The sequence below is a fragment of the Streptomyces prunicolor NBRC 13075 genome (assembly GCF_000367365.1).
Classification (GTDB): Bacteria; Actinomycetota; Actinomycetes; order Streptomycetales; family Streptomycetaceae; genus Streptomyces; species Streptomyces prunicolor.
The window spans coordinates 1-55,285 of sequence record NZ_BARF01000021.1; the positions used below are offsets into that span (position 1 = coordinate 1).

A 55,285-nucleotide genomic window follows, 5' to 3' on the forward strand; every position below is an offset into this window, starting at 1 on the left:
GGGTTGAAGCTTGCGCCAGTTTCAAGGCGTAGGTTGGCCACCAATTGCCCGCCTTCGGGCCGCCCTTGCACTCTCCGTCCGACTCACCCGGGCGTTTGATCCACAAGTACGCGTCCACCAGCGGGTTCGCCGTCTTTGTTGTGGGGGTTTCACCCAGGGCCCTGCCCGGGGGGTTGCACCAGTTCTCGTCTGTGTCGCCATCCGTATACGGTCCGTTGCCGTTGCGGCTGGTGTCGATGACGAAGTGTTTGTCGGCGGTCTTGGCCGAGAGTTGTTTGCCGTAGGCGATGGAGTCCTGGGTGGAGTAGAAGTTGGAGACGTTCACCGCGAAGCCGTCGGCCTTCGCCAGGCCCGCTCGTTCGAGGGGCTGGTAGATCTCGTCGGGGTGGCCCCAGCCCGCGTTTCCGGCGTCCAGGTAGACCTTCGTGTGGGTGAGGGACTTGAGCTTGGTGATCGCGTAGGCGAGTAGGTCGTAGCGCTCCGCCTGGAATTGGGCGGGAGTGCAGCCGTCCACCAGGTGGAGGATGGCGTCCGGTTCCAGGATCACGGTCGCCGCGCGGTCCGTGATGCCCTGCGCCACCGCGTCGATCCACTCGCGGTACGCGTCGCCGTCGCCCGCGCCGCCCTGGGAGTACTGGCCGCAGTCGCGGTGCGGGATGTTGTAGAGGACCAGGAGTGCGGTGCGGCCGGCCTTGTCGGCGGCCTCGGTGAAGCCCTGGGCCTCCGCCTTCGGGTTCTCCGCGCCGATCCACTCGCCGGTCGGCTGCTCGGCGATCTTTCGGATCTGTTCGGCGTCCGACGTCTTGCCCGCCTTGACGTAAGTGGCCACCTGGCGGGCCGCGTTGGTGTCCGGGTTGACCCAGATCGGGTCCGCTCCCTCGGGCTGTTGGGTGATCTTCGCGTTCGCGTCGGGTTTCTTGTCCCCGTCCCCCGAGGAACACCCCGCGATCAGCAACGCGGCCCCCAGAACCAACGCCGACGTCCGTGTGCCGAAGGAGACCGGGGTCCCCTGGCTGCCGTACATCCAACTCCCCCTTGGCTGTACCGATCCAAGGCTCAATCGTGACATACGTGGCGTGCCGCCCACGAGAACGCCCGGGTGTTGTCGTCCGGCTGTTACACCTCCGCTCCTCGGGGTAGATGGGCGGCCTAGGGGCTGTCCGGCGGGCTCGGTCGCGGGGCAGGGGGAGGTGGCCGTCATGCACCACACGTCCCGGGAGAGCAGGCTCGCCGCGGCGCTGGTGGAGGCCGCCGACACCCTGATCGAGGACTTCGACACCGAGGAGTATCTGCGGCGGCTGGCCGATCATTGCGTGGAGCTGCTGTCCGCTTGGGCTGCCGGGGTTGTGTTGATTGATGGTGGTGAGGCCGTGGCGCTGGCCGGGAGCAGGCGCGGCGGTCGCGAGGAGGTGGCTCTCGATCTGCTGGCGGCACAGCACAACTCCGGGCCCTGTCTGGAGAGTTACGGGTCCGGGCGGCCCGTACCGCCGGTGTCGATCAGCTCGGCCCAGGTGGCCGCCCGCTGGCCGGAGTTCACCGAACGGGCCCTGCGGCACGGCATCGTGGCGACCTTCGCGGTGCCGGTGCGGCGGCGCGAGACGCTGCTCGGCGCGCTCAATGTGTTCGAGTCGGCGCTGCCCAACTCCGCTTCGGACGGCGGGCGTTCGGAGGTGGCGGTGGCGCAGGCCCTCGCCGACGCCGCCGCTCTGGGGCTGAAGAATCATCGCACGTACGCCCAATCCCGTTCCCTGGCCGGGCAGTTGCAGGAGGCGCTGTCGAGCCGGGTTCGGATCGAGCAGGCCAAGGGGATGCTCGCCGAACGCTGGCAGGTCGGTACCGACGAGGCGTTCATCGCGTTGCGCGGGCATGCGCGACGGCACCGGCTGCCGTTGGACCTGGTCGCGCGGTCGGTGATCGAGGGGGGACTTGTGGATCGACTGTGACCAGTGCATATGACGGCGAGCGACTACTGCGAGACATGGCGTTATTCGCCCTCTAGGCCCGGACGCTCATTCGTTCTAGAGTCATTCCCGACGGCCCCAGCCCCTGGCCCGAATCCACACCTTCCACCACTGGTTTTCCAGACCTCCCGCGCCGTTCGCCGGGTTACTCCCGCAGCCCGTGCGCGTGCGGTTGAGGACCAGCCCGGTCGGCGGCTTCAAGGGGGGAGCAGGTCGTCGGCCGGGCCCGGTTGTCAGAGTCCGGTGCCGGTGAGGTAGGCGGACACGATCACGTTCGCCGTGTAGCTGCGGCTGGCGCGGTCGAAGGTGCCGCCGCAGGTGATCAGGCGGAGTTCGGCGCGGCCCGACTCCCGGGTGCCGTAGGCCTGTTGGGCGTCGAAGTGGGTACGGGTCAGGACGCGGACGTCGTCGACGGTGAACTCGGCGACCTTGCCGTCGTCGCGGATCACCCGGATCGTTCCGCCCGGGCGGAGGGTGCTGAGCTTGTAGAAGACGGCGGGCCTGGTCTCGGTGTCGACGTGGCCGACCATCAGGGCGGTTCCGGGGGCCCCGGGCCGTACTCCGTTCCCGTACCAGCCGACCACGCCCGCCTGGTCGAACGGCGGTGGGTCGATCGCGCCCTGCGTGTCCAGGCCGCGGGCCACCACCGGTGCCTGTACGGCGAGTTGGGGAATGTCGATGCGCTGGGGCAGGGCGTTGCCCAACGGCTTTGCCGCGGGCGGGAGTTCGGCCTCCGGGGGGCGGCCGACCGCCGCCACGTCGCCGGTCGTCGGCGCGGATATGCCCTGCCGGATGTCGGTCAGGTCCTGGCCCCACAGCCACAGCCCGAGCAGCAGCACGGCCCAGGCGACCCCGGTCAGCAGCCGTCCGGTGCCGGTGGAACGCTCGTGGTCGGCGGGCCTGTCGTGATCGAACATGGCCGGTCAGCCCGTCCTGCGGCTCCGGCGGGCGCTGCGCAGCGCCACGGCCGTCGCGGCGACACCGGCCAGCAGCAGACCCACCACGGCGTGCGCGGTACCGGGACCGGCCGCATGCGCGTCCACGGCGGCCAGGTGCCGCGCCGTACCGCCACCGCCCGCGTGGACGGGCGCGACCGGCGAGGCGGGGGCCGAGGGAGGCGCTGACGGCGACTGGGAAGCGTCCGCCACGACCTTGATCGCGCCCTTCACCGTCACGCTTCCGCAGGTGATCTTCACGTCGTAGCTGCCCGGTTCCAGCGAGCTGCGGACCCGGGTCTCACCGGCGAGGGTGCCGGCCGCGCCGACCAGCTTGGCGTCGGCGACGAACGCGTCCGACGCCGCCGAGCCCGTCGTACCGGCACAGCCGCTGATCTTCAGCGCTACCTCGCCGCCGGGGGCCGGGGAAGCGGGGGTCACCGAGACGCCGCCTCCGTCCGCCGCGTACGCCGTCGGGGTGAGCGTCGCGAGGACCACCGCGGCGCCCGTACAGAGTGTGACTTTCAGTGAACCCATCGTGAACCTCCAGATATCTGGAGACTCCTCCTCGCAGTGGACGCCCGCATCCTCAGCCGCGCCCGGCTGCTCCGTATGGGGGACGGCGCCGGAAGGTGCATAGCATGGTCACCTCACATGCCCGCGTACCGCAGGAGTGCCCACCCATGACAGAGCGCAAGCCCATCGAATCGTGGCTCACCGACATGGACGGGGTGCTGATGCACGAAGGCGTCCCGGTGCCCGGCGCGGAGGCGTTCATCAAGACGCTGCGGGAGAAGGGACGTCCGTTCCTGGTCCTCACCAACAACTCGATCTACACCGCGCGCGACCTGCACGCCCGGCTGAACCGGATCGGGCTCGACGTACCGGTGGAGAACATCTGGACCTCGGCGCTGGCCACCGCGGCCTTCCTGGACAACCAGCACCCCGGCGGCACCGCCTATGTGATCGGCGAGGCCGGGCTGACGACGGCACTGCACGACGCGGGGTACGTGCTGACCGACTCCGACCCCGACTTCGTGATCCTGGGCGAGACCCGCACGTACTCCTTCGAGGCCCTGACCAAGGCGATCCGGCTGATCAACGACGGCGCCCGGTTCATCGCGACCAACCCCGACAACACCGGGCCCTCCCCCGAGGGCGCCCTGCCGGCGACCGGTTCGGTGGCCGCGCTGATCACCAAGGCGACCGGCAAGGAGCCCTACTTCGTCGGCAAGCCGAACCCGCTGATGATGCGGAGCGCGCTGAACACCATCGGCGCGCACTCGGAGAGCAGCGCCATGATCGGTGACCGCATGGACACGGACGTACTGGCCGGGCTGGAGGCAGGGATGGAGACCTTCCTCGTCCTCACCGGGCTGACGACCAGGGGCGATCTGGAGCGGTACCCGTACCGGCCCACGAAGGTCGTGGAGTCCATCGCCGACCTGGTCGACCTGATCTGATTGACCTGATCCGGCCAGGGGGATCTCCCCTCGCGCCACTGATGCCGTTCGTCATGCGAGGACTCCGGGCAACTGTCCTACGCCGTCGAGGACTTGGGTCGCCCCGGCCGCCCGCAGCGCGTCCGCGTCGTGCGCGCCGGTCAGGACGCCGGCGACCAGGCCCGCGCCCGCGCGGACCCCGCTGCGCATGTCGTACGAGGTGTCGCCGACGACGGCCAGCTGTCGTACGTCGTCGGCAACTCCCGTACGCAGGAAGGCCGTCAGCACCATGTCCGGGTACGGGCGTCCCCGGCCGCCGGCGTCGGCGGGGCACAGGGTGAGGTCGGCGAGGTCCTGCCAGCCGAGCGCGGCCAGGATCGCGTCCTGCGTGGTGCGGGCGAAGCCGGTCGTCAACACGACTGTGCGGCCTTGGGACTTGAGGGTCTCGATGGTCTCGCGGGCGCCGGGGAGGGCGGCGACCCGGCCGCCGTCGACGAGTTCGGCGTACGCCGCTTCGAAGGCCTTGTTGGCGTCCTGGGCCTTGGCCTCCGCGCCGAACAGGTGGCGGAAGACGGAGATCTTGGACTCGCCCATGGTGGCGCGGACGTAGTCGAGCATCGAGTCGGGTCCGGAGCCGGGTTCCTCGCCCATGTGGCGGGCGGCAGCGGCGAACGCCTCCTCGACGAGACCGCCGTCGGCGACGGTCGTGCCGGCCATGTCGAGGACGACGAGACGGATGTCGGGTGTCGTGGGGTTCGGGTTCATGAGGGGGATCACGGGGGTCACCAGTCCAGTTCGTTCGCGGTGGTTTCGGCGATCGCCGGGGAGCAGGTCATGCCTCGTCCGCCGGGTCCGGTGACCAACCAGACGCCGTCGCGCACCTGTTGGCGGTGGACGACGCGGGCGGGGTCGGTGCACTGCGCGTACACGCCGGCCCAGCGGCGGCGGATCTTCGGGAGGGGACGGCCGAGGAACGATTCGAGGACCTCGGCGAGATGGTCGTAGGGATCCTCGGTGGTGTCGAAGGCGAACGGGTGCTCGTACTCGTGGGTGTCGCCGATGGTCAGTCCGCCGTCGGCGCGCTGCACCATGAGGAGTTGCATGGCGTGCGCGGCCGGGATCCGCAACTGCGGTTGTTCGACGTTGAGTTGGTCCAGGGCCCGGCCGCGGTAGGCCGGGTAGTAGCGGAAGCTGTCCGCGTCGGCGACCGATGTGGTGAGCGGTTCGCCGAGCGGGTCGGTCTGCATCATCTGCAACCGGACGCGGCGGACGGGGAGTTCGGGTCCGGCGAGTTCGCGGACGAGTCCGCCGAGCCAGGCGCCCGTGCACAGCACGACCACGTCGGAGGCGTGCACGTCCCCGTGGTCGTCGCGTACCGCGTGCTCGCCGATGACCTCGCGGACCTCGCGGCCCGGCAGGAAGGTGTAGTTCGGGGACTTCGACAGCTCGGCGCGCAGGGCGAGTTGGGCGGTGCGGGGTTCGACGGCCGCGTCGCGCTCGCAGTACAGGGCGGCGGTGAAGGCGCCGCGGAGGGCGGGGTTCACGGCGCGGGCCTCGGCCGGGGTGAGGAGTTTGTAGCCGCGCGCCGCGGAGTCCTCCCTCGCTATGGCGGCCTCGGCGACGGCGAGTTCGCGCTCGCCCCGGACCGGGGTCAGCGAACCGTTGGCCCGGAAGCCGAGCCCGGGCACGCGGGCGCCGATCTCCTCCCACAACTCCCTTGCCCGCAGGGCGGTTTCGAGTTCCTCGCCGCCCGCGCGGCCACTCACCCAGATCTGCCCGAAGTTGCGCAACGAAGCGCCGCGAGCCTCCGCCTCGCGCTCGATCTGTACGACCTCATGGCCGCGTTCCACTGCTTGCCAGGCGTGCATGGTGCCCACCACGCCGCCTCCGACGACTGTCACTCTCACGACCTGAGCCTGACCGACGGCCGCACTTTTGGGCTAGACCCGTTACTTATTCGTTATGAATGGATGGGTTCGTCAGGTGACTACTGATGCGTCAGGTGAGTGGTGAACGAGAAGCGGTCGCCCCGGTACAGGCCCCGCACCCGTTCCAGCGGGCGGCCCTCCGTGTCCCGTGACACACGGTGGATCAGCAGCATCGGGAGGGCGGGCGGGGTGCCGATGAGGAGGGCCTCGCGCGGGGTGGCGAGCACGGTCTCGATGCGTTCGTCGGCGTCGCCGAAGTGGATGCCGCGGGCGCCGAGGTAGCCGTAGAAGGAGGAGTCGGGCTCGAAGTCGGTGTCCAGGTGCGGGAGTCGGGCGACGGAGACGTAGGTGCTTTCGAGGCCGACCCGCTCGTCGTCGGCGAGCAGGACGCGCTCCAGGTGCCAGACGGGTTCGCCGCGGGTCAGTCCGGTCTCGGCGGCGAGTGCGTCGGGGCAGGGGAAGCGGTCGAGGGTGACGAGGCTGCGGCCCGGGGTGCGGCCCTGTCGTCGTACGCCCTCGGTGTAGCTGGCCAGGGACAGCGGCTGCTCCAGCTTGGGCCCCGCGACGACCGTGCCCCGGCCCTGCCGGCGCAGCCTGCCCTCCAGCACGAGTTCGCGCAGCGCCTGCCGCACGGTCTCGCGGGCGACCTCGTACCGCTCGGAGAGGTCGCGCTCGGTGGGGATCGGGCCACCCTCCCCCAACTCGTCGACGAGCGCGGCGATTTGGGCCTTCACCGCGTAGTACTTGGGGATACGGCCGTGCTCCGGGATGCCGGAGCGGACGGGGGCGCCGGGGGCCTGGTCGTTCGGGTAGTCCACGGGGAGATCGTCGCAGAAGCGACCGGCGGCGCTAGCGGCGCCTCCGGGCCAGGAGCAGGGCGCCGGTGGTGACAAGGAGGACGGATGCGGCGGCGAGGACGAGGTGTTCGGGGCCGATTCCGGTGCGCGCGAGTTCGTCGGTGAACGAGAGGTCCTCGGCGGGCGCGGTGGCGGTGGGAGCGGGGGTCGTCGTGGAAGTGGCGGGGGTGCTGGATCCCGGGACGGCGGGGTCGACGTCGAAGCGGTAGTCGTTCGACTGGCCGACCCAGTCCCCGTCGTCGGCATGGCGCTGTACGACGGCTGCGTCGGCGGTGATCTCGTTCGCGACGGCGTCCGGGGCCAGCGCGAGGCGCATCTTCACGGTGAGGGTCTTGCCGGGGTCGACCGTGAAGCCCGGGAAGCCGTCGTCGAAGGCGCCGACCAGTTCGGCCTCGTCGGTCCGGGCGAAGTGGACCGGGTGCGGGCGGGGGCGGGTGCCGTCGTAGAACTCCAGCTTGGGCTGGGACGGTTTCAGGGCACGCTGCTGGTCCACGAGGACGACGACCGGGTGGATCGCGGTGCAGCGGTGGGTGGTGGTGTTGGTGAGGTCGAGGTACCAGGTGCCGTAGCCGCCGCCGGCCTCGTAGGAGTCGGGGCCGTCGTGGATGCGGGTGGTGAGGGGGAAGGTGTGGGCGTCGGGGGCGGCACAGGTGGGAGCGGCGGCCGCCGTGCCTGCCGCGTGGGCCGATGGTGTGGCTGCGATGAGGAGGGGGGCGGCTGCGGCGAGGCAGAGGGACAGGGACCGGGACAGGGGCAGAGACCGGGACAAGGGTGCGCGCAGTGGGGTGCGCGGGCGCAGGGGCAGTCGCATAAACACATGAGCGTGCCGGGGGTGAGGGCCGACAGAGGGTGACATGGCCGGGAGTGTGCCTCGAACGGGCGCGGCTGTTCCGCCAGGCAGAGCAGACGGTCAGTCGGTCAACCGTCCGCCCGTCCGAACAGCGGCCCCAGCAGCAACTGCGCCGCTCCCTCCGCGACACCCCGCGCCCTGCCGGGGGCGACCCGTACGGGTACGGCGGCCTCGCGGGCGCCCTCTCGCCGGGCGCCTTCGTCGAGGACGGCGGCGACTCCGCGCACGAAGGGTTCCGGGTCGGCGGCGACGGTACGGCCGCCCAGCAGCACGAGGTCGATGTCGAGCAGGCCCACTAGGTTCGCGGCGCCCGCACCGAGCACGCGCGCCGCTTCATCGACGTCACCGCGCGCTACGGCGGCCAGGCACAGGGCCTCGATACAGCCCCGGTTCCCGCAGTCGCAGGGCGGCCCGTCCAGCTGGATCACCTGGTGCCCGAACTCACCGGCCCCGGTCCGCGCGCCCCGGTGCACACCTCCGCCGATCACCAGTCCGGCGCCGAGCCCGGTCCCGAGGTGCAGATAGGCGAACGCCCCGCCCACCCCGCCGACGGCCAGCCCGAGCGCGGCGGCGTTCGTGTCCTTGTCGACGACGACAGGCACCCCGAGCCGCCGGGCGAGCGCGTCCCGCAGCGGAAACCCGTCCCACTCCGGGAAACCGGTGACCCGGTGCAGAACGCCGTGGGCGTGATCGAGGGGGCCGGGGAGAGCGACACCGACGCCGAGCAGGTGGCCGGTGGCGGCGAGGGCGGCGGACGCGGGGCGCAGGTCCGCCGAGCCGACGGCGTCCGGCACCACCGTCCCGATCACCAGCTCCTCGACCTCCCGAGCCACCGCCTCCACAACCACCCCGGCCCCCGCCCCCAGGTCCAGCGGCGCACCCCGCTCCCCCACCACCGCACCGGTGAGATCGACGAGCACCACCCGCAGCTCGTCCCGGTCCAGATGCACCCCCACCGCGTGCCCGGCCTCCGGCACCAGCCGCAGTACCGTGCGCGGTTTCCCGCCCGTGGACGCGCGCCGCCCCGCCTCCGCGGCAAGGCCGGACTCCCGCAGCCGGGCGGTGATCTTGCTGACGGCCTGGGGGGTGAGCCCGGTGCGCTCGGCGAGTTCGAGGCGGCTGATCCCGTCCGCGCCGGCCGTCCGCAGCAGGTCGAGGACCAGCGCGGTGTTGTGGCTGCGCACGGCGAGCAGATTCGCGCCCACCGCCGTAGTCGTTCCGCTTCCGGTCCCGCCCCGCGCACTGTTGTTCACACCCCCATTGTCCCCACCACTTGCACTTTGGCAACAGCGTTGCGAAAGTGGAGGGCATGACTGGACGCACCACTCGCACACCCCTCCGCGTCGGGCTCGTCGGCTACGGCCTCGCGGGCTCCGTCTTCCACGCCCCGCTGATCGCCGCCACCGAGGGCCTCGCGCTCGACACGGTCGTCACCTCGAACCCGGAGCGGCAGCAACAGGCCCGCGCCGAGTTCCCGGACGTCCGCGTGGCCGCGACCCCGGACGAGCTGTTCGACCGCGCCGGCGACCTGGACCTGATCGCCATCGCGTCGCCGAACAAGACGCACGTCGCGCTCGCGACCACCGCCCTGAAGGCCGGCCTGCCGGTCGTCGTGGACAAGCCGATCGCCGGCACGGCAGCCGAGGCGCGCGAGCTGGCGGCCCTGGCCGAGCAGCACGGCCTGCTCCTCTCCGTCTTCCAGAACCGCCGCTGGGACAACGACTTCCTGACCCTGCGCAAGCTCCTGGCCGAGGGCGAGCTGGGTGACGTATGGCGCTTCGAGTCCCGGTTCGAGCGCTGGCGCCCGCAGCCCAAGGGCGGCTGGCGCGAGTCCGGCGACCCGGCAGAGATCGGAGGTCTGCTCTACGACCTCGGCAGCCATGTCGTCGACCAGGCGCTGACCCTCTTCGGCCCGGCGGCCTCCGTGTACGCCGAGTCGGACATCCGCCGCCCAGGTGCGGAGACGGACGACGACACGTTCTTCGCGATCACGCACACGAACGGCGTCCGCTCACACCTGTACGTCTCCGCGACGACCGCCCAACTCGGCCCGCGTTTCCGGGTGTTGGGCTCCAAGGCGGGCTACGTCAAGTACGGCCTGGACCCTCAGGAGGCGGACCTGCGCGACGGCAAGCGACCGGGCACGGCGGACGGTTGGGGCCAGGAGCCCGAGTCCCTCTACGGCCGTGTCGGCGCCGGCGAGTCCCCGCTGACCGGCGGTGGCCGCCCCGAACCGACCCTCCCCGGCGACTACCCCGCGTACTACGCGGCCGTCGCCGCCGCCCTCCGTGACGGCGCCCCCAACCCGGTGACCGCCCTGGAGGCGGCCGCCGCTCTCGACGTACTGGAAGCCGCGCGCCGCAGCGCCCGCGACGGAGTGACGGTGACCCTGTGACCCAGAACAAGCCCTCGATCACCCAGCGGATCGCCCCGGAGATCACCCCGACGGTGGAGGAACTGGAGGCGCAGGAACGCCACTTGGTGTTCCAGCACTTCACCTACGACGACGCGTGGGAGCTGGGTTCGCTGCTCGTGGAAATGGCCCGGGAGCGGCAGGCCCCGGTCGCCATCGACATCCGGCGCGGCGGTCAGCAGCTGTTCCACGCGGCGCTGCGGGGTTCGGCCCCCGACAACGACGCGTGGATCGACCGTAAGCGCAAGGTGGTCGAGCGCTTCGGCGCGGCCTCCTACCTGGTCGGCACCCGCTTCCGCGCCAAGGGCAGCACCTTCGAGGAGTCCTCCCGCCTCGACCCCGACGAGTACGCGGCGCACGGCGGTTCGTTCCCGATCAATGTCGAGGGCGTGGGTCTGATCGGCACGGTGACGGTGAGCGGGTTGCCGCAGTTGCAGGACCACCGGTTCGTGGTCGAGGCGCTGGAGCGGTTCCTGGGCGACGACCGGAAGTAACCGCCGGGCGGAAACAATCCGAGGCTCCCTCCGGTTGGCACTGACCAGCACGTCCCACACGTCCCACACCGGAGGGAACAGGACCGATGAGCAGCGCCCTGAAGGAAACGATCGGCCGCTACGGCATCTGGAGCGTGGGTCTGCGCTCCGAAGAGCCGTCCCTGCGCGCCGAGTTTCACTGAGCTGGAGGAGGCCCGGCGCTCAGTCCGCGCCGGCGTGGCCGGACGGCCACGCCGACCTCAGGCCAGGTCCGACGTGTCCAGGTCGAACCCGAAAGGCTCGGGCAACCCTAGCTTCGCGCCGAAGACCGCCTTCTGCGAGTGCTGGTATCGACCACCCTTGGGCTCCCAGTGCACGACCACCTCGCCACGGTGCCGGTCGACGAGCAGATACACGGGCAGCGCGGCCTGGGCGTAGGCGTCACGCTTCTCGACGCGGTCGGCGTCCGCATCCTTCTCGCTGCCCGACGTCACCTCGACAACCAGCAGGACCGCCGAGGTATCCGCCCAGGACGGCTGCCCCCGGAAGTTCCCGAGCGGGGCGACCGCGCCATCGACGCGGGCGCGTCCGGCACGGTATGCGGGAATGGCCAGCCCTCGCTCCTGGTACATGCGCAGCCCAGGATCGTGCACCCGTACCTGGTCCCCGATGGACATGACGTTCTCGTCGTGGTCACCGTCCGGAGCCGGAGTCACGGTCACCCTCCCGTTGATCAGCTCGATGTGGAGGCTTTCCGGCGCTGCGGCTTCGAGCGCTTCGAACTCCTCAAGCGTCACTTCGGTCTGCACAACGGTCATGGTGCCCTCCTATTCTCCGGACCAGCGTACGCGTCCTTGAGCTCGTGCCGCTGACGCTCCGAACCTCATATCCCCAGCCTCCGCAGCTCCTGCCCCAGCACCGGAGTCAGCGCCTCGGCGTAGGTCTCCGCCAGGTGGCTCTCGTCGCGGTAGACGAACGTGTCGCGGACGGCGACGGGGCAGTTGCCCGAGCCGGGGCAGAGCCAGGGCTTCGGGTCGATCACGGTGGCGCCGGCACGGAGGGCGCCTTGGCGGTTGGCCTCCCGCCGGGTGGGGTCCTTGATCGCCTCGCTCTGGTCCGACTCGCACTTGTCCAGCCGCAGGGGATGCGTCGACGCGCACTCGACGGGGTCGTCCTGCGCGTTCGGCCACGGGGTGTCGAGCAGGACGGCCACCTGGTCGGCGGCGCGGGCCAGCCGCTCGTAGACGCGTGCATAACCCGCCGTCCAGTCCTCCAGCGGGTCCTTCATCGGTTTCACGGGCTTGGCCACCTCGGAGGAGGAGGCCAGGACCAGCATCGGGTGCAGCTGCTCGATCCGCCGCAGCGCGTTCTCCCGCCAGGTGTCGCACGAGGTGTACGGGCCGGGGCCGTTGACGGTCGTGATGTCGGCCGTCTTGCAGGACGCCTTCGTCAGGGACACCAGCCTCCAGCCGTACTGGTGGCTCAGTTTCTCCAGCGCCGGGAACCACTGGGCGGCGTGCGAGTCGCCGTAGAGGACGACGACCTTGTCGCCGGAGGGGTCGCCGTACTCGCAGGCCGGCGAGCTGGTGGCCGTGTAGTTGACGTGGCAGCTGTCGCGGTAGACGGCGGAGCGCTTCGTCTTGATGGCGGCGAGGGCCGGTGACAGGTTGCTCGGCAGCGTGGTCGCGGGTGCGGCGAGGAGGCCGGTGAGCCGGGCCTCGGGGTCCGATGCCGTCGTCAGGGCCTCCGCGAGGCCGGGCACCCGGGTGCCGGAGCCGATCGGTGGTGGGAAGGCCGTAGCGACGAGGGCGGCGGACACGACGGTCGCGGACAGGCCGAGGCCGAAGGTCACCGCCGTCGTGGGTCGTCGGCGCAGCGAGCCGCTGAACCGGACCGGGTTCTCCAGCAGCCGCAGGCTCACCCGGGCCAGGGCCAGGGCGACCGCGCACAGCGCGAGATTCAGCCGGAGCCCGGCCGGGCGTCCCAGCGCCAGGGGGCCGAGCATCAGCAGCGGCCAGTGCCACAGGTACCAGCCGTACGAGAGGTCGCCCAGCCAGGCCGCGGGGCGCAGGGCGGCCGGTGTGGAGGGGGGTTCCCTACGGCAGCCGCCCGCGATCACCAGGGCCGCGCCGAGCACGGGCAGCAGCGCGAAGTGGCCGGGGAACGGCGTGTCCGCGTCGTACAGCGTCGCCGCCGCGATGATGCCGGACAGCCCCAACAACGCGCCTGTGGCGGCGAGTTGGCGAGGCAGGCGCTCCAACGCCCCGGCGCCGAAGGCCAGTAGGGCGCCGGTGCCCAGTTCCCACAGGCGGGTGTGCGGGCCGAAGTACGCCCAGGAGGGCGAGGTCTCGGTCGCGCGGACGCCCAGGACGTACGACAGCACGCACAACACGCCCAACGGCAGGGCCCGTAGCCATGGACGTCGGATCAACTTCCAGCTGACGAGCAGGAGTAGGGGCCACAGGAGGTAGAACTGCTCCTCCACGGACAGCGACCACAGGTGCTGGAAGGGCGACGGCGAGCTTCCCTCGCGGAGGTAGTCGGTGCCCGAGTCCGCCAGGTCGATGTTCACGAAGTACAGCGCGCCCGCCAGCGCGTCGTGCATGAACTCGGCGTAGCGGACCTTCGAGGCGAAGAGCCGGCAGCCGATCATGGTGGCCAGCGACACCAGGGTCGCCAGCGGGAGTATGCGCACGGCGCGGCGGGCGTAGAAGCGCCGCAGGGAGAGGGTTCCGGAGCGGTCGGCCTCGCGGAGCAGGCCCGAGGTGATGAGGAATCCGGAGATCACGAAGAAGACGTCGACCCCGACATAGCCGCCGGCCGCGAACGTCACTCCGGCGTGCGCCAGCACGACGAGCGTGACGGCCAGGCCGCGCAGCGCCTGGATGTCGGGCCGCTGCGGCGGCCTCGGCGAACGGGCGGGCAGCCATGCGGTGAGGCCGCGTCCGCGCGGCGGTGATCCGTCGGGCCGCCCGTCCGGCGCCGTGTCCTGCCGCGGGCAGGTGGTGGCGGGGGTGTGCGTCATACCTGGAACTGTGCGCGGAGCGCGGGGAGTTCCAGTCCTTCACGGCGCATTGGTCCCCCGCCGTCCGCCAAGCGTTCTTCAGGCGTTCGTCAGGCGTCCTTCAACTCCTGCCGCTGCCGCCCGAGTCCGGAGATCTCCAGCTCCACGACGTCCCCGGCCCGCAGGAACGGCTTGGGCTCCGGCTGCCCCAGCGCGACGCCCGCCGGAGTACCGGTGTTGATGACATCCCCGGGGTAGAGGGTCATGAACTGGCTTACGTAGCGCACCACTTCGGCGACCGGGAAGATCTGCTCGGCGGTCGTCCCGTCCTGCTTCAACTCCCCGTTCACCCACAGCCGTAGCGACAGCCCCTGCGGATCGCCGACCTCGTCCGCGGTCACCAGCCACGGCCCCAGCGGGTTGAACGTCTCGCAGTTCTTGCCCTTGTCCCAGGTCCCGCCCCGCTCGATCTGGAACTCCCGCTCGGACACGTCGTGCGCGACCGCGTACCCCGCGACATGCGCGAGCGCCTCCTCGTGGGACTCCAGATAGCGGGCCGTACGCCCGATGACGACGGCGAGTTCGACCTCCCAGTCGGTCTTCACGGAGTTACGCGGGACGAGCACGGTGTCGTACGGCCCGACGACCGTGTCGGCGGCTTTGAAGAAGACGACCGGCTCGGCGGGCGGCTCGGCGCCGGTCTCGCGGGCGTGGTCGTGGTAGTTCAGCCCAATGCACACGACCTTGCCGATCCGTGCCAGCGGCGGCCCGACCCGCAGCCCGTCGGCGTCCAGCGCGGGCAGCTCCCCGGCGTCGGCCGCGGCGCGGATCCGGCCCAGCGCGGCGGTGTCGGCGAGCAGCGGCCCGTCGATGTCCGGGACGATGCCGGACAGGTCCCGCAGGGTCCCGTCGGCGTCGAGCAGCGCGGGCCGCTCCGCCCCCGCCGTACCGACTCGCAGCAGCTTCATGTTCACCATCTCCATCGATCGTGCGGGCCGTCGACCGATGGGTGCAGCCATCGGATGACTGGTCGATCCTCCAAGCTCATGGTCCAGTCCGCAATACCCGGTTCACGGACTGGACCGTCACCGCGGGCGGTCAGGCCGCCGTCACGTGTAGAGAACCGCCCGCTCCACGGCACTCCAGGCCGCGCTGGTCACCACGTACAGCGCGACGGCGAGCGGCACGACGGCCACGGTGATCAGCGTGCCGTAGGAGAGGAGCGGCAGCACCTTGCCGAGGGCGCCGGTGCCGGTGCCGGTGCCGGTGCCGACACCTGTAGCCGTGTCGGCGGCCGTGCGGCGGGCGCGGACGTAGGTGAAGGTCGCGATCGCGGCGACTACGAGGAACAGCCCGACGTAGACGAGTCCGGCCGGCCCGAACATCCCGTCCCCGGCGAGCGCGTCGGCCCAGCGTCCGCCGAGCGGCGCGGCGAACAACTGGTGGGAGAGGAGGCCGTCGCCGTCGCCGGAGAACAGGCGGTAGAGGAGGAAGAACGCCGGGAGTTGGAGCAGGCTCGGCAGGATCCCGGACAGCGGGGACACCTTCTCCTCGGTGTGCAGTTCGAGTACGGCCTTCTGCAGCTTCTCGGGCTGCTTCGCGTACCGCTTCCGCAACTCGGCGATACGCGGCTGGAGTTGGGCCCGCGCCCGCTGTCCACGCGCCGCGGCCCGCGACAGGGGATGCACGAGGAGCCGTACGAGAGCGGTGAACAGGACGATCGCGGCGGCGGCCGCAGCCGTACCGAACAACGGGTGGAGCAGGTCGGCGAGTTGGTCGACCAGGGCAGCGAAAACGGACATGAAGACAGACATGGGTGAGCCCTCCGTGGGTCTCGTCGTGCCGGGAGTGGGCATGGCGACGGGACGACCCCGCGCGGAGGCGGAAAAGGCTGCTGGGAATGCCTACGCGGTGGTCGTCCGGAGGGTGTGTCCAGGGGCTCGGGGGCGTGGGCGGCCCGAGGCGTCGGGGTCGCGCTGGGGCAGGAACGCCGTACGGCGGGCCCGGTCGCGGATGGCCGTACGGACCCGGGTGGGCGGTACGGCGGGCGCGCTGCGCGCGGTGAGGAGGGCGCAGACGGCGAGGGCGGTACCGGTCGCGGCGAGCGCGACGACGGCCGGGAGGCCGGCGGTGTCCACCAGCACGAAGGGGAGCAGGAAGAAGAGCAGCAGGGTGGTCGCCCGACTGCGGTTCATGGTCCGCCCCCTCTCCCGACTGCCGTGGCTACGGTAACTACCGTTCTCGTACTGCCCGTTATACAGGATCGCTCTCGATCGGCTGGAGCAGTCGTCGCGGTTTGAGGAGTGCCCGGCCGACCGAGTCCGCCGGGTCCGGATCGAGTCCGGGGCCCGGGTCCATGAGGACGTCCGCGACGGGGACGACGAGGCCGCAGGCGGGGCACTCGCCGTAGGAGCCGAGTTCGGTGCCGCAGTCCGCGTGCCGGAAGTAGCGCAGCTGTGTCTCGCCGTACTGCTCGCGCTTCCACCGGCCGAGCGAGCGCAGCACCGGCCACAGGGCGATCCCGCGCTCGGTGATGACGTACTCGTCGCGCGGCGGGGACTCCTGGTACCGGCGTTTTTCGAGGATGCCCTCGGCGGTGAGCGCCTGGAGGCGGGAGGCGAGGACCGCGCGCGGGATGCCGAGGTGGGCGAGGAAGTCGTTGTAGCGCCGTACGCCGTAGAGGGCGTCCCGGACGACGAGCAGCGTCCAGCGCTCGCCGACCACCTCCAGCGCCCCGGCCATCGAGCATTCCTGTCCCGCGTAGTCCTTGCCCAGTGACATGCCACCCACCTTAGCCACATTCCGAGAAGTAAGTTCAATGAACGAACCTTCAATGCTACGGTACTCCGCATGACTAGGTTCAGTGAACGAACCCTCACCGAGGTTCCCGAAAAGCACCAGGTCACCGAGGTGGGCGTGCCGCACCCCCGCGCCACCCTCGCCCTGACCAGCGCGGCCACCGCCGTGGCACTCATGACGTACACCGCGCCGATGGTGACGCTCCCCGACATCGCCGCCGCCCTGCACACCCCGCTCTCCGCCCAGGCCTGGCTCCTGAACGGCACCCCGCTGGGCCTGGCCGCACTGCTCCTGGTCGCCGGCAGCCTCGCCGACGACTACGGCCGCCGCCGGATCTTCCTCGCGGGCACCTTCGCGCTCGGAATCACGACAGCGCTGTCCGCGCTCGCCTCCTCGACCTGGCTGTTCACGCTGACCCGGATCGCGCAGGGCGCGTCCAGCGCGGCGCTGCTCGCCAGCAGCCTGGGCCTGATCGTGCACGCCTTCCCGACCCCGCGCGGCCGTCTGCACGCGACCGGCGTCTGGGGCGCGTTCGTCAGCGGCGGCATAGCGGTCGGCCCACTGGTGGCGGGCGCGATGCCGGACTGGCGGGTGGCCTACGGCGTGCTCGGCGCGGCGGCGATCGTGGTGGCGGCCCTCGGTGTCCGTACGTTGTCGGAGTCCCGCGCGCCGCGCGGTGGACGCCCCGACCTCGCCGGAGCGGTCACCTTCGGGCTGGCCCTGGTCGCGCTCGTCGCCGCCCTCACCCTGGGCCGCGACGGCTGGCTGCGGGCGCCGGTGGGCCTGCTGTTGCTGGCGGCCGTGGTGCTGGTCGGCGTCTTCGCGCTGATCGAGCGCCGGGGCGGCACGCCGATGATCGACCTGAGCCTGCTGCGCCACCGCCTCTTCCTGGCCTCCTCGGCGGGCGGCCTGTTCACGGGCCTCGCGGTGATCGGCCTGTTCAGCTTCCTGCCGACGCTGTTGCAGCAGACGCTGCGCCTGTCGGCGATGGACACGGCCTGGCTGTTCCTCCTCTGGTCGGGCCTGTCCTTCGGGGTCGCCCTCCAGGCCCGCCGCCTCGCCGGGCGCGTCTCCTCCCGGCACCAACTCGCCCTGGGTTTCCTCCTCCACGCGGCCGGCGTCCTGACGATGCTGGGCGCGCTGGGCTCCGATTCCTGGCTACGACTGCTGCCGGGACTGGTGATCGCGGGCGTGGGCAGCGGACTGCTGAACGCCGCGCTGCCGCTGCTCTCCGTGGAGTCGGTACCGGCGGCCCGGGCCGCGATGGGGTCGGGGGCGCAGCAGACGTTCCGGTACATCGGGTCCTGCGCGGGAGTCGCGCTGACCATCGCGATCGCGACATCGGCAGGCGGTGGGCTTGCTCGCGGTGCGGACATCGCGATGGTGGTGTCGGCCGGGCTCGCGGTCGTGGCCGCGGTGAGTGTGGGGGTGTTGCGGGAGCGGGCGTGAGGCGTCTGCCGTACCCGCCCGGGTGTGCGGGAGCGGGGTGAGCGATCCGCCGCCCGCACCCGTCCCGGTGTGTCCCGAGGTCAGGGGCGCTCCCCCGGCTTGTTCACGACACCCCAGGCGGCGCGGGCCGTGGTCATCTCGTCGGGGTCCGTGCCCGGCGCGGGCGACGCCACCGCGTACGGGCGGCCGTCGGCACCCTTGGGGATCACGACCGGCGCGGCGTGCTTGGTCTCCCCCAGGTACGCGTACGTCTTCGGGTCGAAGAACAGTTCCTGCTTGCCCTGCCAGCCCGAGGCGGTGCGCTGGGCGTAGGTCACGGTGACGCCGATGGCCGCCCGCCCGATGGGGTCCTTGACGCCCTTCTCCACCCGGGCGCCGGGGATCTTGGCGAGCGCCCGGAAGAGACCGGCCTGCGCGTTCGGCGGGATCAGGACGGAACGGTAGAGGACGTCGATCTCCCGCCAGTCGCGCTGCGCCGCGGTCTCCCCCTCGATGTCGCCGAGGGCGTGCTCCTTGCGGATGGCGGCCATCATGCGGTCGGGGTCGCTCGGGAGGGTCGCGAGGAAGCGGTAGAACTGGCGCTGGGACCGGTCGTCGGCGCCCGCCTCCTTCCACTTCTCCTCCTGGTTGGGGCCGTACCAGACCCGGAGTTTGTTCGGGTCGAAGTCCGAGGTGTCTCCCGGGCGTGGGAAACCGGGCAGGCTCGCGGAGCCCGTGCCGTCCCAGCGGGTCCATTGCTCGGTGCTTCGGGGCTTCCCCTGGTCGAAGGAGGTGTTCTTCTCGTAGACCCACTGCTTGGGGCCGGGCTCGGTGGCGCCGATCTTCTCGACGGTGGCGGCGGCCAGTTCGAGGGTGTCGGCCGAGGCCTGCGCGGACAGCAGCTGACGGCCGCCGGAGGTGGCGGACGGGGTGGGGGCGGTGCCCGGGGTGTCGTGGGTGAGGGAGACCACGGCCCCGCCGGTGACGACGAGGCCCGTGGCCGCCGCCGCGGTCAGCAGGACGAATCTGCGGCGGGGCAGCGGAAACCCGTGCACCGCGGCCGTGGTGGGACGCGGACGGTTCCGGGCGACGGCCTCCTGCCGGAACGCCTCGGTGAGCAGGGCACGTTGGGGCGCGAGGCGGTCGCTGTCGGGCAGGGGGACGTCGGCACGCAAGGGGACGTCGATGCGCAAGGGGACGTCGGCGCGCAGGGCACGTGCATCGGCCGGCTCGTTCATGCGGGATCACCTTCTGATACGTGCGGTTCGAGTGGTGGGACGGCGGCATCGGCGGTACCGGCGATCTCGCCGGACTCGCCGAACGGGCTGTACGGGCCTGCCGTGACGCGGAGTTTCCTGCGGGCCCGGTTGAGCCGGGACCGGACGGTGCCGACCGGGATGTCGAGGGCCTCGGCGATCTCCTGGTAGCTGAAGTCGGCCCAGGCGAACAGGAGCAGGGCGTGCCGGTCCCCCTCGGAGAGGGCGGCCAGCGCCTTGGCCAGGGGCCGGGACGCGGCCTGCGCGGTGACCCGGTCGTCGGCGGAGTCGGTCCAGGTCTCGGCCACCGGGTCGCGACCGGTGCGGGCGAGCAGCTTCAGCGCCTTGACCTCCTCACGGCGATGCCGGCTGATCAGCTTGGCCGCGATGCCGTGCAGCCAGGGGCGGACACCGGCAAGACCGCTGTCGTAGCGGGCCCTGATCCGGAAGGCCGTCAGGAAGGTCTCGGCGGTGACGTCGTCGGCCGCGTCACGGCCGAGCCGCCGGGCGACGTACTGATGGATGGTGGGCGCGTGGCGGTCGAACAGCACGGCGAAGCGCTCGGGTTCGTCGAGCGACGCCGCGACCAGCACGGCGTCCGACAGCGCGGTGTCCGGCTGCACGGTGCCTGGCAGCGCGGTGCCTGGCAGCGCGGTGCCTGGCAGCGCGGTGTCCGCTCTCGCGGTGCCCGCTCTCGTAGTGCCGTTCCCCCAGGAGGAGCGGCACAGTGGATCGGAATCGGTCATCGGCGGTCCGTGTGGTCGGAGGAAAGGGACAGCGTTCACCAGTACTTGCCGACTGACCGGAATCGGGTTCACGGATCGGGTGCACGGACCCCCAGTGTCAGGTGCGGGGCCGCATGGAGGTGAGCGTGCCCCACACGACCATGCGGTACCGGGAGGTGTACTCCGGGGTGCAGGTGGTGAGGGTGATGTAGTACCCGGGCCGGCTGTAGCCGTAGGACGGCTTGACGGTCGAGCGCGGGATCGGGCGGATGACACCGGAGTCGGCGGCGGAGGTCTGCGGCAGGATCTTGTCGACCGTGTACGTGAAGGTGGCCGCGCTCGTCTCGACCTGGACGGTGTCCTTGACCCGCAGGTGGTTGAGGTACCGGAACGGCTCGCCGTGGGTGTTGCGATGCCCGGCGATCGCGAAGTTCCCTGCCTGGCCCGGCTGTTGGGTGCCGGGGTAGTGGCCGACGTACCCCTTGTTGAGCACGTTCCGCTTGCTGACGCCTTCCGCGATCGGGACGCGGAGGTGGAGGCGGGGGACGGTGAGGACGGCGTAGGCCTGGGAGCGGTCGGGGGTGGTGGCGGAACCGGGAGAGGTGGTGGGGGTGGATCCGTCGGTCGAAGTGGTGGCGGTCGGGTGGCTCGGTGAACTACCGCCCGCCGTACCGGAGTTGGCCGACGGGGCGGCGCCTCCCCCTGCGCCGGGTGTCGCCCATTGCCGTTCCAGGGCCTGGACTTGATGGTCGGCGCCGCGGCGGGCCTCGCGGTTGGTCCACCACAACTGGTGGACGACGAGGAGGAGCAGGACGACCCCGGTGGTGACGAGCAGTTCGCCGCCGGTCCACAGGGCGCGTCGGCGCAGCGCACGGCGTCGACGGCTGCGGTGCTGCACGACGGGGACCCGCATGCGTACGCCTCCTTCACCCACCGGCCGCCCTTCACCCACCGGCCGCCCGCACGATAGGCGGCGGCTCCCGAACTCTCCAGACCTGCGCCCTTTCCGACCTGTTCGGCTCTTCGTACACGGGTTTTAGAAAGGGGTGTCACAACCCTCGACAACCTCACGCACCACACCCGATGCTTCCTGATGGCACGAGCCGGGGGGATGGCCGACGCCGGTGGGACGACCGGCGGTTGAGCGAATCGGGAGTAGAGATGATCCGACGCAGAACCCTGCTGGCCGCAGCGGGTGGTGGTCTCCTCGGCACCGCCCTGGCGACCGGCACCGCACGCGCCGACGCGACGATCGCGGTCAACCCGGCGACGAAGTACGGCACTTGGGAGGGCTGGGGCACCTCGCTCGCCTGGTGGGCGAACGTCTTCGGCGCCCGGGACGACTTCGCCGATATCTTCTTCACCACCAAGTCGACGACGTACAACGGCACTTCACTGCCCGGCCTGGGCCTGAACATCGCCCGCTACAACCTCGGCGCGTGCAGCTGGAACGCGGTGAACGGCGAGTCGATGGTCGCCTCCGCCAACATCCCGGCGTTCAAGCAGATCGAGGGCTACTGGCAGGACTGGAACAACGAGGACCCCACGTCCTCGGCCTGGGACTGGACGGCGGACGCGACCCAGCGGGCGATGCTGGTGAAGGCGACGTCACGCGGGGCCACCACCGAGCTCTTCGCCAACTCCCCCATGTGGTGGATGTGTTCGAACCACAACCCGTCGGGCGCGTCGGGCGGCGGCAACAACCTCCAGACCTGGAACTACCGCCAGCACGCCTCCCACCTGGCAGCCGTCGCCCTCTACGCGAAGAACAACTGGGGAGTGAACTTCGCGACGGTCGAGGCCTTCAACGAGCCGTCGTCGAGCTGGTGGACGGCGACCGGCACGCAGGAGGGCTGCCACATGGATTCGACGGTCCAGGCGGCCGTACTCCCGTACGTCCGCAGCGAGTTGGACGCGCGCGGCCTGACAAGCACGAAGATCTCCGCCTCGGACGAGACGAGTTACGACCTCGCGCGCACGACGTGGAGCGCCTTCAGCTCGACGACAAAGGGGTACGTGAACCGCGTCAACGTCCACGGCTACCAGGGCTCGGGCGGTCGTAGGGACTTGTTGTACACGGACGTAGTGACGACGGCGGGCAAGGCCCTCTGGAACTCGGAGACCGGCGACAGCGATTCGACGGGCCTGACGATGGCCAGCAACCTCCTCTACGACTTCCGCTGGCTGCACCCCACGGCGTGGACGTACTGGCAGGTCATGGACCCGTCGTCCGGCTGGGCGATGATCGCGTACGACCAGAGCACGCTCGCGGCCGGCGCGGTGCAGACGAAGTACTACGTGATGGCCCAGTTCAGCCGCCACATCCGCCCCGGCATGACGATCCTCGACACGGGCGTGAGCTACGCGGCGGCGGGTTACGACGCGTCGGCGAAACGGTTGGTGATCGTGGCCGCCAACACAGGCTCGTCGTCGACGACTTTGACCTTCGACCTCTCCAAGTTCACGACGGTGGCGGGGGGTTCGAGCGGTCTGGTCCCGCGCTGGAACACGGTGACGGGTGGCGGGGGCGACTTGTACGCCGCCCACTCGGACACATATCTGAGCGGCAAGACGGTGAGCGCGACGTTCGCGGCGGGGGCGGTGCAGACGCTGCAGATCGACGGAGTGGTGATCTGACCCCGGGATCCCAAGTCACGTACGGCGGCGGGCGGTTCGGCCTGCTCGCCCTGGCGCTCGGCGGTTTCGGAATCGGTCTGACCGAGTTCGTGATCGCCGGGCTGCTGCCACAGGTGAGCCACGGCCTGAACGTGTCCACGGCGGCCGCGGGCTGGCTGATCTCCGGCTACGCGCTGACGGTCGCGGTGGGCGCGATAGCGGTGACGGCGGCGACGGCGTCCCTGCCCCAAAAACCGGTCCTGGTAGGCCTGGTGGCCCTGTTCGTAGCAGGCAACCTGCTGTCGGCACTGGCCCCCGACTACGGCGTGATGCTGCTCGGCCGAGTGGTGGCGGCCCTGTGCCACGGCTCGTTCTTCGGCATCGGCTCAGTGGTCGCCCGCCGCCTGGTCCCTCCCGAACGCGCCTCGCGGGCAGTGGCGTTGATGTTCGCCGGCCTGACGGTGGCGAACGTGCTGGGGGTGCCGTTCGGCGCACTCGTCGGCGAACGGTGGGGCTGGCGGGCGACGTTCTGGGCGATCACGGCGATCGGGGCGGTGGCGTTGATCTCCATCGCCGTACTGGTACCGGCGTGGGCGGGAGCGAGGGGTGGCCGCGCGGACCTCCGTACGCAGGTGCGCGCCTTCCGCTCCACCCAGGTGTGGCTGACCCTGACGGCCACCGCCCTCGGCTACGGCGGCATGTTCGGCGCGTTCAGCTACATCGCGTACACCTTCACGCGGGTCACGGGCTTCTCGACGACGGACGTGGCGTGGTTGTTGGTGGTCTACGGCACGGGGTTGGTCGTCGGCAACATCGCGGGCGGGCGGGGCGCGGACCACAATCGTGACGTGACGCTGCTGGTGTCCCTGACCGGCCTGGCGCTGACCCTGGTGGCCTTCGGCCTGCTGGCGAGCAACCGCCCGGCGTCGGTGATCCTGGTCTTCCTCTTGGGCGTGTTCGGCTTCGCGACGGTCCCCGGGATGATCACGCGGGTCACGGACGCGGCCGGGGGCGTACCGCTGGCGGCGAGCGCGAACGTCTCCGCGTCGAATGTGGGGAACGCGGTGGGGGCGTGGTTGGGGGGCGTGGTGATCAGTGCGGGGTGGGGGTATACCGCGCCGTTGTTCGTGGGGGCGGGGATTGTGGGGGTGGGGTTGGGGGTCATGGGGTGGGCCGCGCGGGGGGCTGTGGATGCGGGGAGCGGGGTGGAGCGGGCGGGTGGGGTGGTGAGGGCGAGGCGGCCGTGAGGGGGGTGAGATGGCCGTGAGGGGGGGGTGAGATGGCCGTAAAACTGGCGGCAACCGGAAAGCCACCCGCCGTTCCCCACGCCACACCCTCCGAGGGAACGCACATGGCTCCCCCACCGCACTCTCACCGGCCGACCTGGGCATATCTCTCCCCTTGCCTCCATCTGTGTCGGCATCGGCAGTACCGTGTCGTTCATGCGCCCCGACACGCCCGCCGAGAACGTCGACCACTCCGCCGAAGCGGCCCGCCTGGAGCGGACCGCCGCCCGTTACCCCGAGGACACCGAGGCCCTGCTCCTCCAGGCCGCGGCCCACCTGGAACTGGCCGGCGACCGCCCCGCCGCCAGCGCGCTCTACGACCGCCTGCTGTCGTCGCCGGACACCCTGGAGACCCCGCACCTGGTACGGGCCCTCAAGGCCTCGAACCTCTGGGAGTACGGCCACGAGGCCGAGGCCAGGGCCATCATCGACGGGGTACGGACGGCGTCCCCTCGCGATCCCGCCCCCTGGGTGATCGTCGCGGAGTCCCTGGAGGCCCACGACGAACTGGAGGCGGCGCAGGAGACGTTCACGGAGGGAGTCACTCTGCTCCTGACCGACGTACCCGAACCCCCTTACTCCACCCACCCGTTGCTGTTCGGCCGACACCGGGTACGGCGGATGCTGGGCGTGTCGCACGACGAGTGGGACACGCTGGCGGACACGTTGCATTCGGCCCACGCGTCCTCCTCGTCGCCGGTGTCGTTGGACGAACTGCACGATCCGAAGAGGGTGTGGTCGCTGGGGTCGGACAACCCGGCGGAGCTCGAGGCCGAGATCTCACGGCTACGGGCAGAGCTGGGCGCGTTCCGGGAGGCGTTGTCCCGACCGTTCCCGGTGGCCGTACTGCACTGGCCCGAGGGCGAGTTGGCCGAGCTGGTGGGGGCGTACGAGTCCCTCGCGGTGGAGTATCCGTCGCACGAGGAACACCTCGCGACGATAGAGGGGTCGCTGCGGGAGCTGGCGGCCAGCGGGACGCAGAATCTGGGGATCGTGACCGGGACGGTGCCTTCTTATGAGGCGTTCGCGGCGTCCGAGGGGGCTTCGCCGGGGGATGCGGACTTGTTGCCGCAGTATGCGACGACGCTTGCGGCTCGGGGGCGGGCTGTGGTTTGGCCTCCGCAGCGGGGGGCTTCTTGTTGGTGTGGGTCGGGGATGGCCTATGGGGAATGCCATGGCCAGACTCCCTAACGACTTGGTCACTACGACGCGGCTTCGCATACTCCGGCCGTCAGCAAGTCTTGAGCGCACACCGTACCCACCCACCCACCGGCCTGACTGGGGGAACTTTTAGGCTAGATCCAAGATCACAAAAAGCCCGCCCCCAACAGGCCGACACTGTCGGGTCCTCTATGTAGCGTTACCTGATCCCAAACCATCAACACATAGAACAGGAACAGGCCTGTGTTCCCCCTGGAAGACATCTCAGCCGCAATCAGCATCGGCGCTAAGTCAGCTCTCCAGGACGACCGCGAACTGGCCGCCGTCCACGCTCACATCCATCGCCTCGATCCAAGTGGCCGACGTTTCGCGACAGTACTGCGCGACACTATCGACCAGTTGCTCAACGGCGAAAACACAGGGCGATATGACTGGAAGGCGCTTTTCAAGACCGAGAAGACTCACGCCGGAACACTTGTCGAGATCAATTTGCAACGCGAGTTCAAGTTCGGCGACGGCATCGATATGGACTACCGGATAGAAAATATCGATGTGGATTGCAAGTACTCCCAGCAGTTCGGCGGCTGGATGATTCCTCCGGAAGCTATTGGGCACCTATGTCTGCTCATCTGGGCGGATGACTCGAAGAGTCTCTGGAGTGCCGGCCTGCTCCGCATACGGCGAGAGTGGCTAAACGGCGGCAACAACCGAGATTTGAAACTCACCGTCAAAGCCGAGCACCGCAACAGGATCCTTTGGCTTTGGCGCGATACGGAGCTACCCGAGAACGTCCTCCTTCACATGAACCCAAGAGACCGAGATCTGATCTTCTCTCATCAGTCGGGCCAGGCACGGCTCAACGAACTCTTTCGACTGGTTCAGCGCCGCCGTATTGGCCGCAATGTCGTACGCACCGTTGCCCAGCAGAAGGACTACATGAAACGCGTTCGGGGCAACGGCGGCGCACGGTCTGCACTGCGGAAGGAAGGCATCCTCATCATGGGCGATTATGCCAGCCATCAGGAGATCGCAGCGAAACTACGTATCCCCGTCCCCGCAGAAGGGGAGTTCGTCAGCGTACGTGTAGTCAAGGCCGACCCCGATGACGGCTCGCAGCCACGAGTCGAACTCGACGGCGAGACGTGGAAAACTGCGGGGCCAGACGACCCACATGAGCTAGGGCCGCTCCTACCTCAACATACAGCCTCGCGCTGATCAAAATGCCATTATCCCTCTTCCCTTCCGGAAAAAGGAGTTGAGCGGTGCAAGACCCAGGGGGCGAACTGCCACTGATCAAGCAATACAGAGACTGGCTGCAAGGAAGCCCGCCCGAAGACAGCCCGGACCGCTCGGACTTTTTCACGCAGGCGGTTATCGTGCTCGACACCAATATTCTACTTAGCCTGTACGAGTACACGCCTGCCGCTCGCGAGCAGGTTCTCAATGCGCTGAAGAGCGTCCAGAAGCAGCTCTGGCTTCCTCACCAGGTAGCGCTGGAGTTCGTGCGGGGGCGCCATCGCGTGATCGCCGAAAGAGCAAAAGCTCTGAAGGATGCTCCCAACTCCCTAAACCGGCGGCTAGGAGAGGCAAACAAGGCGATCATAGGAGCCAGGGAATTTGTTCAAGAACTCCTAATTAAGTATGCACGTGATACCCAAACAAGCGACAACCTGGCGTCCAAGATTTCGAGCCAAGCAATCGACGCCCTGCTAAGCGAATGGAAAAAAGAACTCATCGAGCTCGTCAAAGGCCTAAAGGCTCACGATCTCGCGCCAGCCTCGATGGACGCAAACGATCCCGTTCTACCACAAGTAGCAGAGTTGTTCGGCAGCAACATCGCGGAACCCCCGGACCACGCGGAGGTGCGACGCCGCGTAAATGAGGCCTCTTCCTATAGATTCCCAAATAAGATTCCACCCGGGTTCTCTGACGCAGGAAAAGGAACTCCGCTATCTGCTGCGGGGGATTTTCTGCTTTGGGAAGAAGTAATTCTCTTTGTCGCAGCCTCGCCAGAACGTAATCAGCTTCTCTTTGTTTCTCACGACACGAAGGAAGACTGGTATGAGCCAGAGGAGCTCGGCCGAGGCCGACGCCCGTGGCCTTCATTGGCAAGCGAACTAAGAATGCGCGCGAACGCCGAACTACGTATCGAAACTCCAGGGCAGTTCTATCGAGGCGTGAATCGCTTCCTCAACGCGGAGATCGCAGACGAGACATACGAGGAAATTGATCGCGCCGCCGAAGCCTCCAAGGAGATCACCATCACCGAACAGGAGGCCGTCCACATCACACCACCAGTCGAATTGACACTATCCGCATACGAAGCTGCGGGATTGCATGTTTCGATCCTCTCCAACGACCTCCCAGATCTGCTAAATATTCTAAACTGGTGGCTGATCGGAGTAACAGCCCAGTTGGGTCGTCGATCCCTTTTTGACAACGAGCCGGGAGTGTCACTAGCCGCCGCCACACGCTCCGCAATACCACCTGATCCAGCATGGCTCCCAGGGAATTGCCTTCGTCTCGGCGAATGGCCGTACCAGAGCTCATCTTGGATTGCCCCATGGTTCGCCCAGATCGTCAACAGCACGTCACCAACCGACAGGCGGGTTATCCAGAGGCTCGCTGCGCAACAATTGGATACCACCACCCTCGAAGAGGGCTGACCACAGTTTCATGCACGCCTAACAAACGGAGGAACGCAATGCCGGAACAAGATCCACTTGAAGGTGAGTGGAAAAATCTCAAAACAGATGCCGAACACGCCCTGCAGACACTGTTCCATCAGATCGACAAAAATGTGAAAGCTCAAGAATTGTTCGAAGCATACACATACGCTAAACGCGTAACGGCTGATGCGTTGAAAGTTCGCATGCTAATGCATCTGCCGGCCGAAAATCCAAAATTCCGGGAGCTTTACTCAAAAGTCCAAGACGAACTTGACGCGCGATACGGTCAGTTCTTCCCGGACGGATTCCTTAAGGCGCCCTATGGAGATCAACTCCACGAGCATCTTTTCTCCTTGCTTCAAGAGAGCTTGTCAGAGCCGATAGAAGCAGCAAAACTGCGGATCGTCACGGCCGACGGAGTCCATACGGAGCGACGTACGCGAGAACTACGAGAACTCGGAATGGATGTCGACTGGTACAAAGAGAATGGTATTGACGTCTACGTACTGCGGTCCTTCGATCTAACTTTCGATGCACTTCCCTCTCTCGTAAGGACCATCGTCAGACGGAAGGTTAAATCAAAGGCAGACCAGCGGCGGATCCTGGAAGAAGCAGGCATTCCAACGAATGAGTGATGAGACCGATTGGGAACCCCCGCAAGGTTCTTGGGCTTCCTCGGCCGCCCGGCGCCGGAACATGCAAGCCATCCGCAGTCGCGACACGAAACCGGAGCGGCTGGTACGGAGTCTGCTCCACGCTCAAGGTCTCCGGTACAGAGTGGCCGCCAAGCCACTACCCGATCTTCGCCGGACCGCTGACATCGTCTTCCGTCCGGCGAAGCTAGCCGTGTTCATTGACGGCTGTTATTGGCACGGCTGTCCCGAGCACTACGTACCGCCGAAGACCAACCCGGGTTACTGGTCAGACAAGGTCGCCCGGAACATAACTCGCGACCGTGACACGGATGTACAACTCCAAAATGCTGGCTGGACCGTACTCCGTTTCTGGGAACACGATCCAGCCGAGGACTGTGCGGCCAGGATCGCGGCCACGGTGAGCCGCCTCCGAGCTCCTAGCAGCTAAAGCGCGCCACCTTTCAACTCTTCCGGCGAGCTTGTTCGGCAGCCTCGAACGCAGCGTAGATCTGCTCTCCAACAGCCCTCGCCACCGGCGGCGGGAACGCATTGCCGACCTGCCGATAGGCGGCCGTCTTACGGCCAGAGAACTTCCAGTGTTCCGGGAAGCCCTGGACCAAGGCGGCCTGCGTTACGGTGAGCTTCGGGCCAGCGGATGCGAACAGATCACGCTCCGCGTCCTTCATCTCATCCGGTTCGTTTGCGACGCCGAGACCACACACTCCAAGCTCGGCCCACGCCCGCTTCGCCCGCGTCGGGCCGAGATCCGCCCCACCATGCTTCTTGGACCCGCCCACAACAGTCGGCGCGACTCCCTCAAGCGCCATGCCATACCAGCGCTTGAAAGCCCTCTCTGCCCTGGGATCATCCGAGACCTGGTCGTAGCGTGCACGCATCGAGTCATGAAGCGCCTCGCCCACGCTGACTGGCTCAACCGGTTCCGGCTTCGAGTGTTCGAAGTACCTGGCGTATTCAGGCTTCATGGCCACGAGGATGGCCCGCGGGCGCAGTTGGGGCACCCTGTAGTCCTTAGCCTCCAGGATGGCCCAGTAGCACTCTTCGTAGCCCATCGACTCCAGGCGTTTGATGATCTCCTGCCTGTACTCAGTGAACTTCGGGTCGAGCAGACCTCGTACGTTCTCGATCATCACAGCCTTGGGCTCAAGGTGATCGATGAGGTCAAGCATCGTCGGGAAGAGGTCACGCTCGTCATCACGCCCAAGCTGCTTACCCGCTGCTGAGAACGGAGGGCAGGGAACCCCGCCCGCGAGGAGATCGAGTTCTCCGGGGTTCAAACCCAGCTCTGCTGGATCGAAGCCTCGCAGGTCAGCCTCGACAACCTTGCAGCCTGCCCACTCCTGATTCTGCTCAGTGTTATCCCTGAGCGTTTGGCAGGCGTCCTTGTCGATCTCGATCAGGGCAGCATGCCGGAAGCCGGCGTTGTGCAGGCCAACAGCTTGTCCTCCCGCCCCAGCGCAGATCTCCACCGAGGTGTACTTGAGTTTGTTCGTGCGGGTCATGCCCCCTCCTTACATTCGTGCAGCGGCAGACACATCGTGCAATCCACCATCACTGAGGGTGACAGACCCCACTGACAACGAGACCCCCAAGTGTGCAACACGCCGGAGGTTCGCTGAACGCACCCTCCGTTAGGGACGTCACGCACCTGTGCGCCAGCTGCCACCCCACGCGCCTCAGAAGCTGCCCTGGAGAATCCTGACGCACGCCGACCGCCCTCCGGAAGCAGATACGGAGGTCCGCTCAGGTTGCCACCCACTAAGCCGCGTCCGCCTCGGCTTCGTAGTGCATCTGAGCCCGGTCGAGGATGTCATCCGGATCATGGCCGCGAGCAGCGGTCCAGTGAAGCAAGTCGGCGATCAACTCCACCGCCGACTCCTCAAGGCCCGCCGCTCGACTGCTCGTCCGCAGCGCGGCACCGGCACTGATTCCCTGATAGCCCTCAAGCGCTTCAGCGGCTCGCTCAATGCGTCGGCAAGTACGCCCCGCACTGATGAGGATCTCGCACCACACCGCCTTGCCCACGGCGGTCAGCACCGTACCCCAGTCCACAGCAAGGGCCGCGAGGAGATGCAGGCCGCGACCGCACTCGGAGTCACCGTCCGCTGCGCTCGGCGTCGGCAACACTCGGCTCGTATCATGCACTTCGAGCCTGAGCCGCTCACCCCGCCATTCGAGAATCAGAGTCGCTGACACGCCTTCGCCAACATGCTTGACGACGTTCGTCGCCAATTCGGTGACCAGCAACTCTGCTTCGTCCTCCGCCACCGGCGTTCCCCACCTGGCCAGCTGCGTGACAGCGGCTCTCCGCAGCAGTCTCACTTCCGCCGGCGCCGCTTCAAAAGGCAAGACACAGCGGAGTCGCGGTTCGGTGACTTCGTAGCCATACATGCGGACCACTCCTTCCTTCCATGCCACGCACATGCTGCGCCTACCGTGTCCACACGGATGCACTGCGTAGCGGTCTACGAGCGAGCATGGCACAGAGAACTCTCACCGTGTAACTTCTCACGAGAATCTATCGAGTGAATCTGATGGTGGGCCTGCTGATCCGCTGCCTAGCCTGACGGGGAACCCCGGGCCGACCGCCCGGCGCATGGCGAAGGAGCCGTATGTCCGAACGGACCACAACCCGCCGCCGCCAACTAGGCGCGATGATGCGAAAGTTGCGCGCCCGCAAGGGGATGACACTTGAAGAGGCAGGCGGGCTCGTCGGCGTATCGAAGGCGACGGTCAGCAGGTACGAGACGCAGGCCGGACCCGTGAAATGGCTCGTCGTTGATGCGCTGTGCCGCGAGTACGGAGCAACTGAGGCCGAGCGCAAGGCCGTTGTCGGGCTGGCGAAAGATGCCAAACAGCAGGGCTGGTGGAGTTCGTTCGCTGACTCCATCCCGGAGAGCATGAACCTGCTGCTCACGCTCGAAGACGAGGCCGTGCACGAGAGCCACTTCGCCTGCGTCTACGTTCCCGGTCTCCTGCAGACGCGCGCCTACAGCACAGCACTTCAGAAGGCCAACGAAGTGCCCCTGGAGTCAGCCGAGATCGAGCGGCTGGTCGACATCCGCATGAAGCGGCAGGCGATTCTCACCCGCCCGAAACCGCCGCGACTCTGGGCGATCCTCGACGAGTCCGTGATCCGTCGCGTTGTCGGATCGCCGCAGACCATGAAGGAACAGCTCGACCGGCTGCTCGAAGCAAACGAATCTCCTCACATCACGCTTCAGGTGCTGCCCTTCTCTCAGGGCGCCCACGCGGCTGCCCTAGGGAGCTTCGTCATCATCGGCGGTACCGAACCAGCCCTTGACGTGGTCTACGTCGACTTCCACACGGGCTCCCTCTTCCTGGAGAAGGAGGAGGAACTGAACCGATACAGACTTGCGTTCGAGTATCTGCGTGCACAAGCGTTGGACATGGGGGCCTCCTCCACGATGATCCATCGCGCCCGCAAGGAGCTTTGAATGCCAGTCGCCCCTCAGACTGTGTCGGAACCCGTGTGGTTCAAGTCGTCGTACAGCGGCGGCAATGCGACCGAGTGCGTAGAAGCAGCCGTCATCCCGGCCGGGGTACTCGTACGAGACTCCAAGCAGGTAAACAGCCCTGTCATAGCAGTCCGAGCCGGAGCCTGGCATTGCCTGATAGGCGAGTTGAGGCAAGCCCACCTGAGAGAGCACTGATGGCGGACCGGCGATGCGCTCTTAGGCGTGCCGCCCCCACTGCCCCCGGTGAACGACGTCCTCCACACCCCGCCGCCGTTCCGCGACCCGCCCGCCCTGCTCAGGAACATCCTCAGCCCGGTACCCCACCGTGATCCCGCCGATCGGGTCGTACTCCTCCGGCACCCCGAACTCCGCCCGGAACGGCTCCAGATGCTCCGGCATGATCCCGAAGAAGCAGGCGCCGAGGCCTTCGTCGACCGCGGTCAGGAGCATCAGCAGGGACGCCATTCCCGTGTCGATGTACCAGTACGGCGCGGGCCAGCGGGCCTCGGCGCGGTCTTCCCAACCCTTGTCGGGTTCGGCGTAGCGCGCCAAGTAAGCGGCCTTGTGCGCCAGGGGTACGACGACCAGCGGGGCGTCCTGCATGGTCGGGGTGTTCTCGACCCGGGTGGGGACGAACGGCCAGAAGCGGGCGCGGTCGGCCGGGGCGGTCAGGACGAGGAACGCCCAGCCCTGGGAGAAGCCGGCCGACGGGGCTCGTAGCGCGGAGGCGAGGATGCGCTCGGTCACCTCCGGGGTCAGCGGCTTGTCGGAGTAGTGACGGATCATGCGTCGCCGGCGGACCACCTCGGAGAATTCCATGTCGGCAGATCCTGCCACGAACTCACCGAACGCCGGGAGCCGTTGATCAGTCAGTCGTGCCCCGCACGCCCAGGGGGAGAGGCCGTGCGGCATCTTCGCATCGGCACTGCGTTCTCCTGCTTGCGCGCAATCTCAACGCACCGCACGAGATGCGCAATCTGCTGCAACCCTGAGGCGTGGACAGGTCCCGTCCACGCACAACCGCCGATGAATTAGCGACTCAGGACACTGGTCTGGAGGGGAAGTCGCAGCGGCCACGTGACCGAAGCCCGTGGATCAAGACTTAAAACTGCCGTGTCAAAGCCCGGCTCGGTCATTCTCCGAGCCGGGCTTTTCCTCTCGCCGGCCGCCGGCGTGACCGTGCCCACGCCCACGCCCACGCACCGGGGCATTCGACGGCTGTGAACAGTGTTCCCCGCAGTGCCTCACCCCTGCCCAAAAGGCTCTGGTGGTGTCCCGATCGGCCGTGCGAGGGTGAGCCGCTCAATGACCTTCGAACCGCTGGAGGAAAAGGTATGAGCCTGGCCCGAGACAAGGACATCACGACGGTGGAGGGGAAGGCACCCCAGCGGCCGCGAGTGGCTCCCTCCTCCGCCGGAACGACCGTGCAACGGATGCTCGCCCTCCAGAGCGCCGCCGGGAACAGGGCCGTGGCCGAGATGGTGCGGCGTGGCGGGCTGCCGGAGGCGCAGGCGCCCCATCAGCACGGTCCGGCGTGCGAGCACCGGGCGCAGGCGGCGGTGCAGCGGTCCGCGACCGATGTCACGGTGGCGCGGGCCGAGGACGAGCATGCGCACGGTCACGACACCGGGCCGGAGGGGCAGGGCGCGCTGTTGGCCGCCGCCATGCAGTCGCCGAGCGAGGCGCTGCCCTCGTCAGTTGTGGCGAAGGCCGGGGCGTTTTACCAGAACGACGCCCTCGCCTCCACGCGCGTCCACCACGACGTGGTGGCCCAGCGTGCCACGGAGGCCATGGGGGCCGCGGCCATGACCGTCGGCAACCACATCTTCCTCTCCGCCGGGGCCACCGCCAGCGAGGAGCTGATCGGCCACGAACTCAGCCACGTCGACAAGAACCTCAAGGGCGTGCCTGAGACGGGCCACAACACCGGCGCCGGAGTCACCGTCACCAACCCGCGCCAGGACTCCGAACGGGCCGCCGAGCGAGACGGTAACGCCTACGCCGCCGGTCAGCGGACCGCCCCGTCCCTCATCGCGTCGCAGACGGGGGCGAACGCCTCCGCCGGGCCCGTGCAGCGGATGCCCGAGGAAGGACAGTCGTCGGAGGAGGGGCGGCGGATCGCCCTCCAGGACGGTCCGCTGGGACTCAGCGGTGAGGACCACATCGCGTCGCTGCCCGAGGACAGCGAACAAGAAGTGATCCTCCAGCGCGGCGTCACGCCCACACAGCGGAAGGCCATGGTGAAGGAGGTCATCCGCGGCTCCTTCATCAGCCTTTCGAAGATGACGGCGAAACCCGACGAGGATGCCACGAAGCCCGATCCCGAGCATGTCCGGGGATACGTGAACCAGGAGCGCAACGACGATGTCGCCAAGCTCATCGAGTTCTCGACGAAGTCCGATATCGCCACCGGGTTCGCCTCGGAAGCCTCCTTCGGCATCGTGCTCACCATCAAGATCAAGAGGAAGTTCCTGGCGAAGGGTGCGACCGGTAGCGAGCGCGGCTGGATCACGCGGCAGGGAGCGCCCTACGACATCGTCGGGATCGAGCGGAAGGATCAGGGGGTGGAGAAACTGGCCCCGCTGACCGAGGGGGAGTTCCGCGAGGTGGTCAAGAAGGAGGAGATGGCCGAGTTCCTTCTCAAGGTGCAGGATCCGGCAGCCAAGGCGCAGCACATGAGCTCGATCGAACCTTCGAAGAAAATGGCCGAGGCGCAAAAAATCCTCGCCTACAACAAGGCGGTGTACGGGTCCTAGTGTCCTGAGTCGCCGACGTATCGACCTCGACGTGCTCTTCGCCAACCACGACATCCTGCTCACCGGTCAAATTTCGCTGCCCACGTCACCCCGTGGTGTGTGACTCATGCGCCGGCCGCGAAGAACGCCGATGACACCACCCGTTCCGCCCCGAAGGTCACAGCTCCGGAGCCAGCGCTGTCAGCCGTAGCAGCGCCGCGACCGCCAGTGCCGACGGGATCGTGTACCACCACCTGCGGAGCCAGTCCGCCTTGACGACCACCCAACTCAGCCCCGTTGTAACGGCCGTGAGGGCCAGGGCGGTCCCTGACGCGAAGTTCGAGTGGGCGGCCGTTTCGCTGTCCCAGAGGCCTGCGGGGTTGGCCGCGTACGCGAGGAGCGTCATGTACGCCGTCGCCAGGTGGCCCAGGGTGAGGACGAGGGCGCAGAGCGCGGGCGCTGTGCGGTTGCGCGGGGGCCGGTCCGGTTCCCCGGCGGCGTGGGGCGTTGAGGGGCGGACAGGGCTGGTCACTTCAAGGCCTCCTTGGCGTCGTCCAGTTCGCGGTCGATGAAACCTGGTCGACACCAACTCCCCACCCCTCACTGTCTATTACGCACTTATTGCACAAGAGATCTTCACCATTTCCCACCTTGGTCCATATCATGCGGAGATCAACAGGCCCGGCCAAGGCGACACTTGGGCGGGCCTCTCAGGTTCTCGTGGGGGTTTCATGCGTATACGTGTTGCGGCTGCCGCCGTCGTTTCCGGTGCCGTCGTCCTGTCCGCGCTCGCGCTTCCGGTGGCCGCCCAGGCGGCGGAGCGTACGGGGGCGGCGGCGAAGCTGACTTCCTTCGCCGCCAAGGCCGTTCAGCCCAGAGACACCTTGGGCAACACCAAGTTCTCGCACGCTGTCATCAACGGTGGCAAGGACATCGTCCTCGGTACCACCGGCACGAAGTCCGTCACCGTCACGTACACCGCCACGAACGCGAGCGGAATCGCCCTCACCGAGGCGTTCCTGTGGCAGGGCACCGACAGTTCGACCACGGACGGCATCACCGGCGGGCTGGGCACGGACGACGACCCCGCCTGCACGGAGACGGCGACCCAGGGCACGTACACGTGCAAGGCCGTCTTCAACATCCACCCCGCCACCGACATGAAGGGCAACGGGGTGGCCGGGACCTGGAAGCTGTTCCTGGGGGCCTGGGACCTGTACGCGAACGCCAGTTCCAACGACGACGTCGCCACCGCCGCGATCAAGAAGGCCTCCACGCTGACCGCCAACGCCACACCCGAGCCGGTCAAGAAGGGCAAGACCATCACGGTCACGGGCAAGCTCGCCCGCGCGAACTGGACGACGGGCAAGTACGCGGGCTATGTGTCCCAGCCCGCGAAGCTGCAGTTCCGCAAGAAGGGCAGCAGCACCTACACCACTCTCAAGACGGTCAAGACCAACAGCACCGGCGTCCTGAAGACCACCACCAAGGCCACGGTCGACGGTTACTACCGTTACGTCTTCGCGGGCACCTCCACCACCGCCGCGGCCACAGCCCCCGGCGACTTCGTCGACGTCCGGTAAGCGGCGGTTCGGCAACACCTCAACACCAGCACCTCAACACCAGCACCTCAACACCAGCACCTCAACGTCAGCACGTCAGCACGTCAGCACGTCAGCACTTCGGTGCCGGGTCGCCATGCGTCATCGCGCCCGGCACCGCACCATTTCCCCGCCCCCGGTATCGCCGAGTAAGAGATCTACGTGAACCGCCGAGACCCCCTCCCGACGCACCCGCCCCCCTGTGTACCGTCCTCCCTTGTGCCGATCGGTGATCACTCAACTACCGTTCTACGCGCGAAGATTCACCGCAGTCAGCGACCCTCGCACCACACACAGCACCGCACCGCACCACTCGCAACACCCACAGCACCCGCACCCCTGTTCACTCCACCCCCCACTGATGGAATCCCCCCACTTCACGGAGGTTCACCGGATGCTCAGCCTTGGCAAGTTCATGACACGCCCCCACGCGTCACGCCGCAGGTTCACGACCGCCCTCACCGTCCTCGGCATGCTCGCCACCGGCGCTGCCGTGCAGGCGGCCACCGTCACCCCCGCCCACGCGGCCACCACCCACCGCGTCCTGTTCGACGACGGCCACGCCGAAGAGGCCGGCAACGCGGACTGGATCATCTCCACCAGCAAGCCCGACCCGCTGTCCCAGGACTCCTCGCCGTCCTCGGACAAGGACTGGACCGGGGCGCTCTCCTCATGGGGCATTGCCCTGCAGCAGACCGGTGACTACAGCCTCAAGACCGCGACCAGCGCGCTGACTTACGGCGGTTCGTCGGCCACCGACCTGTCGAACTTCGACACGCTCGTGCTGCCCGAGCCGAACATCAAGTTCACGACCGCCGAGAAGACCGCCATCATGAACTTCGTGAAGGCCGGCGGCGGGCTGTTCATGATCTCCGACCACACCGGGTCCGACCGCAACAACGACGGCTACGACGCGGTCCAGATCCTCAACGACCTGATGACCAACAACAGCGTGGACAGCGACGACCCGTTCGGGCTCTCCATCGACTCGCTGAACATCAGCTCCGGCTACCCGGCCGCCATCAGCGACAGCAGCAACGCGGTGCTGCACGGCTCCTTCGGCACCGTCACCAAGAGCCTGATCGCCAACGGCACCACGGCCACGATCAAGCCCGCCGACAACTCCGCCGCCAAGGGACTTCTGTACCGCTCCGGTTACTCCGGCAACACCGGCGCCTTCTTCGCCACCAGCACCTTCGGCAGCGGCAAGGTCGCGTTCTGGGGCGACAGTTCACCGATCGACGACGGCACCGGCCAGTCCGGCAACACGCTCTACGACGGCTGGAACGACACCGGCGCCACCAACGCCGCCCTCGCCCTCAACGCCACGGAGTGGCTCTCCTCGTGAGCCACTGAGCACGGGTACAGGTACGAGTGCGGGCCGGGGAATCACACACCCCGGCCCGCATTCGCGTCTTCTACGTCCCCTACGCCGCCGTCCCCAATTCCCCCAGCCCGCGCTCGCGTTGGCGTTGGCGTTGGCGTTGGCGTTGGCGTTGGCGTTGGCGTTCGACCAGCGCCCACGCACCCGCCACGACCGCCGCCACCACAAGAACCGTCAGCATGCCCGTCGTATGCGACCCCGCACTGTCGGCAGCCCTGGCCACCGGGTTGGGCACCCCCAACCGATCCACCAGCCAACCGACCGCCGCCGCGGCCGTGATCAGCGCACCGCCCACCCGCAGCGCGGGCTGCGCCCGCAACCTCGCGAGGACCAGCAGCGACGGCAACGCCAGGCAGACCAGCAGGAGTTGGACCAGTTCGATGCCCAGGTTGAAAGCCAGCAGACTGCTCGCCAACTGGACTGTGGACAGGTGCATTTCGGCGAGCACGAAGGAGAACGCCACGCCGTGGCCCAGGCCGAAGACGCCCGCCACGATCGCTTCCTTGCCGGGGAACTGCGCGACCAGCCCCCACCGGCCCGCACCCGACGACAGACCTCCCCAGGCCTCAGTGCCGCCCAGCCACCCGACTCACCTGCCCGCGGCGGCGCACAGCAGCCCGTCCGCCGAGTCCTCCCCGCCGCGCGGCCTGAAACAGCGTCCCACCGTCGCCGCGACCAACGCCCCCGCCGCGATCACCAGCGTCGCGAACGCCCACGCGAGCGGCTGTTCCGACTCGAACGACACGTACATCAACACCGCGGGCGGCGCCGCCACCAGCAGTAACGGCCAAGCCAGATCGTCCCGGTGACCGACATACCCCGCCAGGAACACCAGGATCACCGCGAGCGCCACCCCACCGCCACCGGACACCTCGCCCGCCACCGACACCGGCACCGATCCCGCCGGAACGCAGATGACGTACGCCACCGTCGCGACCCCCGCACCGAGCATCCGGGTCAGCCAGCGTTCCGGCCAGGGGCGCGTCCGCAGGGGGCTCAGCAGCTTCTCGGTCATGTGTACGAGGGTTCCGTCACCGCCGGGGCCGCGACAGAGTACGAGTACTCAGATCCCCGGGTCACGGAGACGCCGGCGCGACTTTCGCATCCACCGCCGTCAACGGCGTAGCCACATCCTCCAACGACCGCCCCTCCGCCCGCACCGCCAGCAGCGCCGCCACCAACCCCGCCGCGCACATCAACCCCGCCCCGATCTGGAACGCGAGCACCGTGTCCCCGACCTTCCCCGTCCCCGTGAGGTCCGCGAACAGCAACGGCCCGCTGATGCCACCGGCCGCCGTGCCCAGGGCGTAGAAGAAGGCGATCGACATCGCCCGGGTCTCCATCGGGAAGATCTCCGACACCGTCAGATACGCGCTGGACGCGCCCGCCGACGCGAAGAACAGCACCGCGCACCAGCACGCCGTCATCGTGGTCGCGCTCAGCGATCCCCGGTCGAACAGCCAGGCCGTACCGAACAACAACAACCCCGAGAGCAGGTACGTCGACGAGATCATCACCCGGCGCCCGACCGTGTCGAACAGCCTCCCCAGCAGCAGCGGGCCCAGGAAGTTGCCGACCGCGATGACCGCGAAGTAGTAACCGGTGTTGCCCGTAGGCACGTTGAAGAACTTCGTCAGGATCGCGCCGAAGCCGAAGGTGATCGCGTTGTAGAGGAACGCCTGGCCGATGAAGAGGGAGAAGCCGAGCGTCGCCCGCTTCGGGTAGTCGCGGAAGATCGTGCGGGCGATCTCCCCGAACGACACGCTCTTGCGCTGGTGGATGGTGATCTCGCCCTCGGCGGGCGGCAGTTCGTGCCCCTGCTCGGCCTCGATCCGGCGCTCGATCGACGTCACCACCTCGTCCGCCTCCCGGTCCCGCCCGTGGATCAGCAACCAGCGTGGGCTCTCCGGGACGTGCCGTCGTACGAGGAGGATGACCAGCGCGAGTACGGCGCCCAGCGCGAAGGTCAGCCGCCAGCCCACGTCCGCCGCGAAGATGCTCGTGTTCAGCGCGACGATCGACAGCAGCGAACCGCCCACGGCGCCCACCCAGAAGCTGCCGTTGATGACGAGGTCGACGCGGCCTCGGCAGTACGCCGGGATCAGTTCGTCGATCGCGGAGTTGATCGCCGCGTACTCGCCGCCGATACCGAAGCCCGTGAGGAAGCGGAACGTGAAGAACCACCAGGTGGAGAAGGAGGCCGCGGTGAGGGCCGTCGCCGCCAAATACACTGCCAGCGTGATCATGAAGAGTTTTTTACGGCCGTAGCGGTCGGTGAGGTGGCCCCAGAACAGGGCGCCCGAGCAAGCGCCCGCCACATACAGCGCCGCCGCGATACCGGTGACCTGGCCCGAGCTGATCGGCAGCCCGCTGCCCGGCTCGGAGAGGCGGCTCGCGATGTTGCCGACGACCGTGACCTCCAGGCCGTCCAGGATCCATACGGTGCCGAGGCCGATGACGATCGTCCAGTGCCAGCGGGACCACGGGAGGCGGTCGAGCCGGGCGGGGATGGACGAGGTGATCGTCCGGCCACCGCTCCCGGCCGGGGTCTCGGCACTCGCACTCTCACTCGCACTCGCGCTGGCCATGTGGGTTCCTCCTCGTCGAGCGAACCCCCTCCGGGTGCCCCCGGGAATCGGCCCCTACACCCCCACCAGCCGCGTCACCGTATAGATCAACAAGCCCACCAACGACCCCACCACCGTGCCATTGATCCGGATGAACTGCAGGTCGCGCCCGATGTTCGCCTCGATCTTCCGGGTGGTGTGCTCCGCGTCCCAGCCCGCCACCGTGTCCGTGATGAGGGAGGTGATCTCCTTGCGGTACGTCGTCACGACGTACACCGCCGCGCCCTCCACCCAGCCGTCGACCTTCTCCTGAAGCTTCGGCTCCACGGCCATCCGCGCGCCCAGCGACAGCAGCGACGCCCGCACCCGCAGCCGTAGCTCACTGCGCTCGTCCTCGGCGGCCGAGACGATCATCGAGCGTACGGACGTCCACGCGCTGGCGATCAGGTCCTGGACCTCGCCGCGGCCGAGGACCTCGCCCTTGAGGCGCTCCACGCGCGCGCGGGTCTCCGTGTCGGACTGGAGGTCGGCGGCGAAGTCGCCGAGGAAGCGGTCCAGGGCGCCGCGGGCCGGGTGCGAGGGCATGTCACGCATCTCGGTGACGAAACGGAGGAGTTCTTTGTAGACGCGCTCGCCGATGCGCTTGTCGACGAACCTCGGGGTCCAGCCGGGGGCACCGCCCTCGACCGCGTCCATGACCTGCTCGTCGTGGAGGACCAGCCAGTCGTGCGCGCGGGCGACGATCAGGTCGACGACCCGTTTGTGACCGCCGTCGGCCACGATCTTCTCCAGCGTCTTCCCGATCCCGGGCGCGATCTCCTGGGCATCGGCCCGGCGGGTGATCGCCTCGCCGACGATCGCCTGCACATCGGAGTCCCGCAGCACCGTCAGCGCGCCCCTCAGCGCCGCCGACAGCTCGGCCGTCACCCGGTCCGCGTGTTCCGGTACGGCCAGCCAGGCGCCGAGGCGGCTGCCGATACCGACCGCGCGCAGACGTTGCCGTACGACCTCCTCGGAGAGGAAGTTCTCGCCGACGAACTCGCCCAGGGAGACGCCCAGTTGGTCCTTCTTGGTGGGGATGATCGCGGTGTGCGGGATGGGCAGGCCCAGCGGACGACGGAAGAGCGCGGTGACCGCGAACCAGTCGGCCATCGCACCGACCATGCCCGCCTCGGCCGCCGCGGCGACATAGCCCGCCCAGGGACCGGCGCCCGAGTTCGACGCCCATTTCGCGAGCACGTAGACAACGGCCACGAAGAGCAACAGGGCGAGCGCCGTCAGTTTCATCCGGCGGACGCCACGCTGACGCTCCTGGTCGGCCGCGCTGAACGTGGTCATCGTGCGGCGGGACCCGTCACTCTCGGTCGCCGCCCCCAACCCCGCCTCTGTCCGTTCCATCCGCTCCACCCGTTCGCCGGTACCGTACATATTGTCCCTTCCTGACCGACTCCCAGAACGGAACAGGAGTTCCCGCAGTCACCCGATCGGGCAAAATGGCAGGGCCCTGCCAGTCACCCCGAGGAGATCCGCACCGCGTGACCAAGCGACGTGATGGTGGCGTGGGGGTGTCCCCCACAAAGCAGCGTGCCCTGCTGTCCGCGATCATCACCCTGATCGCGGTCCTTTCCGTCTGCATATACGTCGGGGCCGCCGCGGGCGACGGAGGCCCGGGCGACGACGGCAAGAACTCCTCCGGCGCCCGCTCCCCCCACAACTCCGCCGCCCCCGCCTCGGCCGGCAGCTGGGTGGGCGCGTGGGCCGCCGCCCCGGTGGGCGGCGAGGCCGGTACGGAGCAGACCGGCATGGCGGGCCGCTCGGTGCGCAACGTCGTCCACACGAGCGCGGGCGGGACGAGCGCCCGGATCACCCTGTCCAACCTCTACGGCCAGACCCCGCTCACCCTCACGCACGCCTCGATCGCCGTAGCCGCCGGTCACAACAGCTCCGCCGCGGCCAAGGGCACCATGCGCCGACTGACCTTCGGCGGCGCGACCTCGGTCACCGTGCCGGCCGGGCAGCAGACGCTCAGCGACGCCGTGCGCCTCCAAGTCCCGCAGGGCGCAGACCTGTTGGTCACCACCTACTCCCCCACCGCGTCGGGGCCGGTCACCTACCACCCGTACGCACGGCAGATCTCCTACCTCGCCGACAGCGACCGCACCGAGGACGGGACCGGCACGCCGTACCGTGAACGCACCGCGATCTGGCGCTACTTGACCGCCGTGGACGTGCTGAGCAGCCAGGCGGACGGCACGGTCGTCGCGTTCGGCGACTCGATAACCGACGGTTCCACCTCGACCGAGAGCGCCAACCGCCGCTGGCCCGACGCCTTTTCGCAGCGGCTGCGCGCGGCCGTCGCCGCCGGGCAGGACGTGCCCCGCTACAGCGTCGTCAACGAGGGCATCAGCGGTAACCAGATACTCACCGGCAAGGCCGGCCGGCCCGTCGAGAACCAGAGCGGCCTCGACCGCTTCACCCGGGACGTGCTCGGCCGTCCGAACGTCAAGGTCGTCGTCGTCGACCTCGGCGTCAACGACACCCTGCACGGCGCCCGCGCCGACCACATCCTCTCCGGCCTGCGCACCCTGGTCCGCCAGGCGCACGCCCACGGCATCAAGGTCGTCGGCGCCACCCTGATGCCCTTCGGCGGCTACCCCCGCTTCTCGGCGGCCCGGGAGGTCGTACGCCAGCAGGTCAACGCGGGGATCAGGAGCGGCACGGTCTACGACGCCGTCGTCGACTTCGACAAGGCGCTGCGCGACCCGTACGACGCGCGCAGGCTCGCCCCCGAGTACGACTCGGGCGACCATCTCCACCCCAGCGACCGGGGCTACCGGCAGATGGCCCGCACCGTCGATCTCGCGGACCTCAAGGGCGCGGTGCCGGCCCAGTTGTGAACTGACGGCGGATCAGTCCCCGCCGAAAAAACCTCAGCCCCCGCAAAACCTCAGCCCCCGCCGAAAGAAGACCTCAGTCCCAGTCCCGGTGCCTGCGGTCCCGCCGCTCCCGCTGCCGCTCGCGCCGCTCCTCGTGCCGTTCCCTGCGCTCCTCGTGCCTGCGCCGCATCGCCTCGCGGTGTTCGTCCATGGCCTCGCGGTGGGCGTCGTGCAGGCCGGACACGGCGTCGTGGTGGGAGCCGTAGAGCTGCTTGGCGGACGAGCCGCGCTCCAGCTTCTCCTGGCGGCGCTCCTCCTTGAGGCGCTGCCGTTCCGCCCTCGTCACCTTGCGTTCCACACCGACGCCGCCCCAGAAAGCGAAGCCCGTGATGATCACGCGCGGGGCGCCCGGGTCGCCCGGCACACCCTCCTGGCTCTGGTCGAAGGCACCCATGATGCCGATGCCGCGGACGACGACCTCAACGCCCGGCGGCACGATGACCTGGACGCCGCCCATGATCGCGATGCAGTTGATCTCGACCTCGCGGTCCGCGAAGTTCGCCTCGCGCAGGTCGAGTTCGCCGCCGCCGAAGAAGGAGAAGCAGGTGAACCGCTTCGGGACCGTCCACCGCCCCTTGCGCTGGAACCCGGACAGGACGGCCACGGCACCGGTCGAGGACCCCTCGCCGCCAACGATCCGTCCGGCCCAACTCCCGCTGTCCACCGCCTCCTTGACCATGTTCACCGGCGGCGGGGTGACCCCGGCGACGGGCAGGTCGCGGGTGATGGGGGTGAGTTCGCCGTATGTCCGCGCCTTGTACGTCGCCTCCAGACGCTCCTCGAACTCCTCCATGTCGAGGCGGCCCTCCGCGACGGCGTCGCGCAGCACCTCGGCGACTCGCTCACGGTCGGCGTCGGATGCGCGGAGCTCCGGGACTGCGTCGTCGGTCATACAGAGCAGCCTACGAGGTCACTCCGCGCAGGGCCATGAGGTGACTTCACCCCGGTCTAGGAGACTGCTTTCTCGGCCTGTTCCACGTACATCTTGGCGATCACCGCCTCGATGTCCGGCTCGCGCACCGACAGGTCCACCATCGGGTACTCCGCCGCGATCCGCGCGACCAGCGGAGCCGCCGACTCCGACGCCGGGAACGCCAGCCACTGCCGGGGGCCCTCCACCTTCACCACCCGCGCGTCCGGCACCTCGATCGGGGGCAACTCCCGTTCCAGGTCGACGACTAGGGTCCGCTCGCTCTCCCCCGCCTCGTGCAGCCCGGCGAGGGGGCCGTCGTACATCAGGCGCCCGTGGTCGATGACCATCACGCGGGAGCAGAGCTGCTCGATGTCCTGGAGGTCATGGGTGGTCAGGAGGACCGTGGTGCCCTGCTCGGCGTTCAAGTCCCGCAGGAACTCCCGGACTTTGGCCTTGGAGATGACGTCCAGGCCGATGGTCGGCTCGTCGAGGTAGAGCACCTCGGGGTCGTGCAGCAGGGCCGCCGCGATGTCGCCGCGCATCCGCTGCCCCAGGGAGAGTTGCCGTACGGGGACGTCCAACAGGGCGCCCAGTTCGAGGAGTTCGACACAGCGGTCGAGGTTCTCGGCGTAACGGGCGTCCGGGATGCGGTACATGCGGTGCATCAGGTTGTACGAGTCGATCAGCGGGAGGTCCCACCAGAGGGTGGTCCGCTGGCCGAAGACCACGCCGATGCGGTGCGCAAGGCGGGTGCGTTCGCGGGACGGGTCGATGCCGGCCACCCGCAGCCGGCCCCCGCTCGGGGTGAGGATGCCGGTCAGCATCTTGATGGTGGTCGACTTCCCGGCGCCGTTCGGGCCGATGTAGCCGACCATCTCGCCGCGGGCCACGGTGAAGGAGATCGAGTCGACGGCCCGCACCTGGCGCCGCTCCCGTTTCATGAACCCGGTCTTCTTGCGCACGTCGAAGACCTTCTCGACGTGGTCCAGTTCGATGAACGCCTGCTCTGTCACCGTCAACTCCCAGTACTTCGGTACGACTTGAGCCCGGCGCGCCAGGCCAGCCCGGCCAGCGCGCAGAAGGCGAGTGCCACCAGCGGCGAGGCGAACTCCGCGCCCGGCGGCAGGTCCAGCGGGTACGGCCGCCCCAACACATAGGACGCGGGCACCCAGTTGACGAAGGCGAGCGGCAGCATGAAGGTCACGCCCCGCACGAAGTCCTTGCCGAACACGGCCGGCGGATACTGCAGCAGCGTGGTGCCGCCGTACGTGAACGCGTTCTGCACCTCGGCCGCGTCCTGCGCCAGGATCTGGAAGGCCGCGCCCGCCACGAACAGCGCCCCGAAGATCGCCGCGCCGCAGAGCAGCATCATCGGCACCAACAGCAGCTTCCCGACAGTCCAGTTGACGTCGATGTGGAGCAGCGCGTACCCCAGCACCAGTCCGCCCTGGGTGATCCGGCCGAGGCGGCGCAGGGCGAACCGGTCGGCGCCGATCTGGGCCAGCACCGGCGCCGGGCGTACGAGCAGGGTGTCGAAGGAGCCGTCGCGGATGCGGGCGCCCAGCACGTCCATCGAGCCGAGGACCAGGTCGGAGATGCCGAACGCGGTGGCCGACAGACCGTAGAGGAAGGCAACTTCGGGCAGGGACCAGCCGCCCAGCGAGTGGACCTGCGAGAACATCAGCAGGATCGTGACGAAGTCCAGGCCGGTCACCAGCAGGTTGCCGATCACGGTGATGACGAAGGACGCGCGGTAGGTCATGCTCGACCGGATCCACATCCCGGCGATCATGCCGTAGGCACGCAACCCCTCGCGCCAGCGCGGCAGTTCACCGTCACCCGGGTGCCGAAGGAACGCCCCCTCACTCGTTCGGGTCGTCTCAGCCACCCTGCACCACCACCCTCCGCGTCGCCGCCGACTGCATCAGCCGCCCCGCCGTGAGCAGCACCACCGCCCAGGTCGCCTGGAAGACGTACGCGTGGAGCGGAGCGGTCTTCCCCATCAGCACATCCGCCGGCATCTGGATCTGCGCCGCCCACGGCAGCACGCGGACGATGTCGCCGAGCGGGCCCGGGAAGGCGTTCAGCGGGAGCACCATGCCCGAGCAGAAGATCCCCAGGATCATCGTGGCCTGGTTGATGCCCGTGCCGTCCATCAGCCAGAACACGCTCAGGGCGGCGAGATAGCGGATGCCGAAGCTGACGAGGATCGCCAGCAGCAGCGCCACCAGGAGGGCCGCCCAGGACGTGACGTCCGTGGGCAGCGCCATCGGGAAGAACAGCGAGCCGAACACGAACGGGATCACGCCCCGGCCCAGCAGCTGGAACATCGCCCGCCCGAAGTCGCTTGCCAGCCACCACAGTTGGAGGTCGGCCGGCCGGTACAGGTCGACGGCGATGTCGCCTGTCCGGATCCGCTCCATCAGGTCCTTCTCGAACCCGCCGCCCTGGATCGCCAGCGTCGCGTACAGGCACTGCCCCAGCCACACGTACGTCACCGCCTGCGCCTGGTCGTACCCCCCGAGATGCGGGCGCTCGTCCCACAGCGCCAGGTAGGTGTAGACGAGGACGACACCGAAGACGGTGTTGGTGAACACCCCGGCGAGCGTCGCCGCCCGGTACGTCGCGTACCGCCTGAAACCCCCCGCCGCGACGGCCGCGTACAACCGCCCAGCGCCCACAGAAACCACCCTCCACCACGTCTTGACACCGAAGCGCAGGAGCCTAGTCCGCAGGTGGTGACGCACGCCACGCATTTTCCGGGCAAGTGCGTGCCGATCGGCGGGAACGGAACGCATGGTGCGAGAGTCTTCGTCTGGGGGCGCAGAAGCGCACAAGGCCGTACAGGAACGTACGCGAGGGCGTAGGGGACCGTACGACGCGAAACAGGAGTCCGTGCACGAGATGAGCGACCAGCCGCAGCCGCAGCAGCCGAACCAGGGCTGGGCACCGAGAGAGCCGGAAGCGGCTGCCGCACCCGAGGCGCCCGGAGCGCCCGGCAGCGGGAAGCCCAAGAAGGCCAAGCGGCCCAAGCGCACCGGCTGGCGGCGGGCCATTCCGACCTGGCGCATGACGCTCGTCGGGTTCATCGCGCTGGTGGCGCTGCTGATCGGCGCGTTCTATCTGGGCTACTCGATGGTCAAGATCCCGCCGGCCAACGCGCTCGCCACCAAGCAGTCCAACGTGTACCTGTACGCGGACGGCTCCCAACTGGCCCGCGACGGCGAGGTCAACCGCGAGAACGTCGGCCTCGCCCAGATCTCCGCGAACGCCCAGCACGCCGTACTGGCCGCCGAGGACCGGGACTTCTTCACCGAGTCCGCCGTCGACCCCAAGGCGATGGTCCGCGCCGCGTGGAACACCGCGACCGGCAAGGGCACCCAGTCCGGCTCGACGATCACCCAGCAGTACGTCAAGAACTACTACCTGGGCCAGGAACAGACCGTCACCCGCAAGGTGAAGGAGTTCTTCATCTCGATCAAGCTGGACCGCACGGAGTCCAAGGCCGAGATCCTGGAGGGCTACCTCAACACCAGCTACTTCGGCCGCAACGCCTACGGCATCCAGGCCGCCGCCCAGGCCTACTACGGCAAGGACGCCACCGACCTCGACGCGGGCCGCGGCGCCTACCTCGCCGCGCTGTTGAACGCGCCGAGCGAGTACGACGTCGTAGCGCATCCGGAGAACAAGGCCGCGGCGGTGGCCCGTTGGAACTACGTGCTCGACGGCATGGTCAAGAAGGGCTGGCTCACCGAGTCCGCGCGGGCCGGCATGAAGTTCCCCATGCCGAAGGAGGCGACGGCCTCAACGAGCATGTCCGGGCAGCGGGGTTACATCGTCGGCGCGATCAAGGACTACCTCACCACCAACAAGATCATCGACGCGGACACCCTCGAAGCCGGCGGCTACCGCATCACCACCACGCTCCAGAAGAGCAAGCAGGACGCCTTCGTGAAGGCCGTCAACGACCAAGTCATGTCCAAGCTCGACAAGAAGAGCCGCAAGGTCGACAACTACGTGCGCGCGGGCGGCGCTTCGGTCGACCCCAAGACCGGCAACATCGTCGCGATGTACGGCGGCATCGACTACGTGAAGCAGTACACGAACGGCGCGACCCGCGGCGACTTCCAAGTGGGCTCCACCTTCAAGCCGTTCGTCCTCGCGTCGGCCATCCAGAACGACTCGCAGACCCAGGACGGCCAGACCATCACGCCGAACACCTACTACGACGGCACCAACAAGCGCCCCGTGGAAGGCTGGAGCGGCGGCTCGTACGCCCCCGAGAACGAGGACCAGGCCTCCTACGGCGACATCACCGTCCGTACGGCGACGGACAAGTCCGTCAACTCGGTGTACGCGCAGATGGCGGTCGACGTGGGCCCCACGAAGGTCAAGCAGACAGCCGTCGACCTCGGCATCCCCTCCGACACCCCCGACCTGACCGCGACCCCGTCCATCGCGCTCGGCCCGTCCACCGCGAGTGTCCTCGACATGGCGGAGGCGTACGCCACGCTCGCCAACCACGGTCAGCGGCACACGTACACGATGATCTCGAAGATCACCAAGGACGGCACGGCCGAGATCAAGCTGCCGGAGCGGAAGACCACCCGCGCGGTGAGCCGCGAGTCCGCCGACACCACCACCTCGGTCCTGCAGAGCGTCGTCGACAACGGCACGGCGACCGCGGCCCAGGCCGCCGACCGCCCGGCGGCCGGCAAGACCGGCACGGCGGAGGAGGACACGGCGGCCTGGTTCGCGGGCTACACCCCGGACCTGGCGACGGTCGTCTCGGTCATGGGGCAGGACCCGACCACCGCCGCCCACAAGTCGCTCTACGGCGCGATGGGCCTCGAACGCATCAACGGCGGCGGGGCGCCCGCCGAGATCTGGGCCCAGTTCACCAAGTCCGCCCTCAAGGGCACCGAGGCGAGCGACTTCGACCTCGACCTCCAGGAGGGCGCCGAGACCGTCGCGCCCCCGAGCCTCCAGCCCAGCCAGCCGGCGACGACGGGCGACCAGGACAACGGCGGCACGACCACGACCGGCGGCCAGGGTCAGACGCAGGGCGGCACGACCGACGGGGGTACGACCACCACCGACGGCGGCACCACGACGACGACCGGCGGCACGACGGGCACCACGACCACGGGCGGCACGACGACGGACGGCGGCACGACCACCACCGACGGCGGCACGACGGGCACGACCACGGACGGCGGCACCACGACGACGGGCGGCACGACGGGGACGACGACGGACGGCACCACCGACGGCACGACGACCGGGGGGACGACGGCGGGCCCGCAGAGCACGGGTCGTAAGAAGGAGTGACCGCCGGTCTCAGTGACAGCGGTCGCTGAACGGGGGCGCACGGCGAAGGGGCTGGTGACCATGGTCACCAGCCCCTTCGAGGCTTGCCGCTTACAGGTACGCGTCCTACAGGTACAGCCCGGTCGAGTCCTCGGACCCCTCGAACCGGTCGGCGGCGACGGCGTGCAGATCCCGCTCGCGCATGAGGACGTAGGCGACCCCGCGCACCTCGACCTCGGCGCGGTCCTCGGGGTCGTAGAGGACCCGGTCGCCGGGCTCCACGGTCCGCACGTTCTGGCCCACGGCGACGACGTCGGCCCAGGCCAGCCGCCGCCCGACCGCGGCCGTCGCGGGGATCAGGATCCCGCCACCCGAACGCCGCTCGCCCTCGCTCTTGTCCTGCCGCACGAGCACACGGTCGTGCAGCATCCGGATGGGCAGCTTGTCGTGCTGGGTGCTCTGCTCGTCTCTCTTGGCGCTCACGCCCACGAACCTACCTGCCCAGGACCCGTCCGTACGCGGGCGGGTCACCCACGGTTTCAGCCCTTACGACCGCTACGACGCCGGGACCCGAGGACGAACAGGCCCACGACCCCGACGGCGACGAGAGCGACAGGAACGATCCGCTCGACGCGCGGCGCACCCTCCTCGTCCACGAACTGACCCTTGACGTCACTCACGACCCGGTTGACGCCGACGTACGCCCTGCCGAGGGTGTGATCGATGCTGGACGCGACCTTGGCCTTCGCGTCGCCCACGATGGTCTTCGGGTGCACCCGCACCCCGATCTCGTCGAGCGTGTCGGCGAGGACATCGCGGCGACGCTTGATGTCCGCCTCGATCTGCGCCGGGGTTCTGGTGTCCGGCGTGTTCGACGTGTCCGTCACCGTACGGCCTCCGAAGTCTGCTGGTACTTGTGCCGGACAGTCTGTCAGCTCTCGCGCGGAGTGCACTGTCAGCACCCCCGGTTACGCTAGCGCGATGAGTGAACGACTCCAGCCCGGGGACGTTGCCCCCGCCTTCACGCTCCCCGACGCCGACGGCAACGAGGTCTCCCTCGCCGACCACAAGGGCCGCAAGGTCATCGTCTATTTCTACCCGGCGGCCCTGACCCCGGGTTGCACCAAGCAGGCCTGCGACTTCACGGACAACCTGGAACTGCTGACGGGCGCCGGCTACGACGTCCTCGGCATCTCCCCCGACAAGCCGGAGAAGCTCGCCAAGTTCCGCGAGAAGGAGAACCTCAAGATCACCCTCCTCGCGGACCCCGACAAGAAGGTCCTCGACGCCTACGCGGCCTTCGGCGAGAAGAAGAACTACGGCAAGACCTACATGGGCGTGATCCGCTCCACGATCATCGTGGACGAGTCCGGCAAGGTCGAACACGCGCTGTACAACGTACGGGCGACGGGCCACGTGGCGAAGATCATCAAGGATCTGGGCGTCTAGGGTTCCAGGGTTCTAGGCCTCTACCGCCTTTCCGTACCTGAACGACACCCACACATCAGGAGCCAGGTCGGGCCGTCCGGGCACCGGCCTGCGCTCCTCGCCCCACTCCCCCGGGGCGAGCTCTTCACCGACCCGCCGCCAGAACGCCACGGCCCCCGGATTGGCATCCTGGAACGCGACCTCCCACTCCCCCGGATACCGCGCGACGACCTCCCGCACGGCCCGCATCCCGACCCCGGCCCGCCGGGCACCGCGCACGACGAAGAAGCTGTTGAGGATCCGGGTGGGCGCACCGACCGCCCGCACAAAGGCGAACCCGACGGGATGCCCGCCGCTCACGAAGAGATACGGCGCCCAGTCCCCGTCCCCGCCATCGAACGCCGCGTCCACCCGCTCACTGCGGAACGTGCCGTCGGCATTGGGCAGTTGAAGTCGCTCGCGCGTCTCGAACTCGGACATGTCATGCCGGAACATCAGCCAGAGCCGCTCGACGGTGGGGCGGTCGGCGGGGGTGGCTGGTCGTACGTGCACGTGCGCCGTTGCCGTGAAAGAGGTCATGAAAAAAGCCTCCCGGGTGGACGAGGGTCCGCGCCTGGAGGCTTCAGCGACCCACAGTCTACCAACCGCTTTACGTTTCGGACGTGACTGTCCGATAAGCAGCTCGTTACTCCGTTCGAGGCAACGAACGTGTGGTCGACAACGGAGAGGTGAAGTGCGTGTACGGCAAGGAACAACTCACACCAGTCGTCGCCGAGGCCCGCAATTGGGCCGACTTGATGCGGCGGCTCGGGCTCAGGGCAAGTGGCGGGCAACGACGTGTACTCCAGGAGAAAGTGGCGGGGCACGGGCTCGACACGAGCCACTTCGTCAAACGAAGCCCGTGGAGCAAATACCCGGACTCGGCCATCGCCGAAGCCGCCGCCTCGTCCTCCTCGCTGCGCGAGGTGGCTTTGAAGCTCGGCGCCACCCCGGCCACCGGGACTCTGTTGCACATTCGACGCCGCATTCACGCGGCCGGCATCGACATCAGCCACTTCCCCGGCATCGACAGACCCAACCTGGACCTGCCCTTCACCACAGAAGAACTCAAGGCGGCTGCCGAAAGAGCGTCCAGCGTGCGCGGTGTGGCTCGCGCCCTGGGGGTACCGGACGACAGCCGCTCGCGTGCGGTCCTGCATCGCATGCTGCGCGCCCAGTGCATCGACATGGAGCACTTCTCGCACCAACGCATACCGATTCCCGAGGGCAGACTCCGTGACCTCGTGCAGCACTCCACCAGCTACGCCGACGTGATGCGTGGTCTCTGCCTTGGCGTCAACGACACCAATCACCTGCGGGTTCGGCGCGCGGCGACTCGACTCGGTCTCGACACCAGCCACTTCACACGCAAGCCATGGGGGCGGCCGGAACGTTCAGCGCCGGCACCCACCGCCCACCGCGTTCTCGTTGTACTCCCCCATCACACCGGGCGAACCAACAGGACGCAGCTCCACCGTGCACTGAGCGAGATCGGAGCACCCTACACATGTGAGACCTGCGGCAACAAAGGGGAGTGGCTGGGGCAGCCGATCACTTTGCAGATCGACCATGTCAACGGAGACTGGCGCGACAACCGTAGCGAGAATCTGCGATACCTGTGCCCCAACTGCCATGCACTGACGGAGACGTGGTGCCGCCGGAAAGGGTCGATACCCCTCGCCGGGTGACCTGATCTCCCCGTACACTGGGCCTACCGGTCGAGCGCAATGACCGATATGGGCGGCCTTGGCGGAACGGCAGACGCCTCGCGTTTAGGGCGCGATGGGAGAAATCCCGTGAGGGTTCGAATCCCTCAGGCCGCACATATAGAGGGGGCCGTCCTATTGGGCGGCCCCTTCTACGTCAGCCCAACAACTCCCGAACCACCGGCACCAACGCCCGAAACGCCTTCCCCCGATGGCTGATCGCGTTCTTCTCCTCCGCCGTCAGTTCCGCGCAGGTCCGTGTCTCACCCTCCGGCTGGAGGATCGGGTCGTAGCCGAACCCGTTCGTGCCCACCGGCACATGGCGCAACACGCCCCGCAGCTGCCCCTCGACCACCCGCTCCGTGCCGTCCGGCAGGGCCAGGGCCGCCGCGCACGCGAAGTGGGCGCCCCGGTGTTCGTCCGCGATGTCCGACAGCTGGGCCAGGAGCAGGTTCAAGTTGGCCTGGTCGTCGCCGTGTTGGCCGGACCAGCGGGCCGAGAAGATGCCGGGGGCGCCGTTCAGGACGTCCACGCACAGGCCCGAGTCGTCCGCCACCGCCGGGAGGCCCGTTGCCTGAGCCAGGGCGTGGGCCTTGAGCAAGGCGTTCTCCGCGAAGGTCACGCCCGTTTCCTTGACGTCGGGGATGTCGGGGTACGACTCCGCGCCGACGAGGTCGTGGGGCAGGGCCGCGGCGGTGAGGATGGACCTCAGTTCGGTGATTTTGCCGGCGTTGCGGGTGGCGAGGATCAGGCGTGTCATGCCGGTCAGTATCCCAACCGGCTCCATGAACCTACCTACGCCTACGACGTGCAGACCTTCGTCAGTTCGCCCGCCGCGTCCGTGACCGGGCTGATGTCGGGGGTGTCGTCGCCGTTCTTGACCGCCGTACGGACGTTGTCGACAGCCGTACTCAGGTCGTCCACCGCCTTGTTGACGTCCGCGTTGTCGGTCTTGTCGCCGATCTTGTCGAGGTCCTTCTCGATGGAGTTGAGGGACTGGTCGGTCTGGGTGGGGTCGTTCGCCGCGTTCTCCACGGCCTGTTGGAGGCCGGTGACGCTGTCGGCGATGGTGTCGGCGGTCTGGACGCAGTCGATGGCCTTGTCGACGGCGTCGCAGCCGGTGGCGAGGCCGCCGGTCAGGCCGATCGCCGCGACGGTGGCGGCTATGGCGATACGGCGGCGACTGCTGCGGCTTCGTCGGCTTGCGGCGGCCATGGTTCGGTTTCCTCCCCGTGGGGCGGGCCTCGGCGGCCACTCCCCGTTTCCGTTCCGTATGCGTAGGGACGCGGGGGCGGGCCGCCGGGTTGCCCCCGCGGCCCGCCTCTCTTGGTACGACCTTGGTGCGCCCTTTACCTGACCGCCCAAGCCTCTTACTTCTCCAGCGCGGCCTCAAGTGCCTTTCGCTGTACGGCGGTCAGCTCGTCGCAGCCGGCGACCGCGAGGTCGAGGAGGGCGTTGAGTTCGTCGCGCGCGAAGGGCTCGGCCTCGGCGGTGCCCTGGACCTCGACGAAGCGGCCGTCGCCGGTGCAGACGACGTTCATGTCGGTCTCGGCGCGGACGTCCTCCTCGTAGCAGAGGTCCAGGAGCGGGACTCCGCCTACGATGCCGACCGATACGGCGCTCACCGTGCCGGTCAGCGGCTGGCGGCCGGCCTTGATCAGCTTCTTGCCCTGGGCCCAGGTCACCGCGTCCGCCAGCGCGACGTACGCGCCGGTGATGGCCGCCGTACGGGTGCCGCCGTCGGCCTGGAGGACGTCGCAGTCGAGGACGATGGTGTTCTCGCCGAGGGCCTTGTAGTCGATGACCGCGCGCAGCGAGCGGCCGATGAGGCGGCTGATCTCGTGGGTACGGCCGCCGATCTTGCCGCGGACGGACTCGCGGTCGCCGCGGGTGTTGGTGGCGCGGGGCAGCATGGAGTACTCCGCGGTGACCCAGCCCTCGCCGCTGCCCTTGCGCCAGCGGGGGACGCCTTCGGTGACGGAGGCGGTGCAGAAGACCTTCGTGTCGCCGAAGGAGACGAGGACGGAGCCCTCGGCGTGCTTGCTCCAGCCGCGTTCGATGGTGACGGGGCGGAGCTGTTCGGGGGTTCGGCCGTCGATGCGAGACATGGCGAAGAGCCTAGTGGTAGGTCCGGCCCGCACATGGGGAAGGGGCTCCTCCCGCGGTGGGAAGAGCCCCTCAGTACGTGACGCCGTAGGTGAAGTCGGGGTCGACGCTCGGGTCAAAGCCGGGAACGATCCCCGCGCTTCACATCAGGTCTTCGATGTCCGCCGCGATCGGGTCCGCGTCCGTGCCGATGACGACCTGGATCGCCGTGCCCATCTTGACGACGCCGTGGGCGCCGGCAGCCTTCAGGGCGGCCTCGTCGACGAGGGCCGGGTCCTTCACCTCGGTGCGCAGGCGGGTGATGCAGCCCTCGACCTCTTCGATGTTGTCGATGCCGCCCAGTCCGGCAACGATCTTCTCAGCCTTGGTGGCCATGTTGTTCTCTCCCTGATCCGAACCGCTTTGTCGCAGTAACCCACAGTTGGCCCAGCTTCGCGAGCGGTCATGTCGTGCGTGCCGAATGATGGTGACGATCACGTCGCCAACTGGTCTACACCACATTACCGAGGGGCGTCCATGAGTGCCGACAGTGCCGCCGCCCGTCCTGGGCGGACCCTTTGGGGCAGCCTGTTCCAAGGGCTGCAGAAGATGGGCCGCAGTCTCCAACTCCCCATCGCCGTACTGC

At 68.6% G+C, this 55,285-nt stretch carries 57 protein-coding genes, 1 tRNA gene and 1 pseudogene (1 of these 59 cut by a window edge); 23 read left to right on the forward strand and 36 right to left on the reverse strand.

Annotation, left to right across the window (positions count from 1 at the left end; genetic code table 11):
• Positions 1-1,024, reverse strand: a 1,024-nt coding sequence (locus SPR02S_RS09205) for a glycoside hydrolase family 6 protein (protein WP_019056655.1), incomplete at its 3' end; no start/stop codon positions are given.
• Positions 1,025-1,199: 175 nt separating this feature from the next.
• Here SPR02S_RS09205 and SPR02S_RS09210 point away from each other — a divergent pair.
• Entirely contained in the window at positions 1,200-1,943 is a 744-nt protein-coding gene (locus SPR02S_RS09210; RefSeq protein ID WP_019056656.1) for a GAF and ANTAR domain-containing protein, read from the forward strand.
• A 251-nt stretch (positions 1,944-2,194) separates the two neighbouring features.
• Here SPR02S_RS09210 and SPR02S_RS09215 read toward each other — a convergent pair whose 3' ends face one another.
• Together SPR02S_RS09215 and SPR02S_RS09220 are read right to left on the reverse strand one after the other, a co-directional pair.
• Positions 2,195-2,878: a class F sortase gene (locus tag SPR02S_RS09215; protein ID WP_019056657.1), complete on the reverse strand. Its 684-nt coding sequence runs from the start codon at positions 2,876-2,878 to the stop codon at positions 2,195-2,197.
• Positions 2,879-2,884: 6 nt separating this feature from the next.
• The gene (locus SPR02S_RS09220; RefSeq protein WP_019056658.1) at positions 2,885-3,433 is read right to left on the reverse strand and encodes a hypothetical protein; all 549 of its coding nucleotides are present in this window, start codon (positions 3,431-3,433) and stop codon (positions 2,885-2,887) included.
• A 146-nt stretch (positions 3,434-3,579) separates the two neighbouring features.
• Here SPR02S_RS09220 and SPR02S_RS09225 point away from each other — a divergent pair, with 146 nt between their 5' ends.
• Positions 3,580-4,359, forward strand: coding sequence for an HAD-IIA family hydrolase (locus tag SPR02S_RS09225; RefSeq protein WP_019056659.1), 780 nt, complete (start codon positions 3,580-3,582; stop codon positions 4,357-4,359).
• Positions 4,360-4,410: 51 nt separating this feature from the next.
• Here the strand turns inward: SPR02S_RS09225 and SPR02S_RS09230 are convergent, their stop codons facing one another.
• The 5 genes from SPR02S_RS09230 to SPR02S_RS09250 all read right to left on the reverse strand — a co-directional run bounded on the left by SPR02S_RS09230 (position 4,411) and on the right by SPR02S_RS09250 (position 9,226).
• Positions 4,411-5,103, reverse strand: coding sequence for a phosphonatase-like hydrolase (locus SPR02S_RS09230; RefSeq protein WP_026150364.1), 693 nt, complete (start codon positions 5,101-5,103; stop codon positions 4,411-4,413).
• Between the two features lie 17 nt (positions 5,104-5,120).
• On the reverse strand, positions 5,121-6,245 hold the full coding sequence (locus tag SPR02S_RS09235) for a TIGR03364 family FAD-dependent oxidoreductase (protein WP_026150365.1): 1,125 nt from the start codon (positions 6,243-6,245) through the stop codon (positions 5,121-5,123).
• Between the two features lie 80 nt (positions 6,246-6,325).
• Positions 6,326-7,084 carry a GntR family transcriptional regulator gene (locus SPR02S_RS09240; RefSeq protein ID WP_019056662.1) on the reverse strand — a complete coding sequence of 253 codons (759 nt, stop codon included), beginning with the start codon at positions 7,082-7,084 and terminating at the stop codon, positions 6,326-6,328.
• Between the two features lie 31 nt (positions 7,085-7,115).
• On the reverse strand, positions 7,116-7,934 hold the full coding sequence (locus SPR02S_RS09245) for a hypothetical protein (protein ID WP_019056663.1): 819 nt from the start codon (positions 7,932-7,934) through the stop codon (positions 7,116-7,118).
• Positions 7,935-8,041: 107 nt separating this feature from the next.
• Positions 8,042-9,226 carry an ROK family transcriptional regulator gene (locus tag SPR02S_RS09250; RefSeq protein WP_043258180.1) on the reverse strand — a complete coding sequence of 395 codons (1,185 nt, stop codon included), beginning with the start codon at positions 9,224-9,226 and terminating at the stop codon, positions 8,042-8,044.
• A 56-nt stretch (positions 9,227-9,282) separates the two neighbouring features.
• Between SPR02S_RS09250 and SPR02S_RS09255 the strand changes: the two genes are divergently transcribed.
• Positions 9,283-10,368, forward strand: coding sequence for a Gfo/Idh/MocA family oxidoreductase (locus SPR02S_RS09255; protein WP_019056665.1), 1,086 nt, complete (start codon positions 9,283-9,285; stop codon positions 10,366-10,368).
• Entirely contained in the window at positions 10,365-10,880 is a 516-nt protein-coding gene (locus SPR02S_RS09260) for a heme-degrading domain-containing protein (protein WP_019056666.1), read from the forward strand. Before SPR02S_RS09255 ends, SPR02S_RS09260 begins: the two co-directional genes overlap by 4 nt.
• Positions 10,881-11,119: 239 nt before the next feature.
• Here SPR02S_RS09260 and SPR02S_RS09270 read toward each other — a convergent pair whose 3' ends face one another.
• From SPR02S_RS09270 to SPR02S_RS09295, 6 genes are all read right to left on the reverse strand, one after another.
• A complete protein-coding gene (locus tag SPR02S_RS09270) occupies positions 11,120-11,677 on the reverse strand; it encodes a Uma2 family endonuclease (protein WP_019056668.1) in 558 nt (185 codons plus the stop codon).
• Positions 11,678-11,742: 65 nt separating this feature from the next.
• Entirely contained in the window at positions 11,743-13,884 is a 2,142-nt protein-coding gene (locus tag SPR02S_RS09275; protein ID WP_019056669.1) for an acyltransferase family protein, read from the reverse strand.
• 89 nt (positions 13,885-13,973) lie between these two features.
• The gene (locus SPR02S_RS09280) at positions 13,974-14,831 is read right to left on the reverse strand and encodes a fumarylacetoacetate hydrolase family protein (protein WP_026150366.1); all 858 of its coding nucleotides are present in this window, start codon (positions 14,829-14,831) and stop codon (positions 13,974-13,976) included.
• Between the two features lie 141 nt (positions 14,832-14,972).
• Entirely contained in the window at positions 14,973-15,665 is a 693-nt protein-coding gene (locus SPR02S_RS09285; protein ID WP_026150367.1) for a YidC/Oxa1 family membrane protein insertase, read from the reverse strand.
• 102 nt (positions 15,666-15,767) lie between these two features.
• Positions 15,768-16,058, reverse strand: a complete 291-nt coding sequence (locus tag SPR02S_RS09290; protein ID WP_019056672.1) for a DUF6412 domain-containing protein — start codon at positions 16,056-16,058, stop codon at positions 15,768-15,770.
• 58 nt (positions 16,059-16,116) lie between these two features.
• Entirely contained in the window at positions 16,117-16,644 is a 528-nt protein-coding gene (locus SPR02S_RS09295) for a winged helix-turn-helix transcriptional regulator (protein WP_019056673.1), read from the reverse strand.
• Between the two features lie 69 nt (positions 16,645-16,713).
• On the opposite strand from SPR02S_RS09295, the gene SPR02S_RS09300 reads away from it, so the two are divergent.
• The gene (locus tag SPR02S_RS09300) at positions 16,714-18,111 is read left to right on the forward strand and encodes an MFS transporter (RefSeq protein WP_019056674.1); all 1,398 of its coding nucleotides are present in this window, start codon (positions 16,714-16,716) and stop codon (positions 18,109-18,111) included.
• Between the two features lie 80 nt (positions 18,112-18,191).
• Here SPR02S_RS09300 and SPR02S_RS55460 read toward each other — a convergent pair whose 3' ends face one another.
• The 3 genes from SPR02S_RS55460 to SPR02S_RS09315 form a co-directional block, all read right to left on the reverse strand.
• Complete coding sequence (locus SPR02S_RS55460; protein WP_019056675.1) at positions 18,192-19,328, reverse strand: CU044_5270 family protein; 1,137 nt, start codon at positions 19,326-19,328, stop codon at positions 18,192-18,194.
• Positions 19,325-20,092 (reverse strand): RNA polymerase sigma factor, encoded by a 768-nt coding sequence (locus SPR02S_RS09310; protein ID WP_019056676.1) that lies wholly within the window; start codon positions 20,090-20,092, stop codon positions 19,325-19,327. The genes SPR02S_RS55460 and SPR02S_RS09310 overlap by 4 nt, the downstream gene beginning before the upstream one ends.
• Positions 20,093-20,189: 97 nt before the next feature.
• Complete coding sequence (locus SPR02S_RS09315; protein WP_019056677.1) at positions 20,190-20,984, reverse strand: class E sortase; 795 nt, start codon at positions 20,982-20,984, stop codon at positions 20,190-20,192.
• A gap of 248 nt (positions 20,985-21,232) precedes the next feature.
• Here SPR02S_RS09315 and SPR02S_RS09320 point away from each other — a divergent pair, with 248 nt between their 5' ends.
• The 7 genes from SPR02S_RS09320 to SPR02S_RS60035 all read left to right on the forward strand — a co-directional run bounded on the left by SPR02S_RS09320 (position 21,233) and on the right by SPR02S_RS60035 (position 28,886).
• Complete coding sequence (locus tag SPR02S_RS09320; RefSeq protein ID WP_019056678.1) at positions 21,233-22,708, forward strand: glycoside hydrolase; 1,476 nt, start codon at positions 21,233-21,235, stop codon at positions 22,706-22,708.
• 89 nt (positions 22,709-22,797) lie between these two features.
• Positions 22,798-23,934: an MFS transporter gene (locus tag SPR02S_RS55465; protein WP_019056679.1), complete on the forward strand. Its 1,137-nt coding sequence runs from the start codon at positions 22,798-22,800 to the stop codon at positions 23,932-23,934.
• A 195-nt stretch (positions 23,935-24,129) separates the two neighbouring features.
• On the forward strand, positions 24,130-25,164 hold the full coding sequence (locus SPR02S_RS09330; RefSeq protein WP_019056680.1) for an SEC-C domain-containing protein: 1,035 nt from the start codon (positions 24,130-24,132) through the stop codon (positions 25,162-25,164).
• Positions 25,165-25,377: 213 nt separating this feature from the next.
• Positions 25,378-26,349 (forward strand): NaeI family type II restriction endonuclease, encoded by a 972-nt coding sequence (locus SPR02S_RS60030; RefSeq protein WP_078622850.1) that lies wholly within the window; start codon positions 25,378-25,380, stop codon positions 26,347-26,349.
• Positions 26,350-26,396: 47 nt separating this feature from the next.
• Positions 26,397-27,800 (forward strand): PIN-like domain-containing protein, encoded by a 1,404-nt coding sequence (locus SPR02S_RS62950; RefSeq protein WP_158697798.1) that lies wholly within the window; start codon positions 26,397-26,399, stop codon positions 27,798-27,800.
• A gap of 38 nt (positions 27,801-27,838) precedes the next feature.
• Positions 27,839-28,438: a hypothetical protein gene (locus SPR02S_RS62955; RefSeq protein ID WP_158697799.1), complete on the forward strand. Its 600-nt coding sequence runs from the start codon at positions 27,839-27,841 to the stop codon at positions 28,436-28,438.
• Positions 28,431-28,886 (forward strand): very short patch repair endonuclease, encoded by a 456-nt coding sequence (locus tag SPR02S_RS60035; RefSeq protein WP_078622851.1) that lies wholly within the window; start codon positions 28,431-28,433, stop codon positions 28,884-28,886. The genes SPR02S_RS62955 and SPR02S_RS60035 overlap by 8 nt, the downstream gene beginning before the upstream one ends.
• Before the next feature lie 13 nt (positions 28,887-28,899).
• Here the strand turns inward: SPR02S_RS60035 and SPR02S_RS09355 are convergent, their stop codons facing one another.
• Positions 28,900-29,958 (reverse strand): DNA cytosine methyltransferase, encoded by a 1,059-nt coding sequence (locus tag SPR02S_RS09355; protein ID WP_019056685.1) that lies wholly within the window; start codon positions 29,956-29,958, stop codon positions 28,900-28,902.
• 256 nt (positions 29,959-30,214) lie between these two features.
• Positions 30,215-30,847 carry an ATP-binding protein gene (locus SPR02S_RS09360; protein ID WP_019056686.1) on the reverse strand — a complete coding sequence of 211 codons (633 nt, stop codon included), beginning with the start codon at positions 30,845-30,847 and terminating at the stop codon, positions 30,215-30,217.
• Between the two features lie 221 nt (positions 30,848-31,068).
• Here SPR02S_RS09360 and SPR02S_RS09365 point away from each other — a divergent pair, with 221 nt between their 5' ends.
• Complete coding sequence (locus SPR02S_RS09365; RefSeq protein WP_019056687.1) at positions 31,069-31,914, forward strand: helix-turn-helix domain-containing protein; 846 nt, start codon at positions 31,069-31,071, stop codon at positions 31,912-31,914.
• Positions 31,915-32,130, forward strand: a complete 216-nt coding sequence (locus tag SPR02S_RS60040; RefSeq protein ID WP_078622852.1) for a DUF397 domain-containing protein — start codon at positions 31,915-31,917, stop codon at positions 32,128-32,130.
• Positions 32,131-32,151: 21 nt separating this feature from the next.
• Here the strand turns inward: SPR02S_RS60040 and SPR02S_RS09370 are convergent, their stop codons facing one another.
• Positions 32,152-32,754, reverse strand: coding sequence for a nitroreductase family protein (locus SPR02S_RS09370; protein ID WP_019056688.1), 603 nt, complete (start codon positions 32,752-32,754; stop codon positions 32,152-32,154).
• Positions 32,755-33,269: 515 nt separating this feature from the next.
• On the opposite strand from SPR02S_RS09370, the gene SPR02S_RS09375 reads away from it, so the two are divergent.
• A complete protein-coding gene (locus SPR02S_RS09375) occupies positions 33,270-34,691 on the forward strand; it encodes an eCIS core domain-containing protein (RefSeq protein ID WP_019056689.1) in 1,422 nt (473 codons plus the stop codon).
• Between the two features lie 157 nt (positions 34,692-34,848).
• Here the strand turns inward: SPR02S_RS09375 and SPR02S_RS09380 are convergent, their stop codons facing one another.
• Entirely contained in the window at positions 34,849-35,202 is a 354-nt protein-coding gene (locus tag SPR02S_RS09380) for a hypothetical protein (protein WP_019056690.1), read from the reverse strand.
• A 199-nt stretch (positions 35,203-35,401) separates the two neighbouring features.
• Between SPR02S_RS09380 and SPR02S_RS09385 the strand changes: the two genes are divergently transcribed.
• Complete coding sequence (locus SPR02S_RS09385; RefSeq protein WP_019056691.1) at positions 35,402-36,253, forward strand: hypothetical protein; 852 nt, start codon at positions 35,402-35,404, stop codon at positions 36,251-36,253.
• Between the two features lie 433 nt (positions 36,254-36,686).
• Positions 36,687-37,613, forward strand: a pseudogene (locus tag SPR02S_RS09390) (hydrolase); the annotation flags it as partial.
• 85 nt (positions 37,614-37,698) lie between these two features.
• On the opposite strand, the gene SPR02S_RS09395 reads toward SPR02S_RS09390, so the two are convergent.
• The 4 genes from SPR02S_RS09395 to SPR02S_RS09410 form a co-directional block, all read right to left on the reverse strand.
• On the reverse strand, positions 37,699-38,148 hold the full coding sequence (locus SPR02S_RS09395) for a HupE/UreJ family protein (protein WP_019056693.1): 450 nt from the start codon (positions 38,146-38,148) through the stop codon (positions 37,699-37,701).
• Between the two features lie 96 nt (positions 38,149-38,244).
• Complete coding sequence (locus SPR02S_RS09400) at positions 38,245-38,670, reverse strand: hypothetical protein (RefSeq protein WP_019056694.1); 426 nt, start codon at positions 38,668-38,670, stop codon at positions 38,245-38,247.
• A gap of 61 nt (positions 38,671-38,731) precedes the next feature.
• The gene (locus tag SPR02S_RS09405) at positions 38,732-40,243 is read right to left on the reverse strand and encodes an MFS transporter (RefSeq protein WP_019056695.1); all 1,512 of its coding nucleotides are present in this window, start codon (positions 40,241-40,243) and stop codon (positions 38,732-38,734) included.
• Positions 40,244-40,297: 54 nt separating this feature from the next.
• Entirely contained in the window at positions 40,298-41,650 is a 1,353-nt protein-coding gene (locus SPR02S_RS09410; RefSeq protein ID WP_019056696.1) for a DUF445 domain-containing protein, read from the reverse strand.
• 107 nt (positions 41,651-41,757) lie between these two features.
• On the opposite strand from SPR02S_RS09410, the gene SPR02S_RS09415 reads away from it, so the two are divergent.
• A complete protein-coding gene (locus SPR02S_RS09415; RefSeq protein WP_043258181.1) occupies positions 41,758-43,119 on the forward strand; it encodes an SGNH/GDSL hydrolase family protein in 1,362 nt (453 codons plus the stop codon).
• A gap of 73 nt (positions 43,120-43,192) precedes the next feature.
• Here SPR02S_RS09415 and SPR02S_RS09420 read toward each other — a convergent pair whose 3' ends face one another.
• The 4 genes from SPR02S_RS09420 to SPR02S_RS09435 all read right to left on the reverse strand — a co-directional run bounded on the left by SPR02S_RS09420 (position 43,193) and on the right by SPR02S_RS09435 (position 46,752).
• Complete coding sequence (locus SPR02S_RS09420; RefSeq protein WP_019056698.1) at positions 43,193-44,050, reverse strand: DUF1707 SHOCT-like domain-containing protein; 858 nt, start codon at positions 44,048-44,050, stop codon at positions 43,193-43,195.
• Between the two features lie 56 nt (positions 44,051-44,106).
• Positions 44,107-45,084: an ABC transporter ATP-binding protein gene (locus SPR02S_RS09425; protein ID WP_019056699.1), complete on the reverse strand. Its 978-nt coding sequence runs from the start codon at positions 45,082-45,084 to the stop codon at positions 44,107-44,109.
• 2 nt (positions 45,085-45,086) lie between these two features.
• A complete protein-coding gene (locus SPR02S_RS09430) occupies positions 45,087-45,863 on the reverse strand; it encodes an ABC transporter permease (RefSeq protein WP_052346956.1) in 777 nt (258 codons plus the stop codon).
• Positions 45,864-45,951: 88 nt separating this feature from the next.
• Positions 45,952-46,752, reverse strand: coding sequence for an ABC transporter permease (locus tag SPR02S_RS09435; RefSeq protein ID WP_043258182.1), 801 nt, complete (start codon positions 46,750-46,752; stop codon positions 45,952-45,954).
• Positions 46,753-46,975: 223 nt separating this feature from the next.
• On the opposite strand from SPR02S_RS09435, the gene SPR02S_RS09440 reads away from it, so the two are divergent.
• A complete protein-coding gene (locus SPR02S_RS09440; RefSeq protein WP_019056702.1) occupies positions 46,976-49,402 on the forward strand; it encodes a transglycosylase domain-containing protein in 2,427 nt (808 codons plus the stop codon).
• Between the two features lie 105 nt (positions 49,403-49,507).
• On the opposite strand, the gene SPR02S_RS09445 is transcribed toward SPR02S_RS09440, so the two are convergent.
• On the reverse strand, positions 49,508-49,864 hold the full coding sequence (locus SPR02S_RS09445) for a GroES family chaperonin (RefSeq protein ID WP_026150372.1): 357 nt from the start codon (positions 49,862-49,864) through the stop codon (positions 49,508-49,510).
• 56 nt (positions 49,865-49,920) lie between these two features.
• Complete coding sequence (locus SPR02S_RS09450) at positions 49,921-50,268, reverse strand: DUF3618 domain-containing protein (RefSeq protein WP_019056704.1); 348 nt, start codon at positions 50,266-50,268, stop codon at positions 49,921-49,923.
• A 94-nt stretch (positions 50,269-50,362) separates the two neighbouring features.
• Here SPR02S_RS09450 and bcp point away from each other — a divergent pair, with 94 nt between their 5' ends.
• On the forward strand, positions 50,363-50,830 hold the full coding sequence (gene bcp / locus SPR02S_RS09455) for a thioredoxin-dependent thiol peroxidase (protein WP_019056705.1): 468 nt from the start codon (positions 50,363-50,365) through the stop codon (positions 50,828-50,830).
• A gap of 12 nt (positions 50,831-50,842) precedes the next feature.
• Here bcp and SPR02S_RS09460 read toward each other — a convergent pair whose 3' ends face one another.
• Positions 50,843-51,388 (reverse strand): GNAT family N-acetyltransferase, encoded by a 546-nt coding sequence (locus SPR02S_RS09460; protein WP_019056706.1) that lies wholly within the window; start codon positions 51,386-51,388, stop codon positions 50,843-50,845.
• 158 nt (positions 51,389-51,546) lie between these two features.
• Between SPR02S_RS09460 and SPR02S_RS62960 the strand changes: the two genes are divergently transcribed.
• Positions 51,547-52,536 (forward strand): HNH endonuclease, encoded by a 990-nt coding sequence (locus SPR02S_RS62960; RefSeq protein ID WP_245607534.1) that lies wholly within the window; start codon positions 51,547-51,549, stop codon positions 52,534-52,536.
• 52 nt (positions 52,537-52,588) lie between these two features.
• Positions 52,589-52,671, forward strand: a tRNA-Leu gene (locus tag SPR02S_RS09470).
• Positions 52,672-52,711: 40 nt separating this feature from the next.
• On the opposite strand, the gene rdgB is transcribed toward SPR02S_RS09470, so the two are convergent.
• From rdgB to SPR02S_RS09490, 4 genes are all read right to left on the reverse strand, one after another.
• Positions 52,712-53,314: an RdgB/HAM1 family non-canonical purine NTP pyrophosphatase gene (gene rdgB, locus SPR02S_RS09475; RefSeq protein WP_019056708.1), complete on the reverse strand. Its 603-nt coding sequence runs from the start codon at positions 53,312-53,314 to the stop codon at positions 52,712-52,714.
• Positions 53,315-53,355: 41 nt separating this feature from the next.
• Complete coding sequence (locus tag SPR02S_RS09480) at positions 53,356-53,769, reverse strand: hypothetical protein (protein WP_019056709.1); 414 nt, start codon at positions 53,767-53,769, stop codon at positions 53,356-53,358.
• Between the two features lie 155 nt (positions 53,770-53,924).
• Positions 53,925-54,662 carry a ribonuclease PH gene (gene rph, locus SPR02S_RS09485; protein WP_019056710.1) on the reverse strand — a complete coding sequence of 246 codons (738 nt, stop codon included), beginning with the start codon at positions 54,660-54,662 and terminating at the stop codon, positions 53,925-53,927.
• Between the two features lie 139 nt (positions 54,663-54,801).
• Positions 54,802-55,161: a PTS sugar transporter subunit IIB gene (locus tag SPR02S_RS09490; RefSeq protein ID WP_281169871.1), complete on the reverse strand. Its 360-nt coding sequence runs from the start codon at positions 55,159-55,161 to the stop codon at positions 54,802-54,804.
• A 15-nt stretch (positions 55,162-55,176) separates the two neighbouring features.
• Here SPR02S_RS09490 and SPR02S_RS09495 point away from each other — a divergent pair, with 15 nt between their 5' ends.
• Positions 55,177-55,285: the 5' portion of a PTS transporter subunit EIIC gene (locus SPR02S_RS09495; protein ID WP_019056712.1), read on the forward strand. It continues 1,184 nt past the right edge of the window; only the first 109 of its 1,293 coding nucleotides appear in the window; it begins with the start codon at positions 55,177-55,179; the stop codon falls past the right edge of the window.

Coding starts and splice junctions, on each gene's coding strand:
- SPR02S_RS09490 (WP_281169871.1), bottom strand. CDS start 55,161: ATGTGGTGTAGACCAGTTGGCGACGTGATCGTCACCATCATTCGGCAC.
- SPR02S_RS09270 (WP_019056668.1), bottom strand. CDS start 11,677: ATGACCGTTGTGCAGACCGAAGTGACGCTTGAGGAGTTCGAAGCGCTC.
- SPR02S_RS09295 (WP_019056673.1), bottom strand. CDS start 16,644: ATGTCACTGGGCAAGGACTACGCGGGACAGGAATGCTCGATGGCCGGG.
- SPR02S_RS09460 (WP_019056706.1), bottom strand. CDS start 51,388: ATGACCTCTTTCACGGCAACGGCGCACGTGCACGTACGACCAGCCACC.
- SPR02S_RS09215 (WP_019056657.1), bottom strand. CDS start 2,878: ATGTTCGATCACGACAGGCCCGCCGACCACGAGCGTTCCACCGGCACC.
- SPR02S_RS09480 (WP_019056709.1), bottom strand. CDS start 53,769: ATGGCCGCCGCAAGCCGACGAAGCCGCAGCAGTCGCCGCCGTATCGCC.
- SPR02S_RS09285 (WP_026150367.1), bottom strand. CDS start 15,665: ATGTCCGTTTTCGCTGCCCTGGTCGACCAACTCGCCGACCTGCTCCAC.
- SPR02S_RS09255 (WP_019056665.1), top strand. CDS start 9,283: ATGACTGGACGCACCACTCGCACACCCCTCCGCGTCGGGCTCGTCGGC.
- SPR02S_RS09400 (WP_019056694.1), bottom strand. CDS start 38,670: ATGACCGAGAAGCTGCTGAGCCCCCTGCGGACGCGCCCCTGGCCGGAA.
- SPR02S_RS09225 (WP_019056659.1), top strand. CDS start 3,580: ATGACAGAGCGCAAGCCCATCGAATCGTGGCTCACCGACATGGACGGG.
- SPR02S_RS09440 (WP_019056702.1), top strand. CDS start 46,976: ATGAGCGACCAGCCGCAGCCGCAGCAGCCGAACCAGGGCTGGGCACCG.
- SPR02S_RS09315 (WP_019056677.1), bottom strand. CDS start 20,984: ATGCGGGTCCCCGTCGTGCAGCACCGCAGCCGTCGACGCCGTGCGCTG.
- SPR02S_RS62955 (WP_158697799.1), top strand. CDS start 27,839: ATGCCGGAACAAGATCCACTTGAAGGTGAGTGGAAAAATCTCAAAACA.
- SPR02S_RS09420 (WP_019056698.1), bottom strand. CDS start 44,050: ATGACCGACGACGCAGTCCCGGAGCTCCGCGCATCCGACGCCGACCGT.
- SPR02S_RS09410 (WP_019056696.1), bottom strand. CDS start 41,650: ATGTACGGTACCGGCGAACGGGTGGAGCGGATGGAACGGACAGAGGCG.
- SPR02S_RS09365 (WP_019056687.1), top strand. CDS start 31,069: ATGTCCGAACGGACCACAACCCGCCGCCGCCAACTAGGCGCGATGATG.
- SPR02S_RS09385 (WP_019056691.1), top strand. CDS start 35,402: ATGCGTATACGTGTTGCGGCTGCCGCCGTCGTTTCCGGTGCCGTCGTC.
- bcp (WP_019056705.1), top strand. CDS start 50,363: ATGAGTGAACGACTCCAGCCCGGGGACGTTGCCCCCGCCTTCACGCTC.
- SPR02S_RS09300 (WP_019056674.1), top strand. CDS start 16,714: ATGACTAGGTTCAGTGAACGAACCCTCACCGAGGTTCCCGAAAAGCAC.
- SPR02S_RS09375 (WP_019056689.1), top strand. CDS start 33,270: ATGAGCCTGGCCCGAGACAAGGACATCACGACGGTGGAGGGGAAGGCA.
- rdgB (WP_019056708.1), bottom strand. CDS start 53,314: ATGACACGCCTGATCCTCGCCACCCGCAACGCCGGCAAAATCACCGAA.
- SPR02S_RS09275 (WP_019056669.1), bottom strand. CDS start 13,884: ATGACGCACACCCCCGCCACCACCTGCCCGCGGCAGGACACGGCGCCG.
- SPR02S_RS09370 (WP_019056688.1), bottom strand. CDS start 32,754: ATGGAATTCTCCGAGGTGGTCCGCCGGCGACGCATGATCCGTCACTAC.
- SPR02S_RS09210 (WP_019056656.1), top strand. CDS start 1,200: ATGCACCACACGTCCCGGGAGAGCAGGCTCGCCGCGGCGCTGGTGGAG.
- SPR02S_RS60035 (WP_078622851.1), top strand. CDS start 28,431: ATGAGTGATGAGACCGATTGGGAACCCCCGCAAGGTTCTTGGGCTTCC.
- SPR02S_RS09320 (WP_019056678.1), top strand. CDS start 21,233: ATGATCCGACGCAGAACCCTGCTGGCCGCAGCGGGTGGTGGTCTCCTC.
- SPR02S_RS09280 (WP_026150366.1), bottom strand. CDS start 14,831: ATGAAGCTGCTGCGAGTCGGTACGGCGGGGGCGGAGCGGCCCGCGCTG.
- SPR02S_RS09355 (WP_019056685.1), bottom strand. CDS start 29,958: ATGACCCGCACGAACAAACTCAAGTACACCTCGGTGGAGATCTGCGCT.
- SPR02S_RS09245 (WP_019056663.1), bottom strand. CDS start 7,934: ATGCGACTGCCCCTGCGCCCGCGCACCCCACTGCGCGCACCCTTGTCC.
- SPR02S_RS09360 (WP_019056686.1), bottom strand. CDS start 30,847: ATGTATGGCTACGAAGTCACCGAACCGCGACTCCGCTGTGTCTTGCCT.
- SPR02S_RS09230 (WP_026150364.1), bottom strand. CDS start 5,103: ATGAACCCGAACCCCACGACACCCGACATCCGTCTCGTCGTCCTCGAC.
- SPR02S_RS09405 (WP_019056695.1), bottom strand. CDS start 40,243: ATGGCCAGCGCGAGTGCGAGTGAGAGTGCGAGTGCCGAGACCCCGGCC.
- SPR02S_RS09310 (WP_019056676.1), bottom strand. CDS start 20,092: ATGACCGATTCCGATCCACTGTGCCGCTCCTCCTGGGGGAACGGCACT.
- rph (WP_019056710.1), bottom strand. CDS start 54,662: ATGTCTCGCATCGACGGCCGAACCCCCGAACAGCTCCGCCCCGTCACC.
- SPR02S_RS09330 (WP_019056680.1), top strand. CDS start 24,130: ATGCGCCCCGACACGCCCGCCGAGAACGTCGACCACTCCGCCGAAGCG.
- SPR02S_RS55460 (WP_019056675.1), bottom strand. CDS start 19,328: ATGAACGAGCCGGCCGATGCACGTGCCCTGCGCGCCGACGTCCCCTTG.
- SPR02S_RS09220 (WP_019056658.1), bottom strand. CDS start 3,433: ATGGGTTCACTGAAAGTCACACTCTGTACGGGCGCCGCGGTGGTCCTC.
- SPR02S_RS09290 (WP_019056672.1), bottom strand. CDS start 16,058: ATGAACCGCAGTCGGGCGACCACCCTGCTGCTCTTCTTCCTGCTCCCC.
- SPR02S_RS09430 (WP_052346956.1), bottom strand. CDS start 45,863: ATGATCGCCGGGATGTGGATCCGGTCGAGCATGACCTACCGCGCGTCC.
- SPR02S_RS60040 (WP_078622852.1), top strand. CDS start 31,915: ATGCCAGTCGCCCCTCAGACTGTGTCGGAACCCGTGTGGTTCAAGTCG.